We start from the raw sequence: 56531 nt of genomic DNA, 5'->3' as shown, positions 1-56531 counted from the left end.
GTCCGGCGTCGCGCAGTTCCTCGCGGGCGCCGTTCGGGCGTGGGCGGTCGCCGTAGAGGTCGGCGAAGGGCGTCGTGTGGCCCAGGACCCCGGCCGGGAGAAGGGAGTACAGCGGCTCGGCGGTCTCGGGGAGGAGGCCGCGCAGCAGCGCGTCGCGGTCGATCAGCTGGGCCAGGGCGCGGCGGACCGCGGGGTCGCCCGTCACGGGGTCGGCGGGGTCGGGCACCAGGTACTGCGCCTCCAGGCCGCTGCCGCTGACGGTGGTGAACCGGTCGCCGTCGCGCAGGTCCGCGAGGTCGCCGGCGGTGAGACCGCGGTAGGCGAGGTCGACGGTGCCGTCGGTGAGCGCGTCGCGCAGGCCGCGTTCGTCGCCGGGGTGGAAGCGGATGGTCATGCCGGAGTTCCGGATGTCGGCCGGTCCCTGGTAGCGGGAGTTGACGGCGAGGACGGCGGTGTCCCCGTCCAGGCCCTCCAGCGTGTAGACGCCGGAGCCGTCCGTGCTGTCGTCGGTGCGCAGGGAGTCGGCCGGGTAGGCGCGGTGGTCCACGATGGCGCCCGCCGGGGTGGCGATCTTCTGGGCGAACGTGGCGTCGGGGCGGCTGAGGTGGAAGGTGACGGTCCGGTCGTCGGGTGTGTCGATGCGGTCGATGGCGGAGAGCAGGGCGGCGGGGCCGTGCGGCGCGTCGATCCGCAGGGTCCGCTCGAACGAGTACTTGACGTCGTGGCTGGTCAGGCCGTCGCCGTCGGCGAACGTCAGGTCGCCGCGCAGGCGGCAGGTGAAGCGGCGGCTGACGCGGTCGGTGAAGCCGCACTCGTCGGCGGCCTCGGGCTGCGGCGCGGTGCCGCCCGGCGGCAGGCTGAGCAGGGACTGGAAGACGTTGCCGGTGATGAGCCAGGACCCCGGGTCGTAAGCGCCGGCCGGGTCGAGCGTGCGCACCGTGTCCGTCGTGCCCATGACGACGGGCTCGCCCTCGCCGTCCGTGCCGCCGCCCCACCAGCAGCCGGTGAGGAGGAGGGCGGCGGCGAGGGCGGCGGCCGGGAGGGCCGTGCGCGGGCGGTGGGACGTCACGTTGCGTGACCCTAGTGGATCGGCGGAGGCGCGGCGGCACCGGGGAGCGTCACGGGACGGCCGGGGCGCCCGCCGTGCCGGTGGCGCCGCGCGGCACGGGCGCGGCGGCGACCGTGCGCAGCAGCGCCATGTCGATCTCCGCAAGCGAGCCGACGACGGTCCGGCCGGGCGCGGGCCCGATGGGGGCCACGGACGGCACGGCGATCACGCGGCAGCCGGCGGCCTCCGCCGAGGCGACGCCGGTGGGGGTGTCCTCCACGGCGACGCAGCGGGCCGGGTCGGCGCCGAGCCGCGCTGCGGCGGCGAGGTACGGGTCGGGGTGCGGCTTGGTGCGCTCCAGCTCGTCGCCCGCGACGGTGGCGGCGAAGTGGTGGGCGCCGAGGGAGCGGAGCATCCGGTCGATGACGGTGCGGTGGGACGCCGAGACGAGGGCGGCGGGGACGCTCCGCGCGGCCAGTCCGGTGAGCAGGTCGCGGGCGCCCGGCATGAGCGGCACGCCGCGTTCGAGGCGGCGGAGGAAGGCCGCGTTCAGCAGGTCGCGTACCGCGTCGAGGGTGATGTCGGCGCCGGTCACCTCGATGAGGTAGCCGGCGCTGCGGGTCATGGGGCCGCCCACGACGATGTCGCGGTGCTCCTCACCGAGCACGTGTCCGAGGGCGCCGAAGACCTCCACCTCGGCGTCCCACCAGAACCCCTCGGTGTCGACCAGCGTGCCGTCCATGTCGAGCAGGACGGCCTGGGGGCCGGCTCCGTGCGGAGTCCTGGTGTCGAGGGCGGGAAAGGAACTCGTCATCCGCGCGCACCTCCATAAGGGGCCAGAAGGCCGGTCGTCCCCGCGGGGACGACCGGCCTGTACCGGATCGATCAGTCTACGTCGCCGCTGGTCGTGGCGTCCTGCCCTGTGTCACCCGTATGGAGCTGCGACACCCGGACGGAGCAGCGCCAGGTCAGCGCGCGTTGAAGTAACTGGCTTCGGGGTGGTGGAGGACGATGGCGTCGGTGGACTGCTCGGGGTGGAGCTGGAACTCCTCGGAGAGGGTGACGCCGATGCGTTCGGGTTCCAGCAGTTCGGCGATCTTGGCGCGGTCTTCGAGGTCGGGGCAGGCGGGGTAGCCGAGGGAGTAGCGGCAGCCTTGGTATTCGGTGCGGAACATGCCGGCGAGTTGTGCGGGGTCGTGGTCGGCGATGCCCAGTTCGGTGCGGACGCGGGCGTGCCAGTACTCGGCGAGGGCTTCGGCGAGCTGGACGGACAGGCCGTGGAGTTCGAGGTAGTCGCGGTAGGCGTCGGCGGCGAACAGTTCGGCGGTCGCGCCGCTGACGCGGGGGCCGATGGTGACGGTCTGGAGCGCGACGATGTCCATCTGCCCGCTCTCGGCCGGGCGGAAGAAGTCCGCCAGGCACAGGCGGCGGCCGCGGCGCTGGCGGGGGAACGTGAAGCGGGTGCGTTCCTTGCCGTCCTCGTCGAGGATGACCAGGTCGTTGCCCTCCGCCTGGCAGGGGAAGTAGCCGTAGACGACGGCGGCTTCCAGCAGGTTACCGGTGTGGAGGCGGTCGAGGAGGGCCCGCAGCCGGGGGCGGCCCTCGCTCTCGACCAGGTCCTCGTAGCCGGGCCCCTCACCGGCGCGGGAGGCCTTGAGGCCCCACTGCCCCTTGAAGAGCGCGTCCTCGTCCAGCCACCCGGCGTACTCCTTCAGCGGGATGCCTTTGATGACGCGGGTGCCCAGGAACGGGGCCACCGGGACGGGCACGTCGGTCGCCACATCCGAACGCGCGGGCACCGCCGTCTCGTCGGGTTCGGGGAGGGTGGCGGTCCTGCGGGCGACGCGGCGCTGCTTCAACTCGGGCAGACCGGCGCCGGGGATACCGCGCTTGACCGCGACCAGGGCGTCCATCAGGCGCAGGCCCTCGAACGCGTCGCGGGCGTAGCGGACCTCGCCCTCGTAGATGTCGTGGAGGTCCTGTTCGACGTAGGCGCGGGTGAGGGCGGCGCCGCCGAGGATGACCGGGTAGTCGGTGGCCATGCCGCGGCGGTTGAGCTCCTCCAGGTTCTCCTTCATGATCACGGTGGACTTCACCAGGAGCCCGGACATGCCGATGACGTCGGCGCGGTGCTCGGCGGCGGCGTCCAGGATCGCGGAGACGGGCTGCTTGATACCGAGGTTGACGACGGTGTAGCCGTTGTTGGTGAGGATGATGTCCACGAGGTTCTTGCCGATGTCGTGGACGTCGCCGCGCACGGTGGCCAGGACGATGGTGCCCTTGCCCGCGTCGTCGGTCTTGTCCATGTGCGGTTCGAGGTGGGCGACGGCCGTCTTCATCACCTCGGCGGACTGGAGAACGAACGGCAGCTGCATCCGGCCCGAGCCGAAGAGTTCACCGACGACCTTCATCCCCGCCAGCAGCGTCTCATTCACGATCTGAAGCGCCGGGCGCTGCGCGAGGGCCGCGTCGAGGTCGGCCTCCAGGCCGTTGCGTTCACCCTCGACGATGCGCCGCTGAAGCCGCTCCTCCAGAGGAAGAGCGGCGAGTTCCTCGGCCTTGCCCGCCTTCAGCGACGCGGCGGTCGCGCCCTCGAACAGCTCCAGGAAACGCTGGAGCGGGTCGTATCCCTCACGGCGGCGGTCATGGACGAGGTCGAGAGCGACCTCCACCTGCTCCGGCTCGATCCGCGCGATCGGCAGGATCTTCGCCGCGTGCACGATCGCCGAATCCAGACCCGCCTTCACACACTCGTCCAGGAACACCGAGTTGAGAACGAGACGGGCGGCCGGGTTGAGGCCGAAAGAGATGTTGGACAGGCCCAGCGTCGTCTGCACATCCGGGTGGCGGCGCTTCAGCTCACGGATCGCCTCGATGGTCGCGACCCCGTCCTTACGGGACTCCTCCTGACCCGTGCAGATCGTGAAAGTCAGACAGTCGATGAGGATGTCGCTCTCCGCGATGCCCCAGTTCCCGGTGAGGTCGGCGATCAGCCGCTCGGCGATGGCGACCTTGTGTTCGGCGGTGCGCGCCTGCCCCTGCTCGTCAATAGTGAGGGCCATCAGGGCGGCACCATGCTCTTTGGCGAGCGCGGTGACCTTCGCGAAACGCGAGCCGGGCCCGTCACCGTCCTCGTAGTTCACCGAGTTGATGACAGCCCGGCCACCCAGCTTCTCCAGACCCGCCCGGAGGACGGCGGGCTCGGTCGAGTCGAGCACGATGGGGAGGGTGGAGGAGGTGGCGAGGCGCCCGGCCAGTTCGCGCATGTCGGCGACGCCGTCGCGGCCGACGTAGTCCACGCACAGGTCGAGCAGGTGCGCGCCCTCGCGGATCTGGTCGCGGGCCATCTCGACGCAGTCGTCCCAGCGGCCGTCCAGCATGGCCTCGCGGAACTTCTTGGAGCCGTTGGCGTTGGTGCGCTCGCCGATGGCCAGGTAGGAGGTGTCCTGGCGGAAGGGGACAGACTGGTAGAGGGAGGAAGCACCCGGCTCGGGCCTGGGGTCGCGCGGGGTGGGGGTCAGGTCGCGTACGCGTTCGACGACCTGGCGCAGGTGCTCAGGCGTGGTGCCGCAGCAGCCGCCGACGAGGGACAGACCGTACTCGCCGACGAACGTCTCGTGCGCGTCGGCGAGTTCCGCCGGGGTGAGCGGGTAGTGCGCGCCGTCCTTGCCGAGGATGGGCAGGCCCGCGTTCGGCATGCAGGACAGCGGGAGTCCGGCGTGGCGGGCGAGGTGGCGCAGGTGCTCCCGCATCTCGGCGGGGCCGGTGGCACAGTTGAGGCCGATCATGTCGATGCCCAGGGGCGCCAGCGCGGTCAGCGCGGCACCGATCTCAGAGCCCAGAAGCATCGTTCCCGTCGTCTCGACAGTCACGTGCACGATCACCGGCAGATCGACGCCCGTGGCATTCAGAGCCCGCCGGGCGCCGAGGACAGCGGCCTTCGTCTGGAGGAGGTCCTGGCTGGTCTCGATCAACAGGGCGTCCGCGCCGCCGGTGACGAGCCCTTCGGAGTTGCGCTGGTAGGCGTCGCGCAGCTCGGTGTAGCCGACGTGACCAAGGGTGGGGAGCTTGGTGCCGGGGCCGATGGAGCCGAGGACCCAGCGCAGGCGGCCATCCGCCGCGGCAAGGGCGTCGGCGGCATCGCGCGCGATCCGCGCACCCGCCTCCGACAACTCGGCGATGCGATCAGCGATGTCGTACTCACCCAGAGCCGAAAGGTTGGCCCCGAAGGTATTCGTCTCCACACAGTCCACACCGGCGGCGAAATAGGCATCGTGGACCGAGCGCACGATGTCGGGGCGCGTGACGTTCAGGACCTCGTTGCAGCCTTCGAGCTGCTGGAAGTCGTCGAGGGAGGGGTCCTGCGCCTGGAGCATGGTGCCCATGCCGCCGTCGGCGACGACGACGCGTGAGGCGAACGCCTCACGCAGCGCTGCGGCCCGCTGGGCCTGGGGGACGACGGACGGGCTGGACGAGGCCATGGGGAAGCTCCCGGGAGTGCGACGGCTGTCGGCTATGCGCGGCGATGCACGGCGCGCACGGGGTCAGCCTAACCGCATGGGCGAGCGGGGTGGGAGTGGCGTCGCAGCGGCGGGGCAGGCGGGAGGGCGCCCGTAGACTCGTGCCCGGCCTCCCGGGTATCGACATACCCCACTGATGTTCGACAATGCCGAATGACAGGCTGAGGCAGACGAGGTGATCGCACGGCAAGGAGAGGCGGCCTCCATGGCGCGGACCATTCAGTCGCTCGAACGCGCGGCGGCGGTGCTGCGCCTGCTGGCGGGCGGGGAGCGCGGCCTCGGCCTCTCCGACATCGCCGCGTCGGTCGGGCTCGCCAAGGGCACCACGCACGGTCTGCTGCGGACGCTCCAGCAGGAGGGGTTCGTGGAGCAGGACCCCTCGTCGGGGAAGTACCGGCTGGGCGCGGAGCTGCTGCGTCTCGGCAGCGGCTACCTGGACGCGCACGACCTGCGGGCGCGGGCCCTGGCGTGGACCGACGATCTGGCGCGGTCGAGCGGCGAGAGCGCGTACCTGGGGGTGGCGCACCGGCACGGGGTGCTGATCGTCCACCACGTCCTGCGCCCGGACGACAGGCGTCAGGCACAGGAGGTGGGGACGATGCAGCCGCTGCACAGCACGGCGCTCGGGAAGGTGCTCGCCGCCTACGACCCGGCGGCGTACGACGCGGCCGTGGGGGCGGGTCTCGCGGCCGTCACCGGGCGGACCGTGACCGGCGCCGAGGCGTTCCGCCGGGGTCTGGAAGAGGTGCGCTCACGCGGATGGGCGAGCGAAGTCGGGGAAACCTGGGATGGCGTGGCCTCGATCGCCGCGCCGGTCCTCGACAGGCGCGGGGCACCCGTCGGAGCCGTGGGAATCACCGGCGCGGTGGAGCGTGTGCTGTCCGGTGGGGAGCCGCGGCCGGGACTGGTGGCGGCGGTCCGGGACTGCGCGCGCGCCGTGTCGCGGGATCTCGGCTCCGGCCGTTTTTAGGACAATAGGTATATCAGTCGAATATCTGCCGCGATCCCCTTGACGGCAGGTGTTCCGGAGAGAACACTCCCGTTCACTGGTCGGCATTGCCGAACACTGGACGGACAACGCCCGGGAGACCCCTGGGCGGAGGACAAAGGAGTCGCGGATGTCCAGCCTCCACATCTTCTTCGGTGAGGTCCTCGGGACCGCCGTACTGATCGTGCTAGGCACCGGCGTCGTCGCCGGTGTGATCCTGACCAAGTCAAAATCGTTCGACGCCGGATGGGTGGCCATCTCCTTCGGCTGGGGCATCGGCGTGCTCTCCGGTGTCTACGTCTCCACCCAGCTCTCCGGCGCGCACCTGAACCCGGCCGTCACCCTCGGCATCGCCATCGACAGCGGCGAGTGGAACGACGTGCCCACCTACATCGCGGGCCAGCTCGTGGGCGCGATCATCGGCGCCGTGCTGATGTGGCTCGCCTACTACGGCCACTTCCAGGAGCAACTGCGCACCCTCAACGCCGAGAGCGGCTCCCGCACACCGGGCCCCCGCGCGTTCGAGGAGGAGGACGCGGAGGTCGAGGAGCGCGAACCCGCCACGAGAGGCGAGCCGGGCCCGGTCCTCGGCATCTTCGCCACCGCCCCGGAGATCCGGAACACGGTGCAGAACCTCACCACCGAGATCGTCGCCACCGCCGTGCTGGTCCTGCTGGTACTCGGCATCGGGCTCAACGACGGGCTGACCCTCTCCGGCACCGGCGGCCTGATGGTCGCCCTGGTCGTCGTCGGCATCGGCCTGTCCCTCGGCGGCCCGACCGGGTACGCGATCAACCCGGCGCGTGACCTCGGGCCCCGCATCGTGCACGCGCTGCTGCCGCTGCCCAACAAGGGCGGCTCCGACTGGAGCTACGCCTGGATCCCGATCGTCGGCCCGCTGGCCGGCGCCGCGATCGCCGCGGGCATCCACACCGCGCTGTTCTGAGGGCCACCGCGCGCCGCAGCCACTCCCCCACCGACCACAGGAGCCGCCTCATGTCGGACACATCGACCACCGGCCAGCGCGAGTACATCGCGGCCATCGACCAGGGCACGACGTCAAGCCGCTGCATCGTCTTCGACCACGGCGGGAACATCGTGGCCATCGAGCAGAAGGAGCACGAGCAGTTCCTGCCCAAGCCAGGCTGGGTCGAGCACGACGCCGCCGAGATCTGGACCAACGTGCAGGAGGTGCTCGCCGGAGCGCTCACCAAGGCGAAGATCTCCAAGGAGAACGTCAAGGCGATCGGCATCACCAACCAGCGCGAGACCACCATGCTGTGGGACAAGGCGACCGGTGAGCCCGTGCACCACGCGATCGTCTGGCAGGACACCCGCACCGACGCGCTCTGCAAGGAGCTGGGCCGCAACGTCGGCCAGGACCGCTTCCGCCGCCAGACCGGCCTGCCGCTGGCGTCGTACTTCGCCGGGCCCAAGATCCGCTGGCTGCTGGACAACGTCGAGGGCCTCCAGGAGCGCGCCGAACGCGGCGAGCTGCTGTTCGGCACCATGGACTCCTGGGTGATCTGGAACCTCACGGGCGGCCCCGACGGCGGCGTGCACGTCACGGACGTCACCAACGCGTCCCGCACCCTGCTGATGGACCTGCGGACGCTCCAGTGGGACGAGAAGATCTGCAACTCCATCGGCGTCCCGATGTCCCTGCTGCCCGAGATCCGCTCCTCGTCCGAGGTGTACGGGACGGCCAAGGGCGGCGTCCTGGACGGCGTGCCGGTCGCCTCGGCGCTCGGCGACCAGCAGGCCGCGCTGTTCGGCCAGACCTGCTTCTCGGTCGGCGAGGGCAAGTCGACCTACGGCACCGGAACGTTCCTGCTGATGAACACCGGCACCGACATCATCAACTCGTACGCCGGCCTGGTGACGACCGTCGGCTACCGCATCGGCGACCAGCCGGCCGTCTTCGCGCTGGAGGGCTCGATCGCCGTCACCGGCTCACTCGTCCAGTGGATGCGCGACCAGCTCGGCCTGATCAGCAGCGCGCCGGAGATCGAGGAGCTGGCGCGCTCGGTCGACGACAACGGCGGCGCGTACGTCGTGCCCGCGTTCTCCGGCCTGTTCGCGCCGTACTGGCAGTCCGACGCCCGGGGCGTGATCGCGGGCCTCACCCGGTACGTGACGAAGGCCCACATCGCGCGCGCCGTGCTGGAGGCGACGGCCTGGCAGACCCGCGAGATCGTGGACGCGATGCGCAAGGACTCGGGCACCGAGCTGACCACCCTCAAGGTGGACGGCGGCATGACGGCGAACAACCTGCTCATGCAGAACATCTCCGACTTCCTCGACGTCCCCGTGGTCCGCCCCGTGGTGGCGGAGACGACCTGCCTGGGCGCCGCGTACGCCGCCGGGCTCGCCGTCGGCTTCTGGGAGAACATCGAGGACCTGCGGGACAACTGGAGCCAGGACGCCGAGTGGACCCCGCAGATGGACGCCGGGGAGCGCGACAAGCAGTACAAGTACTGGCTCAAGGCCGTGCAGCGCACCATGGGCTGGCTGGAAGGAGAGAGCTGATCGTATGAACAACCCGCACCCGACCGCAGAGTCGGCCACCGCCACCCTGACCGCCCCGGGCCCGTCCGACACGGCCGCCCGCGACCGGGCCGAACGCCGGGCCCACACCCGTGACCGCCTCTCCTCGACGACCTGGGACCTGCTCGTCGTGGGGGGCGGCATCCTCGGCACCTCGGTGGCCTGGCACGCCGCGCAGTCGGGTCTGCGGGTGGCGATGGTGGACGCCGGCGACTTCGCCGGCGCCACCTCGTCCGCCTCCTCCAAGCTCGTCCACGGCGGCCTGCGCTACCTCCAGACCGGCGCGGTCCGGCTGGTCGCCGAGAACCACCACGAGCGGCGCATCCTCTCCCGCGACGTCGCCCCCCACCTCGTCAACCCCCTCACCTTCCACCTCCCCGTCTACAAGGGCGGCCCGCACGGCGCGGCCAAGCTCGGCGCGGGCGTCTTCGCCTACTCCGCGCTGTCCGCGTTCGGCGACGGCGTCGGCCGGGTCATCTCCCCCGCCGCCGCGGCGGCCGCCAACCCGGCGCTGCGCACCGAGGGCCTGAAGGCCGTCGCCGTCTACGGCGACCACCAGATGAACGACTCCCGCGTCGCCGTCATGACCGTGCGGGCCGCGGTCGGGGCGGGCGCCGAAGTCCTCAACCACGCGCAGGTCACCGGGCTGCGCTTCACCCGGGGCCGCGTCACGGGCGCCGAGCTGCGCGACGGGCTCGACGGCGCCGAGTTCGGCGTCGACGCGCGCCTCGTCCTCAACGCGACCGGCCCCTGGGTGGACCACCTGCGCGGCATGGAGGACCCGGACGCCGCGCCGAGCATCCGGCTGTCGAAGGGCGCGCACCTGGTGCTGCGCCGCACCGTCCCCTGGCGCGCCGCGCTGGCGACGCCCGTGGACAAGTACCGCGTCACGTTCGCCCTGCCCTGGGAGGACCAGCTGCTGCTGGGCACGACCGACGAGCAGTACGAGGGCGACCCGGGCGAAGTGGCGCCCACCGAGGCCGACATCGCGCAGATCCTCGACGAGGCGGCGCTGTCGGTACGGTCCGAGCACCTGGACTGTTCCCTCATCACCTACGCGTACGCCGGGCTGCGCGTGCTGCCCGGCGGTCCCGGCGGCGTCGAGTCGGCGCGGCGCGAGACCGTGGTCACCGAGGGACGCGGCGGCATGCTGTCCGTCGCGGGCGGCAAGTGGACGACGTACCGGCACATCGGCAGGACCGTGCTGGAGAAGCTGGCCACCCTGCCGGGCAGCCCGGTCGCCGAGGACATGGCGCCCGTCTCCGGCCTGGTGCGCCACGCCCCGCTGCCGGGTGTCGCCAACCCGGACGCCGTCGCGCACCGGCTGCTGGCCGACCCGCCGCCGTCCGGCATCGACGAGCACACGGCGCGCCACCTGGCCACGCACTACGGGTCGCTGGCGTTCGATGTCGTGCAGCTCGTCCGCGAGGACCCGGTGCTCGGCGCGCGCGTGCACCCGGACGGGCCCGACATCTGGGCGCAGGTCGTCTACGCGCGTGACCGCGAGTGGGCGGACACGGTGGACGACGTGCTGCGCCGCCGCCTGACGCTGGTGGTGCGCGGTCTGGACACGGAGGAGGTGCGGGCGCGCGTCGCCGGGGTGCTGGGCGGCTGAGCGGCGGCGGGCCGACGGCGTTCCCCCGCGCGTTCCCCCTGGGCCTGTCCGGCGGATCCTGGCGCGGGCTCGCGGCTCCCCCGGCCTGGCGGCTGGGGGAGCCTCCGGATGCGGTGCATCGCGAGGCGCCGGATCGCAGCTCGTACCCGGCAGTGTCCGCGCGATGCGGCAGGGCAGCGGGGTTCTCCCAGGCCCCGGAGGCCAGGGAGGTGCCCCCATGCCCGCGTCGTGAGACAGGCAGGGTCCGCCGGACAGGCCCAGGCCCCGCCGGGGCCCAGGCGTACGAGGACTGCGGGCTGGGAACGGTCACGCCGTAGGCTGGGGCCGCACGAAGACATCGTCAGCCGGGGTGGGGCGCCCGTTCCGCACCGGCCGGGAGGAGGCGCTGGGTGATCGAGCTCGAAGGGGTTCCCGAGCTGGTTGACCCGGTCATGGTGGCCGCGTTCGAAGGATGGAACGACGCGGGTGACGCCGCGTCGGCCGCGGTCGCGCACCTGGAGCGCGAGTGGAAGGGCGAGGTGTTCGCGGCGCTGGACGCCGAGGACTACTACGACTTCCAGGTCAACCGGCCGCACATCTGGCTGGACGCCGGAGTCCGCCGCATCACCTGGCCGACGACCCGCCTGTCCGTGGTGCGGATCGGGTCGGAGAACGGGCCGGTCAAGCGCCGCGACCTGGTGCTGGTACGCGGCATCGAGCCGAGCATGCGGTGGCGCTCGTTCTGCAACGAGATCCTCGGTTTCGCGCACGAGCTCGGCGTCGAGATGGTCGTCGTCCTCGGCGCGCTGCTGGGCGACACCCCGCACACGCGTCCGGTTCCGGTGACGAGCGTGACGTCCGACGAGGACCTGGCGCGCACCCTCGACCTGGAGGAGTCGCGGTACGAGGGCCCGACCGGCATCGTCGGCATCCTCCAGGAGGCGTGCACCCACGCCGGGGTCCCGGCCGTCACGCTGTGGGCCGCCGTGCCGCACTACGTCGCCCAGCCGCCGAACCCCAAGGCCTCCCTCGCCCTGCTGCACGCGCTGGAGGACCTTCTCGGGCTCGGCATGCCCCTGGGCGACCTGCCCGAGGACGCCCGCGCCTGGCAGATCGGCGTGGACCAGCTGGCCGCCGAGGACAGCGAGGTCGCCGAGTACGTGAAATCGCTGGAGGAGGCGCGGGACACGGCGGAGCTGCCGGAGGCGAGCGGCGAGGCGATCGCCAAGGAGTTCGAACGCTACCTGCGCCGCCGCGACGGGCAGCCGCCCGGCGGCGAGTCCGGCACATACCTGCGGGACCCGGGCAGCCGGGGCGGCAGGCGCGGCAGGCGCCCCGCCGAGGGCGGCGGCGAGCCGGAGCGGCAGGAGCCGGGCGAACCGGAGGAGTGAGAGACACGCGGCGGAGGGCCGGACCCCGAGCACCCGGGCGGGTGCCGGCCCTCCGCCGTGCGGGGTGCGCCGGTGTCAGACCGCGACGCCCAGCAGCGCGTCCACCGCCCGGCTCACGACACCGGGGGCGCCGGTGTCCGTGCCGCCGTCCGCCTCCTGCGCCGCCGCCCAGCGGTCGACGGCGGCCAGCGCCGCCGGGGCATCCAGGTCGTCGGCGAGCGCGGCCCGCACCTCCGCCACCAGCCCGTCGGCCGGGGGGCCGTCGGGCCGCGAGACGGCCGCGCGCCAGCGGGCGAGGCGGCGCACGGCGCTCTCCAGCACCTCGTCGGTCCACTCCCAGTCGGAGCGGTAGTGGTGCGCGAGCAGCGCCAGCCGGATGGCGGCCGGGTCCACGCCCGCCGCGCGGAGCTTCGAGACGAGGACGAGGTTGCCCTTCGACTTGGACATCTTCTCGCCCTCGTACGCCACCATCCCGGCGTGCACGTAGCTCGCCGCGAACGGCTGCTCACCGGTGAGGACCTGCGCGTGGGAGGCGCCCATCTCGTGGTGCGGGAAGACCAGGTCGGAGCCGCCGCCCTGGACGTCGAAGCCCATGCCGAGGTGGTCGAGCGCGATGGAGACGCACTCGATGTGCCAGCCGGGGCGCCCGGGGCCGAGGCTCGCACCGTCCCAGGAGGGCTCGCCGGGGCGTGCCGCGCGCCACAGCAGCGGGTCGAGCGCGTTCTTCTTGCCCGGCCGGTCGGGGTCGCCGCCGCGCTCGGCCGACAGGGCGCGCATCACGGAGGCGTCGTAGTGGGAGACGCCGCCGAAGTCCCGGTCGGCGTCCACGGAGAAGTACGTGTCGCCCTCGACGTCGTACGCCGCGCCGAGTGCGCGCAGCCGCTCGATGACGGGCACGATGCGCGGTATGGACTCGACGGCGCCCACGTACGCCTCGGGGGGCAGGTTGCGCAGGGCGGTCATGTCCTCGCGGAAGAGCGCCGTCTCGCGCTCCGCGAGCGCCGTCCAGTCCTCGCCGGTGGCGGCGGCGCGCTCCAGCAGCGGGTCGTCGATGTCGGTGACGTTCTGGACGTACCTGACCTGGCGTTTCGTGTCCAGCCACAGCCGCTGGACGAGGTCGAACGCGGTGTAGGTGGCCGCGTGTCCCATGTGCGTGGCGTCGTACGGGGTGATGCCGCAGACGTAGATACGGGCGACCGGGCCGGGCGTCAGGGTCACCCGGCCGCCGGTCGCGGTGTCGTGGATCGACAGTTCAGGGCTCTGACCGGGCAGAACGGGGACTGTGGAGGGAGGCCAGGCATGCATGCGCCCGAGCCTAACCGGCGAGGCGGGCACCGCACGACACGGCGTGCCCGCCGGGCCGGGGGCGCGGGTCAGACCAGGGGCCAGGGGATGGCGGGCCACTCGCCGCTCGGCAGGGGGTGGCGGCCGTCCCGCACGAGGGCGGCGGTCCTGGCGCGGAGGGCGGCGATCTCGTCGCCGGTGAGCAGTTCGCGCAGGCGCGCGGTGAGGGGGGCGTCTTCGGCGAGGGCGGCGGCGAGGCCGCGCAGGGCGGCCAGGACGGCGTCGGGCAGCGGTTCGCCGGCCCAGCCCCACAGGAGGGTGCGGAGCTTGTTGTCGGTGTGGAAGGTGACGCCGTGGTCGATGCCGTGCAGCGCGCCGCCGGCGGTGGGGAGGAGGTGGCCGCCCTTGCGGTCGCCGTTGTTGATGACGGCGTCGAGGGCGGCGACGCGGCGGAGGCGTTCGTCGTCGAGGTGGACGAGCAGGGCGGTGCCGTCGGGGCCGTCGTCGTCCAGCTGGACGAGACCGACCGCCCTCCAGCCGGGCGGCGGCTCCTCGGTGTCCACGAGGGCGAGCAGGTCGCCCGGCCCGGGGACGTCCTCCGGCTCCCCGGCGTCCTCGGCGTCCGGCAGCGGGCCGATCCAGCGCTGGCACATCCCGACGCCGAACGGCCCGTCGCGCAGCACGGTGGTGGGCACGATGTCCCAGCCGAGCGCGCGGCAGACCTCGTACGCGGCGACCTCGCGCTGCGCCAGGTTCCCGTCCGGGAAGTCCCACAGGGGCCGCTCGCCCCGCACCGGTTTGTAGACGCACGGCACGAGGTGCCCGTCCAGCTCGGCGACGGCGTAGAGCACCGCGTTGGAGGCGTCGGTGATGCGCCCGCGCACGGTCAGCCCGCCCCGGGCCAGCGTGGCGTGCGTGTCCGCGCCGGTCACGCCCGGCTGCGGCGGTATCCGTTCTGGCGCGGACATACGTGTCCCTCCGGGTCGAGCGGCAGGCTGCACAGGGGGCACGGCGGGCGGCCCGCGTTGACGACCTCAAGGGCCCGTTTGGCGAACGCGCGGGCCATGGTGCCGCTGAGGCGCACCCGCAGCATCGGCGGGCCGTTCTCGTCGTCGCGCAGCAGCCGCTCCTCGGCCTCGGCGAACTCCTCCTCGGTCTCCACCTCCAGCTCGACGAGGGCCTGCGCCTCCACGATCATCCGCTCGTTGTCGCTGTCCCAGGCGAGGGCCATCGTGCCGACGCGGAACTCCTCCTCGACCGGGGTCTCCAGGGGGCCCGTGTCGGCGAGTTCGGAGGGGGCGACGGCGGGGACGGTGGTGTTGCCGCCGGATCTGCGGACGACCTCGTCCAGCAGTTCGTCGATGCGCTCGGCGAGCGCCTCCACCTGCGCCTTCTCCAGGGCGACGCTGGTGGTGCGGCCCGCCGCCGTGGCCTGCAGGAAGAAGGTACGGCGGCCAGGCAGCCCGACCGTCCCGGCGACAAAGCGGTCGGGCGGGTCGTAGAGGAACACCTGACGGGACACGCACTGCTCCTGGTGTCGGTTGCGTGGGGACAAGGGAACCCTACTGCGCTTCGCGATCACCGTGGTCAGGCGCCACCGCCCACCGGGGTCTCGGTGGCCTCGGCGGTGTCGCGTTCCGCCGCTTCCGTCCGGGGGACGAACTCGGCGAGGTCGCCCGTATCGCCGAAACGCAGGAGCAGCGGCGGGATTCCATACCGGATCGCGGTGACGGACGCCGGGTGCGGGGCCAGCCGCTGGAAGAGGTCGAGGTGGAGTCCGAGCGCGTCGGCGGTGATCGCCTTGATGTTGTCGCCGTGGGTGCACATCAGCCAGACCGCGTCGGGGCCGTGCTCCGCCGCGACGCGGGCGTCCCAGTCGCGGGCGGCGTCGGCGACCCGCGCCTGCATGGCGCGCATCGACTCGCCGCCGGGGAACGTGACGGCGGACGGCTGGACGCGGACGGTGGCCATCAGCGGCTCGTCGGCGAGATCCCGGAGCGCGCGGTTGGTCCACTCCCCGTAGTCGCACTCGGTGACCCGCTCCTCCACGTGGACGGGCAGGCCGGGGCGTTCCGCCAGGAGCGGCGCCAAAGTCTCGGCGCAGCGCTGGAGGGGGCTGTGGACGGCGGCGGCCAGGGGGATGCCGGACAGGCGCGCGGGCAGCGCGGCGGCCTGGGAGGTCCCGTACTCGTCGAGGCTGACGCCGGGCGCGCGGCCGGCGAGCAGGCCGGAGGAGTTGGCGGTGGTCCGGCCGTGGCGCAGGAGCAGCAGAGTGGGCATGGCGTCAGCCTAGGCCGCCGCGGCGGCGGGGGGTCAGGCGAGCCCCGCGCGTTCCAGTGCCTCGACGCCCGCGCGCAGCCCGGCGAGGCGTTCGTCGAGCGTGAGGCCGGCGGGGGCGAGGGAGAGGGTGGTGACGCCCGCGTCGGCGTAGGCGCGCATGCGGTCGGCGATGCGCTCGACGGGGCCGATGAGGGTGGTCGCGTCGATCAGGCTGCGGGGTACGGCCGCGGCGGCGCCGTCGCGGTCGCCGGCCAGGTAGCGGTCCTGGATCTCGGCGGCCTCGCGCTCGTAGCCCATGCGGCGGGCGAGGCGGTTGTAGAAGTTCTGCTCGCGGCTGCCCATGCCGCCGACATACAGGGCTGTGTAGGGGCGGAAGTGGTCGGCGAGGGTGTCGAGGTCGTCGCCGACGGCGAGGGGCACGGTCGGGACGACGTCGAAGCCGTCGAGCGTGCCGCCCACCGCCGCGCGGCCCTCCCTGAGGTGACGGAGCGTCGTCTCCTCGGCGTGCTCGGGGGCGAAGAAGATGAGGAGGGCGCCGTCGGCGATCTCGCCGGTCTGGGCGAGGTTCTTCGGGCCGATGGCGGCGATGTACACCGGGATGCGGGGGCGGACGGGGTGGACGGTCAGCTTGATGGGCTTGCCGGGGCCGTCCGGGAGGGGCAGCGTCCAGTGGTCGCCCCGGTGGGTCAGCCGTTCGCGGGACAGGGCGGTGCGGACGATGTCCACGTACTCGCGGGTGCGGGCGAGCGGGCGGTCGAACCGTACGCCGTACCAGCCCTCGGACACCTGCGGGCCCGAGACGCCGAGGCCGAGGCGGAAGCGGCCGCCGGAGAGGGCGTCGAGGGTCGCGGCGGTCATGGCCGTCATGGCGGGGGCGCGGGCGGGGATCTGGAGGATTCCGGCGCCGACGTCGATGCGGCGGGTCTGCGCGGCGACCCAGGCGAGGACGGTCGGGGCGTCCGAGCCGTACGCCTCGGCGGCCCAGCAGACCGCGTAGCCGAGCCTGTCCGCCTCGCGGGCGACCTCCAGGTTGTCCGCGTCGAGGCCCGCGCCCCAGTAGCCGAGATTCACACCGAGCCGCATGTCCGCTCCTCCTGCCGCCGCTTACCGACGGGTAACCCGCCGCTCCCGGCGACTGTAACGCCTGGCCGCAAGTACGCTCAACGCCCATGGAACTCAGGCACCTGGGCCGCACCGGCCTGCGCGTCTCCCGGCTCGGCCTCGGCACGCTCACCTGGGGCAGGGATGTCGGGGAGCAGGACGCGGCGGAGCTGCTGAAGGCGTTCTGGGAGGCGGGCGGCACACTGGTGGACACCGCCGACGTGTACGGCGACGGGGGCGCGGAGGTGCTGCTGGGGCGGCTCGTCGGCTCGCTGGTGCCGCGCCGGGACGTGGTGCTCGCGACGAAGGCGGGCAGCGTGCCGGACCCGTACCGCAGGGTGGACGGCTCGCGCGGCCATCTGCTGGCGGCGCTGGACGCGTCGCTGGAACGGCTGGGCACGGACCACGTGGACCTGTGGCAGGTGCACGCCTTCGATCCGGCGACGCCGCTGGAGGAGACGCTGCATGCCGTGGACATCGCGGTGAGCAGCGGCAGGGCCCGTTACGCGGGGGTCGCCGACTTCAGCGGCTGGCAGCTCGCGAAAGCGGCGGCGTGGCAGCTGGCGGGGCAGGGCGCGAGGACCCGTCTCGCGAGCACGCAGATGGAGTACTCGCTGGTGCAGCGGGGCGTGGAGCGCGAGGTGCTGCCCGGCGCGCTCGACCTCGGCGTGGGGCTGCTGCCGTCGTCGCCGCTGGGCCGTGGCGTGCTGACGGGCAAGTACCGGAACGGGGCGCGCCCGGCGGGTTCGCGGGGCGCGTCGGAGCGGCTGGCCGGGTTCGTCGCGCCGTACCTGGACGACGCGGCGGCCAGGATCGTGGACGCGGTGACGATAGCGGCGGACGGGCTCGCGGTGACGCCCGCCCAGGTGGCGCTCGTGTGGGTGCGGGACCGGCCGGGGGTGGCGGCTCCGCTGCTCGGGGCGCGGACGGCACGGCAGCTCGACGAGGCGTTGTCAGTGGAGGACCTTACGCTTCCCGAGGAGATCAGCCGGGCCCTGGACGACGTCTCGGCCCCGGTGCACCACTATCCCGACCACGACTGGAGCACGCTGTGACCGCGGACAACGCATCGCCACCGCCTCCGGAGGACGCCGCGGCCAGACTGCGGGCCGCGGTGAAGGCCGTGGAGAGCGGCGAGCGGCCCGCCTCGTCGTTCTTCGCCGAACCGGCGCGCCCGGCGCGGCCCGCCACGCCCGTTCCGCCGGGGCCCCGCGCGCGCCCGGCGCGTACGGCGGCGCCCGTGCCCGTGCCGGAAGGGCTGCCCGCGCTGCTCGCGGCGGGGGGCGCGCCCGAGGCGCTGGCGGGCGCGGTGGCCACGGCGCTCGGCGAGGGCGCGGAGCGGGAGCTGCGGGACGATCCGTGGCGCCTGCTGGCCGTGCCCGGCGTGCGGCCCGAGGCGGCGGACGGCTTCGCGCGGGCGACGCTCGGCGCGGAGGCGGGTCCTGGCGACGAGCGGCGGACGCGGGCGCTGGCGGTGTGGCTGCTGGAGCGCGCCGCCCTCGCCGGGCACACCGCCGTGGCGGTTGACGACATCGCGAAGGGGCTCGCCGGGCAGGCGGTGCCGGAACCGGACGAGGCGGTGCGTGACGCGGTGGAGTCCGGCGCCGTCCTCGTCTTCAGGGACGCGGTGGAGGCCCCTGCGGGCGGCGGCCGGGCGGCGGGGGACGACGAGGAGGCCGCGCCCGTGCGGCTGTTGCTCGGCCTCGACCGGTACGCGCTGGCGGAGGAGAGCCTCGCGGACGGCCTGTCGCGGCTGCGCGGCACGTTCGAGCCGGTCACGGACGAGGCGGCGGCGGCCTGGGAGGCGGCGGCGGGCCGCGCGCCCTCGCCGTCGGCCGCGGCGCTGCTGCGCGCGGCGGCCGGGCACGCCGTGGTCGTCCACACCGGCGGCGCGGCGGCGCGTGCGGAACCGGCCACGCTGCTGGCGGCGGCGCGGTCGCTGGGCCTGCGTGCCTGCGCCGCGGCCCACAGCCGGGACGGGCGGCGCGCCCTCGCCGCGCTGCTGCCGGACGACGAGGCGGACGCCGCCGTGACCGTGGCCGGTCTGCTGGCGGGCGAGGAGGGGCCTGGGCGCGACGCCGAGGGCATGCTGCCGCTCGACCTGCTGGCCGTCCTGGACGCCGGACAGTTGCCGGCCGAGGCGGCGGCCTCGCTGGTGGAGGCGCTGCCCGACGGCGCGCGGCTCGTCCTCAGCGGCGATCCCGCGCTGCTGGGCGCGGCCGGTCCCGGGCAGGTCCTCGCGGACGTGCTGGGCGCGGACTTCGGCCCGCACGTCGCGTCGCGGACGCCGGACGAGGGGCCGGTCGGCGAGCTGGTGTCCGGCGTGGGCGTGGGAGAGCTGCTCCAGCCGGAGGCGCCGGGGCGCGAGGTCGTCATCGTGCCGGTGCGCGACCCGGGCGAGGCCGTGCACCGCGCGGTCCAGCTCGTCGCCGACTCGATCCCCCGCGCGTTCGGGCGGTCGGGGGCGGAGGTCCAGGTCGTCACGCCGGGGCACGCGGGCCCGGTGGGCACCCGGGCGCTCAACACGGCGCTGAAGGAACGGCTCAACCCCGGCCCTGGCAGGTTCGGCGGCTTCGACCCGGGCGACCGCGTGGCCCACTCCCCCGCGCCCGGCCGCGTCCGGCCCGCGACGGTCACCGGCGCGGACGCGCAGGGGCTGTGGCTGGAGGACGCGGACGGCAGGTTCGTGGTGCCGGTGGACGAGGTCGGCGAGACGGTCAGGCACGGCTGGGCGCTCACCGCGCACCAGGCGGCGGGCAGCAGGTGGCCGGCGGCCGTCGTGGTGCTGCCGGGGGACGCGGACGGGATCATGGACCGCTCGTGGGTGTACACCGCGTTCAGCCGCGCCGCGCAGCACCTCTCGGTCGTACAGGGCAGCGGTCCCGGACTGGCGGCGGCCGTCGCGGGGCCGCCCGCGCCCCCCAGGGAGACGCGGCTGCGGACGCTGCTGCGCGAGCAGCTCGCCGCCTCGGCCCCCGCCGCCACCTGACGCGGAGGGCCGCCGGTCAGCGGCCGGGTCACGTACGGATACGGCTACGGGCGGGGCCGCGGCGCGGTGGCTCGGAGCGGTGCCGCGGCGTACCGCGTGGCTCGACCGCGAGGACCGCGCCCGCGTGGTGGCGGATCGCGGGCTCCCCGGCTCCACCGCGGGCGAGCACCGCCCGTCCTCCGCCGTGCGCCCCGCAGGGGTACGCGGTCAGTCCTCGGATTCCAGGTCGTCGTCCTCCTCGAACGCCTCGCTGATGTCGAAGCGGCAGACGACCCGTTCCGGGTCCACGGAGTCGAACGGCGCGGACAGCCACTCCCCCGGCTCGGCCGGCTCGTCGCCGACCGTCACCCAGAGCGTCGCGTCGCCCTCCTCCAGGCCGAACTCCTTGTGACGGCCGGCGATCTCGTCCGGGTCGAACTCGCCGAACAGCACGCCGAGCGCCGTCTGCACGCTCCGGCCGCCCGGCTCGTCGGCGTCCGGGCCGCCCGCGAGGGCGCTGTCCGGGTCGAGTTCGGCGATCCGCTGCGCCTGGGCGAGCAGCCGCCTCGGCTCCACCAGGGTGTAGTCCCGGCGGATGAAGACGCTCAGGGCCTCCGGCTCGTCGGGCCCGTCGTACGCGGCGCCGCCGTCCGTCTCCGGGACCTCGAAGGGGGTGACCTCGTCATAGACGTCGTACAGCAGCTCGTCGTACGCCTCGCCCGCGGCGGCCATCTCGTTGAACGCGGCGAACACGGCGGCGTCGGCCGCCTCCGTGTCCGTGTCGGGTCCGGCGGCCCGGCGTTCGACGGCGGCGAGGTGCCGGTCGATCGCCTCTTTGAGCGCGTCGGCGGCGGCACGGACTTCGGCAGCGGTCGGCTGCACAGCATCAGACATGGTGCAGACGGTATCGGCATCCAGGGCGTGCGCGCACAATGGTTGCGATGCCGGAATACGAGTTTCGCGATGTGTACGTCCCGCGGGGTGTCTCCCGTGCCGCCGCCACGCGCCTGCTGACCGACCACGCCGAATACGGTCACTGGGAGCTGGCCCGACTCCGCCTGTACCCCGACGGCAGCCGCCGCGTGCGGCTGCGCCGCAGGATCATCCGTCAGTTGCGCCCCACATGGTGACGAGTGGGCCCCATGACGGACGGGGCCCACTCGTATATACGCGCTGACCGGCCGGTGGACGGCGGTCACCGTGCGTGTGCGCCAGGAGGCGTCGGCACGGTGGCGCCGTCATCGTGGCACGGTCGCCGGCCGGTGACCGGCGCGCGGCTGCCGGTGCGTGGGGTTACCGGTTCAGCCGCGGTGCGCCGCGCGGGAGCGGCGGTAGAGCAGCGTGCCGCCGAGCAGCAGGCCCGCGCCCATCGACAGGGCCGCGCCCATCGGGACGTCGCTGCCGGTCTCCGCCAGCTCGCCGCCGGCGGGCTCGGCACCGGCCTGCGGGCCGGTGGTGTCGGGGGTGGTGCCGCCCGGAGTCTCCGGGGTCTCGCTGCCGGGCTCCTCGGGGGTGCCGGGCTCGCCGGGCTCACCCGGTTCGCCGGGCTCTCCCGGCTCGTTCGGCTCCTCCGGCTCGCCGGGCTCGTTCGGCTCCTCGGGCTCCCCCGGTTCGCCGGGCTCTTCCGGCTCCCCCGGGCGCTCGATGTCGGCGTCGTTGGCGCAGCCGTTGCCGAAGGCGCCGTTGCCGATGCCGATGACCGAGACGCTGTTGCCGCAGGCGTTGACCGGTACGTCGACCGGGACCTGGACATCGTTGCCGGACGCGACGCCGGGCGAGCCGACGGCCGCGCCGCTCGCCTGCGAGCCGCCGTCACCGCCGCCGGGACCCTCGTCGCCGCCGTTGTTCACGCAGTTGTTGCCGAACGCGGGGTTGAGGATGCCGACGACGTTCACGGTGTTGCCGCAGATGTTCACCGGCACGTCGACCGGGACCTGGACGTTGTTGCCCGACGCGACGCCGGGCGACCCGGCCGCGAGACCGGCGGCATCGGAGTCCGCGAAGGCGGCTCCGCCCGAGAGCGCGAAGACGCCGCCGAAGGCGGCGGCGGAGAGCAGGCCCTTCTTCGTGACCTGACGCATGGTGGTGTTCCCCTGCCTTGATCTTCATGGGTCGCGGGGTGGGGGGCTGAGGGCTCCCGCGCCCGAGGTCAAGCCTGGCGGCCCCGGAACGCACGGTGCGCGCTCCGAGGCCGCCGGCTCTACGCCCTCATGGGATGGGGCGCGGCAGTCAGCCGTTGACGCAGGTGTTGCCGAAGGCGGGGTTCAGGAGACCGATCACGGAAATGGTGTTGCCACACACGTTGACCGGCACGTGGACGGGAACCTGGACAACGTTGCCCGACAGGACACCGGGCGACCCGACGGCGGCACCGGCCGCCTCGGAGTCGGCGGTGGCGAGCCCCGCGCCCGCGAGCATCAGACCGCTGGCAGCTGCCGCGACGGCGACGACCTTCTTGATCATTATTCCTCCTTGTGACAATGCGGCCCCAGCCGGGGACTGCACTCGTCGTAACGAGGGGGCGTGATCGGGGGCACGAGGCGCGGGGCTCTTTCACCCAGCTGGGTGGATCGGGAACAGGGGTGCGATTTTCTTAAGAGATTTTCTTCTGAGAAACCGTCACATCGTTCGGTGCCGGCCTGGACCGGCTCGGCACCGGGTCAGCACTGCTCGATGAAACGGTCCAGCACACGGGCGCCGAACTTCAGCCCGTCAACGGGCACCCGTTCGTCCACCCCGTGGAACATCCCCGCGAAATCCAGCTCGGGCGGCAGCTGGAGCGGCGCGAAGCCGAAGTTCCTGATGCCGAGCCGGGAGAAGGACTTCGCGTCGGTGCCACCCGACAGCATGTAAGGGACGGCGCGCGCGATCGGGTCCTCGGCGCGCAGCGACGACTGCATCGCGGCGACCAGCGCGCCGTCGAACTCCGTCTCCACCGCCCGGTCGTAGTGCACGCGCTCCCGCTTGACGCGCGGCCCGAGGACACGGTCGAGGTCCGCCTCGAACTCCTCCTCGAAACCGGGCAGGAAGCGGCCGTCCACATGCGCCGTGGCCTGGCCCGGGATGACGTTCACCTTGTATCCGGCGCCGAGCTGCGTGGGGGCGGCCGTGTTGCTCAGAGTGGCCCCGATCAGCTTGGCGATGCCGCCGAGCTTGGCGAGGGTCTCGTCCATGTCCTCGGGGTCCAGCTCGGTGCCGAGCGCGTCGGACAGCTCGTCGAGGAAGGAGCGGACGGTCTTGGTGACGCGGACCGGGAAGCGGTGCCGGCCGAGGCGGGCGACCGCTTCGCACAGCTCCGTGATCGCGTTGTCCTTGTTGGTCATCGAGCCGTGCCCGGCTGTGCCGTCCACGGTGAGGCGCATCCAGTTGATGCCCTTCTCCGCCGTCTCGACGAGGTAGAGGCGCAGCTTCTCGTTCACGGTGAAGGAGAAGCCGCCGACCTCGCTGATCGCCTCGCTGACGCCCTCGAAGAGGCCGGGGTGGTTGTCCACGAGGTACCGGGCGCCGTGCACGCCGCCCGCCTCCTCGTCGGCGAGGAAGGCGACCACGATGTCGCGCGGCGGCCTGCGCCCGCTGCGCAGCCGGTCGCGGATGACGGCGAGCGTCATCGCGTCCATGTCCTTCATGTCCACGGCGCCGCGGCCCCAGACGCAGCCGTCGGCGATCTCGCCGGAGAAGGGGTCGTACGTCCAGTCCGCCGCGTTGGCGGGGACGACGTCGGTGTGGCCGTGGATGAGCAGGGCGGGCCGCGACGGGTCGGCGCCCTCGATCCGGGCGACGGTCGAGGCGCGGCCCGGGTGGGACTCGAAGATCTGCGGTTCGAGGCCGACCTCGGCGAGCTGTTCGGCGACGAACTCGGCGGCGGCGCGTTCGCCGGGGCCCGAGTGGTCGCCGTAGTTGCTGGTGTCGATGCGGATCAGGTCACGGCACAGGTCGACGGCCTCCTGCTCGCCGCGCGCGCTGATCCGGGAATCCTCCGGTGGGGTCGGGTCTGTCTGGCTCACGCTGCCTCCTGCTGCGATGGTTCAGCCCCATCCTAGGAGCGCTCGAACTGTGGACCGGATGAGTCATCGGCGGACAAAAGCCACAGCGCAGTGGGGCCCTGATGACGCCGGCGCAGCTCGCGCAGCGCGGCGCTTCCGGCCGCCCCGGACGCGGAACGGCCCCGCGCGGCGGCTCTCCGAGGAGGGGAACGCGCGGTGGGGATGAACGCGGTGCCGACCGAGCCGGCGGACCGGCGCGGCATGCGGCCGTGGATCGAACACACCCGCCGTTCGTGCCACGCGCGGGAGCGTGGCTGAGGCGCTGGGGCGGCCGTTCCCTGCCCGGCCGGTGGGGACGGGGGCAGGCGCCGTTGCAGCCCCGGGGTCCGTCGCGTCGCGGTTTCCACCGAAGCCGGGCACGAAGGCGAAGCAGAGGAACGGCGCCCCGTTGCGCACGCTGCCCGCCCACATGACGCCGACGCCCTTGCGTCCCTCCCGGGGGATCGCGGTACCGGAGCGCGCACCCGCCGGGCTGCCTGCGCTGTCGTACCGCGGGCGTGCGGTCCCCGGCCGCCGGGCACGGGCGTGAAAGGCACCGCCGGATCTTGGTAGGGTGTGTGTCACCCGCCGGGAAACCCGGCAGGCGCACACTCGTCCGGGTGGCGGAATGGCAGACGCGCTAGCTTGAGGTGCTAGTGCCCGTTTAAGGGCGTGGGGGTTCAAGTCCCCCCTCGGACACCACCAGAGACCCCAGGTGACCTGGGGTTTTTCTGTTGTCGGGGGCCGTCGTGACCAGCGGCGTGACCAGCCCGAAAACGATCTTGCTCGTCAGGCGACCGCGGCGAGCTTGATCCGGCTGGAGCTGGCGGCGGCCGGCTTCCGAGCCCCCTCCTCGCGGCGCTTGCCGTACCGGCTCTTGGTGTAGCCGGGTGAGTGGTGTCGGACCTTCGCTGATACTTCGACGGGATTCGCCCCGCAGTCCAAGTCGTTGGACCCGGAAGCCATCGGGGAGCCCTAGCCGCTTGCGCAAGGTGCGCCAGCGGCCGGAGACCTTCTCCGGGTCCTGCGGACCGCCCCGAGCGAATAGCCGCACTCGGTAGAGTCTTCGGCCTAGGCCAAGCAGAAACAGACGCGCTGTTCATCGCAGTAGGTTTTCGCTCAGGGATCTGCGGGTGCTCGTCGGCCGCATCCCCGACCCCGCGATGGTCACTGACGCGTTTCGGAACATTTATGCCAGCAACCTGCGGTTCGACGCATGGCTGCCCATTGCGGGGAAGCGGAAGTACGGGGGCAACCTGTTGAAGTGGTTGGTCCACGCCCCCGAGGCAAAGTCGGTGTTCCGGGGCGAATGGGTGGGACGCGTCAGAGCCATGGTCGAGTCGATGCGGATCACGCGCCTGATCGTGGCCGACCCTCGCCCGGCAGAGGCGTTGGTCGCCGACCTGCGCGAGCAGCCCGACTTGCGCCAGCGCTGGGACTCCTACCCCGCATCCGAGCTGGCGCCCGACCGCACGCAGATGCACCTCGCTATCACCGGCCGCCAAGGCACGCCCGGCCTGATCCATGTCCTGCGTCCCGTCACGGCGGCCGGCCTCCGGCTGGTGGTGATCACGCCGCCCCCCGACCTGCCCCTGCGCACCCCCGCGGCCCAGGCCGGGTCACCTCGCCAGAGCGTTCCCTCCCAGCGCCGAGTCGTACGATCCGCTCAACAGGTGCGCAGGTGAGTCGTTACTGAGGATGAACTCGTGGAGTCGTAGGGGCTGACGGTTGGTGCCGGGGTGGGGTATCACGGGAAGATGCGGTATCCACAGGGTGGCGGGTTGACCGCCGAACGGCAGTACAGGCGCGAGGAGTTACGGCTCCAGGCGGGAGATCGGTTCGCCCGGGGCGAGGGCAGTACGTCGATCGCAAGGGACCTGCGGGTCAGCGTCCGCTCGGTGCAGCGATGGCGCCATGCGTGGGCCGAGGGCGGTCCGCAGTCTTTGCGGTCCCAGGGTCCGGCGTCGCTGCCGAGGCTGAGCGAGAAGCAGTTCGCGCAGTTGGAGGCGGAGCTGGCGAAAGGGCCTGCTGCACATGGCTGGGAGGACCAGCGCTGGACGCTGTCCCGGGTCAAGACCGTGATCGGTCGGCGTTTCCACCTGACCTACACCATCCAGGGAGTGCGGAAGCTACTGGTCCGTAACGGGTGGTCCTGCCAGGTCCCGGCCCGGCGCGCGATGGAACGCGACGACGATGCGGTGGCCGGGTGGGTCAAGGAGGTCTGGCCCAGCGCGGAAGGCTAGCGGCGGCCCGTGGAGCCTGGCTGGTCTTCGAGGACGAAGCCGGCTTCTCCATGACGCCGCCGCAGGCGAAGACGTGGTCACGGCGTGGCCGGACCCCGGTGGTGCGCGTTCGCGGCCGGTCCCGCCGTCGGATATCCATCGTAGCGTTAACCTGCTACAGACCTGGCCACCGATCGAGGCTGATCTACCGGCCCCGCCGGGACGACGGCCGACGCGACGGACGCAAGAGCTTCTCCTGGCAGGACTACCGAGACCTGCTCACCGCTGCCCACCAGCAGCTCGGCGGCCCGATCGTGCTCGTCTGGGACAATCTCAATGTCCACAAAGCCGCTGGTCTGCGGGAGTTCGCCGAAGTGCGGGACTGGCTGACCATTTACTATCTGCCGCCCTACGCGCCCGATCTCAACCCCGTGGAAGGGATCTGGTCCCTCCTGCGGCGCGGCTGGCTCTCCAACGTCGCCTTCAGCACTCCCGAACACCTCGTGCAGACCGTCCGGCGCGGCCTACGGCACATCCAGTACCGCAACCACCTCATCGACGGCTGCCTCGCCGAGACCGGCCTGACCATCAAACCAACCTGAGCAACGACACGACATCACGAGTTCATCCTCAGTAGTCCGCAGTAGCGGAACGCCCAGTTGCCCACACGCGTCACCTGCGCCACCGCATCCGGGAGCGATTCGCGCCTCTCGCCAGTGGATACGATTGATACGTGGATGAATACGCACCGCTGGAAGGGCTGAGAAAGCTAGGACCGTGGGAAGTCATGTCCATTCCAGATGCCCAGAGACAGTTGATGCCTCTGGCGCGCCGGATCGCGGAATCACGTGACGACATCGCGCTTGTGGACACCGAGGACAGGATCATCGCACTGGTGATCAACCCCTCGGTGCTTGAAGACCTCGAAGACGAGCTGGCCGCCACGCGCGCTGAGCTACGCAAGCTGCGAGGTGAACGAGGGATTCCTCACGAAGAAGTCCTCAAGGAAATGCGACGCGACTGATGAGCACCATCGAGTGGGACCCTAAGGCCAAGAAGAGCCTCGCACGCTTAGCCAAGCAGGACCCGGGGGGCACGGATCAAGTATTGGACAGCATCAACCTTCTGGCCCGGAATCCCCGGCCGGCCGGGGCACAACCGTACGGTGCGAGCCTTCTGCGTATGCGTGTTGGCTTCTATCGGGTGGTCTACGAGATCGTCCGCGAGAAGCCTTTGATCATCTCCATCGAGCACGTCGGCAGGAGCCGCACGCCCTGACGTTCCTCAGCCCGATGGAAGAAGCCGCCCCACCTTGCGCTCTGCGGGGTGGGGCTGCGTCTCCGACCGTTCAGGAAGCTAGCTTCGTGAGGATGTCAGCGTTGGCCGCGGTGTCGTGGCCGAGGGTGACGGTGTGGTGGGGAAGGTGGGCGAGCAGCTCCGTGGCGGCTTCACGGCTGTTCGCGTGGCCGCCGCCGTCCACGCCTCCGGCCAGACCGAAGACATCCGGGTAGCGGTCTTCGGTCGCGCCGGTCATGAAGTCCTGCTCTTCCAGGGCGCGGCAGTTCTCTCCAAGCGTCGGTGCGGCGCCGGGGGCGACCCGGGGGAACAGCAGGTGGGCGGCGCGGCCCGTGGTGGCCAGTTCGACGCCGAGCCAGGTCGGGAACTGATCGGGGAAGACCTGGGCCTTCAGCTCCCGCCTGCCCTGCCACAGCGGTTCGCGGCGTCCGGCCAGCAGGGCGTCCGTCACCCGCTGGTCCTGCGTGGGGTGAAGCGCTTCTCCGGCTTCGAGATGGCGCCGCACCACGTCGGACCAGCCGAAGGCGTCGAGCAGGCCGAGGCCGAGCGCGGCAGCCGAAGGCCAGGGCAGCACCCGCACGCCGCCCGTGCCGTCCGGGCGGACGAAGACACGGTCGTTGGCTAGCAGCTTCCAGCCGTGCGTGGCGAGGGTGAGGGCGGTGGTGGTCTTGCCCGCCCCCTTTCCACCGAAGGACAGCACCACCCGGCCGTCACGTTCGACAGCCGAGGCGTGGAGTACGGTCCAGCCGTCGCGGAGCAGAACACCACGTACGGCTTCGCGGACGAGGCGGGCGGCAGCGGTAGCGACCTCCCTGGGATCGGTACCGTAGATGCTCAGTCGTCCGGCGTGGGTCTCGGAGCGGTAGGCCAACGAGGTGCTGGGGGTGACGGCGGTGATGACGCCCTCGGCCTGGTCCCGGGCGACGAGCATGGGCGTGCGGGCGTACTCGACCGTCGTGTGGTCGGCGTCCGATACCTCGGTGGCGAGGTCCACGTACCGTTCGGAATCGACCTCGGCCGCCAAGAGGGGTGCGGTCATCGGGCCTTTGATGGGGACGGTCTCGGCGGCCCACCACGGCTGGACGTACCGGGCGCACCAGTCGGTGACTGACTCAGTGTGCGATACGACGGTCGCCGCAGCGTCGGCGGTGCTCAGTCGGACAGCGTGCATCAGGGAGTTGCCCTCTCGGTTGTAGTGCGGAGGCTGTTGTCGGGGGCCGTCGTGACCAGCGGCGTGACCAGCCCGAAAACGATCTTGCTCGTCAGGCGACCGCGGCGAGCTTGATCCGGCTGGAGCTGGCGGCGGCCAGCTTCCGAGCCCCCTCCTCGCGGCGCTTGCCGTACCGGCTCTCGGTGTAGCCGGGTGAGTGGTGTCGGACCTTCGCTGACACTTCGACGGGATTCGCCCCGCAGTCCAAGTCGTTGGACCCGGAAGCCATCGGGGAGCCCCAGCCGCTTGCGCAAGGTGCGCCAGCGGCCGGAGACCTTCTCCGGGTCCTGCGGACCGCCCCGAGCGAATAGCCGCACTCGGTAGAGTCCTCGGCCTAGGCCAAGCAGAAACAGACGCGCTGTTCATCGCAGTAGGTCTTCGCTCAGGGATCTGCGGGTGCTCGTCGGCCGCATCCCCGACCCCACGATGGTCACTGACGCGTTTCGGAACATTTATGCCAGCAACCCGCGGTTCGACGCATGGCTGCCCATTGCGGGGAAGCGGAAGTACGGGGGCAACCTGTTGAAGTGGTTGGTCCACGCCCCCGAGGCAAAGTCGGTGTTCCGGGGCGAATGGGTGGGACGCGTCAGAGCCATGGTCGAGTCGATGCGGATCACGCGCCTGATCGTGGCCGACCCTCGCCCGGCAGAGGCGTTGGTCGCCGACCTGCGCGAGCAGCCCGACTTGCGCCAGCGCTGGGACTCCTACCCCGCATCCGAGCTGGCGCCCGACCGCACGCAGATGCACCTCGCTATCACCGGCCGCCAAGGCACGCCCGGCCTGATCCACGTCCTGCGTCCCGTCACGGCGGCCAGCCTCCGGCTGGTGGTGATCACGCCGCCCCCGACCTGCCCCTGCGCACCCCCGCGGCCCAGGCCGGGTCACCTCGCCAGGGCGCCGATGGCAGAGGTACCTCGCAACGTCGCATCGCACGATCTGCCCAGCAGCTTCCGCGGGTGAATTGCTGACACACGCCAGGATGGTGTCGCCAGTTGTTCCTGGGGCCTGCCCATTCTCGCTACCACAGCGTGGGAGGGGCCCCCGGCTCCGGGATGCCGGGCGGGCTCGCGGCTTCGATGAGCTTCTCCCAAGAGGGATATCGCTCCGCCAGGCGAAGCAGGAGTTGAGCGGCGGCGTAGGCGTCGAACATTGCGCGGTGTCGCTGTCCGGAGGCCTGTGAGAGGTCGAGGCCGAGGTGCTCGATCAGGGCGTCGAGGTTGTGCCCAGGAGCGTCGGGAAGTGTCGTTCGGCTGAGCCGGAGGGTGTCAAGGACGCCGTCCGGTTTCCAGTCGGGGAGGTGGCGGCGCAGGACCTTGTACTCGACGCTCGCGTTGTGCGCGCAGATCCACGCCTCGCCGAGCTGCGCGCCCACCTCGCCGGACACCGCGTTCCACGGCGGGCAGTCGGCGAGGCGGGCGTTGTCGAGCCTGTGGACCCGTGCCGCGAACGAGGTTACCGGCACGGGCGGGCGGATGAGCCAGGCCCCGGCCGAAGCCAGGTCGGGAACACCTCCGGTCAGGGGCAGCAGAGCGACCTCCACCAGATCGGGCGGAGTGGCGCCGTTGCCCTCGACGTCAACGACGATCAGCCGGGGCCAGGACTCGTAGTTCACGGTGCGGGTGTCTCCTCGTCCGGCCAGCCGATGTCGGCACGGCCATGTCGGCGGTAGAGGTGGGGTTTGCTCACGTCATGAACCTGATAGCCGAAGCCGTGCTGGAGGTAGTAGCGCGGCGGTTCGTCCAGGCCCTCGACCATGATGGCCCGATCGGTGAGCTGGATGCCGCCGGTGGCCCCCAGTCGGCGGGCCTGTTCGGCGACGTCGCCCATGTCCGGCGCCTTCCACGCGGAGGCGCACAGGTTGAGTTGGTTGACGGGGCAGATGGAGCAGAGTTCGCGGATGCCGTAGTGGCCGTTGTAGTCCGGCTCGCCGTGAGCGTAGGCGACCGCGCAGGACGTCTTGCGGAACAGCGCGCCCCAGGGTGCTGTGTGATCGCCGGGCTGACGGAAGTGTTCGAGGATGCGGTGTTCGGCCTGTTCGGGCATGATCTTGCGCCGGGCTGTGCCGTCGTAAGGCACGGGCAAGTCGTGGGCCGCGTAGTATGCGGCGATCTCTTTGCGGAAGAACAGGCCGGTGAAGACCGTGGCGTGTGCGTGCTCGGACAGTTCCCTGGCTCGTTCGAGGTGGGCGTCGGAGTCGTTGAGGTTGGGGACGATGGGGCGCCAGTAGAGGACAGTCCGGTAGTTCCGGGCGTGGGCGTGGAGCGTGCGCAGGCTCTCGGCGGCGATCGTGGAGTCCACGGGTTCAATACGGTCGTCGTCGATCCCGGAGTGGGTGACGAGGACGGTCAGCTTGACGTTGCGGAGGTTGTTGAACTCCGCGCAGTCCTCGGGACTCACGCGCCAGCGGGTGATGACAAGGACGTGGTTGGTGAGGCCCTGGCGGTCGAGGTGAGCCAGGACGTTGAAAGTGTGCGGCTTGACGTTCGCCAGCATCGGATCGGTGGCGCGGTTGAAGATCTGGATCGGGGTGACGTGCGGCCGGAAGAAAGGGTGGCAGACGAGCTGTTCCACGGCTTCCCGGTCCGGCATCAAGGCCCGGGGGGTCTTCATCTCGAAGTTGTCGAAGAGGTGCCGGACGCAGTAGCCGCAGTCGAGCGGGCAGCCGATGATGTGGTTGAGGGAGAGCCCGGATTTCCGGTACTCGATCACCTCGGTCAGAGCGGGCTTGAGGGCGGCGGCCTGTTCCGGCGTCAGTAAGGGCAGTGAGCAGCGGGAACGCCCGGAGGCAGTCATGCCGGTGTCCTTCCGTGATCGAGGGGCGCGGGAAGGTGAGGAGTGCCGAGCAACTGGTGGCTGTTCGCGCCGTACCAAGTGCCGAAATCCCGGCGGGCGGCGTCGGCGTCGTCGCTGGTGTGGACAAGGTTTTCCACCAGACGTTCGGCGGCGCGGGCGGCGGCGAGGCTGTCTGTGCCGAGGTCCCCGCGGATGGTTCCGGGAGCGGCCTCGGAGGGGTCGAAATGGCCGAGGAGCTGTCGGAGGCGCCCGGCTATACCGGAGGGGCCGTGCGCGAGAGCGACTGTGACTCGGCGGTCCACGTACATCGAACGGAGGCAGGCGGGGACATCGAGCCCGATGAACCAGTCCGCATCGACCAGCAGGTCCCAGTAGTGGATGAAGACCTGCCAGTCAGCCACCGTGACATTCTTCCGGCCCCGGATGTCGGCCTCGGCGGCGAGCCGGTCGAGCACGGCATCCGCCAAGCCGCGGCGTACGCAGTCGGGCTTGAGCAGGACGACGCTCCACCGGCTCCAGTCGATTCCCCCGAGGACTCCACCACGCACTTCCGGCGGCTGTTTCACTGGGTGCTCCTCGCGCTGGACGGTACGTGCTTCGGCCACTTGTTCGCGACCAACCAGCGAAGGCCAGGGTGGAGAGCCTCAAGGGCGGCCTCGCTGACGGTGCGGTCGCGGTTGTACGCAATCTGGCGGTGGATCTCGAAGACGAGAACGATCTGCCGCCAGTACGACGGCAGTTCCATCGCGGCGATGTCGTCGGGCCGGTAGCCGATCTCGTTGTGGCGCAGTGCCTCTTCGTGCGCGAGCACGGTGGCGATCGTGGCAGCGGAGGTCCCGGCCGGCATGGCGGGGAACGCGAACTCGCTGCGACGCGTACGGGGAGATGCGTCGGTCGCGGCGAGGATGCGGGCCACCCGGTCCATGTCGCGGTCACCGATGTGCATCGATCCCACGTGATGGGTGTAGGTGCCGAGCTTGAGACCCAGCAGGACGGCGGCGTACTCCTGGATGAAGGTGAAGGAGAACGCGTCGGCGACGAGTCCGCGGTTGGCGTCGTTGGCGCGCATGTAGCAGACCATGTGCAGCCGCTCGTCGCGGACGAGAAGATGAAGCGCGATGACGCAGGAGACGTCCGGGTTGTCCTGACGGACCAGCTCCTCCGGCCGGAACACCTGGAGGACAGCACGCTTGCTGTCCTCCTCCGTGCGCAGGAGCCGAAGAACCGTCTCGAACTGCGACGAATTCGCCCCGGCGGCGTTGAAGATGCGGGAACCGTACGCCGAGGGAATAGTCTTTCCGTCCCGGGAGAATTCCCGCATCCGCGGCGAGTAGTGCGCCATCATCGCAAGGTCGTCCCGGCCGCCCAGGTACCAAAGTGCCTCGGCGAAATGGAAGGCGGGGTTCACCTTACGTGCGGGGAGGTAGAGCGAGCGCTCCCGCGGGTTGGAGAGCTGGAAGGAAAGGCCGATACACTCGTGACTCGCGTTACCTCGTGGGGAGTTTCTGTACTCGTAGTGGTGCGAGACGTACTCCAGGACTCCGATATACGCGTCCTGGAAGGTCTTGAACCGTGCAGGTGCGAGCATGCAGTCCCTTCCGGTCAGCAGTGAAATCGAGCGTACCCGGGGCCGGATTTGAACCGGCATGCAGTGCTTTTCAAGAGCGCCCGCTCTTCCATTGGCGTACCCAGGCTGGTGATTCCCACCCTGTGGCGGGTGGGAATGCCGTGGCTGGTTCGCCGCCTCTTCCGAGCGGATCAGCTCACAGCCAGCGAGGTATTCGAGCGGCCGGACGATCGAGTCGGGGTGGTCGGTGCTTGCGCGGTCCCCGGTGTCCGCACTGGGCAACCGCCTCGGCCATGACCAATGCGTGACCAGTAGCACTCGGGAACAGGCGAGAACATGCAGGTAGCGGCCGGTAGGAGCTGGGTGTCCCACCGACCGCTTTCCTCATTGAAACCCCAGGTCAGCGGCCTGATGCCGCCCTTGATGAGGGAAGAGTTCAAGTCCCCCCTCGGACACTCATGGAGACCCCGGCGCAGCTGGGGTCTTTCTGCCCCCGGGGGTTCTGCTGTGACCGGTCCGTGGACGGTCTTGTCCGTGGGGCCTTCGTGGGCGCCCCGGGTCGGCCGCGGGATGTCCACGGCCTACGCGGCCGTCGTCGAAACGGCACCGGCAACCGCGGCGAGCCCGAAGCCCGTGCAGCGGCCCGGACCGCCGCCGCTGCTGCACGACCCGGCGTGACGCCGCACGCGGACCCGGAGCGTCCCGATGCCCACCGGCCAGGCCGCCGATCACCCGCTCCGTCCAGTCCGGCGACGCCCATGCCGTCCGAACACCGCCCGCAGGTGGTGACTTCACCCGTGATTCAGCCGGGGTTGCGGACCGACGCCGCCGGCGTCCGTGCCGGTCCCGGCGGGGGAGGCCGCGCGGAGCGGTGCCGTGGCGAACGCGCGCATCCCGGGGGCGAACGCGACGCGCGGCGTCCAGTCCAGCTCGGCGAGGGCGCGCGCCGGGGACGCCGTGATGTGGCGCACGTCGCCCAGCCGGTACTCGCCCGTGACGAGCGGGGCCGGGCCGCCATGGGCGTCGGCCAGCGCGCGGGCCATCTCGCCGACGGTGCGCTGCTCGCCGCTGCCCACGTTGTAGGCGCGCAGCGTGCCGGGCGGCCGTTCCGCGAGTACGGCGAGGGCGGCGGCGTTGGCCGCGGCGACGTCGGCGACGTGCACGAAGTCCCTGCGCTGCCCGCCGTCCTCGAAGACGCGCGGCGCGCGCCCGGCCTCCAGCGCGGAGCGGAAGAACGAGGCGACGCCGGCGTAGGGCGTGTCCCTGGGCATCCGGTCGCCGTACACGTTGTGGTAGCGGAGGCTGGTCGCCCGTCCGCCGGTGGCCCTGGCCCAGGAGGCGGCGAGGTGTTCCTGGGCGAGCTTGGTCGTGGCGTAGACGTTGCGCGGGTCGGCGGGGGCGTCCTCGGTGACCAGGCCGGGGACGAGCGGGGTGCCGCAGCTCGGGCAGGGGGGCTCGAACGACCCGGCGGCGAGCAGGCCGGGGTCGCGCGGCCCCGGGCGCACCGGCCCGTGCGCCGCGCACTCGTAGCGCCCCTCGCCGTAGACGACCATCGAGCCCGCCAGCACCAGGCGTTCGACTCCCGCGTCCGCCATGGCGGCGAGGAGGAGCGCGGTGCCGTGGTCGTTGACGCTCACGTAACCGGGCGCGTCGGCGAAGTCCTTGCCGAGGCCGACCCTGGCCGCCTGGTGGCAGACGGCGTCCGCGCCGCGCACCGCGCGGCGCAGCGCCCCCGGGTCGCGGATGTCGGCGCGGTGCCAGGGCACCCCGGCCGGGGTGGCGGGGTCGGGAGGGCGCACGTCGAGGACGGTCGGCTCGTGGCCGTGGTGCAGCAGTTCCGCGACGATGTGCGACCCGATGAAACCGGCGCCGCCGGTGACCAGTACACGCATGGCGGCACGCTATCCGCGCGACGTCGCGGACAGGTGCCCGCCGGGCGCGACGTCAGACTTCCGTAAGGACCGCCGCGCGGCGCGGCCGTCCGCACCCCCCGCGTCACGGCGCGGGCAGGACCACCTCGAAGCGGCAGCCGCCGTCGACATTGTCCACGCTCGTACGGCCGGCGTGCGCCTCCACGATGCCGCGCACGATCGCGAGGCCGAGACCGGCCCCCGCGGGAGGCGTCCTGGCGTCGGAGCCGCGCCAGCCGGTGTCGAAGACGCGGGGCAGGGCCTCGGGCGGGATGCCCCCGCAGCCGTCGGTCACGGACAGCACCACGGACTCCGCGCGGCGCGTGGCCGCGACGGCGACCGTGCCGTCCGGCGGGGTGTGGCGGATCGCGTTGACGAGGAGGTTGGCGAGGACGCGGTGCATCTCCTTGCCGTCGACCTCGACGGGCAGGGGCTCCACGCCGTGGTCGGCCAGCCGGACCCCGTGCTGCCGCGCGAGCGGGTCGGCCCCCGCGACGGCGTCGCTGACGAGGTCGTAGGCCGACAGCCGGGCCGGGCTCAGGGACAGCGCCCCCGCCTGGATTCTCGACAGCTCGAAGAGGTCGCCGACCAGGGAGCTGAGCCGTTCGACCTCGCTGAGGATGAGCCGGTGGTAGCGGTCGGGGTCCTCGGCGACGCCGTCCTCAAGCGCCTCGGCCATGGCCCGCAGCCCGGCCAGGGGTGAGCGCAGGTCGTGGGAGATCCAGGCGACCAGTTCCCGGCGTGACGACTCCAGCGCGCGTTCGCGTTCCCTCGCCGAGGCCAGCTTGTCCTGCGCGGAGGCCAGCTGGGCGGCGAGCGAGGTGAGTTCGGCGGGCATGGGGCCGGGTGGCGGGATGAACGAGCCGCCCTCGCCCGCTGCCTGTGCCGACCGTTCCAGGGCGCGGTGGGCGCCGGTCACCCAGCGGCCGAGGAGGACGGCGGTGGCGGTGGCCGCGAGGGCGCCGACGGCGTTCACGGTGGTCACCACGGCCAGGTCGTGGGGGGACAGGAACATCGCCCAGGCCACCGACAGGGTCCCCGCGAGGAGCGCGCTCACGGTGACCGCGATGAGCACGGCCAGGGACACGGCGACCGGGCGGCGCCTGACCGCGGCGAGAGCGCCCACACCGGCGGCACCGGCGACGGCCGCGCCCGCCGCGGCGTAGAGGGCTATGAGCGGCAGGTCGCGCAGGAGCTGCTGGAGTCCCATCGGTCCTCACCCCGCGTCGAAGCGGTAGCCGACGCCCCAGACCGTGGTGATCAGGCGGGGGCCCGCGGGGTCGGTCTCGATCTTGTGCCGCAGGCGTCTGATGTGCACGGTGACGGTGGACAGGTCGCCGTAGTCCCAGCCCCACACGGAGCTCATCAGCGCCTCCCTGCTGAACACGCGTCCCGGGAAGCGCAGGAAGTGGGCGAGCAGGTCGAACTCGCGCAGGGTCAGCCGCAGCTCGCCGCGGGCGTCGGACGCGGTGTGCGCTCCGGTGTCCAGCGTGATGCCGGCCGCCCGCAGCACGCCGCCGCCGTCCGGCGCCGCGTTCGCGGTGGGGCCCGAGCCCGCGCGGCGCAGCACCGAGGCCACGCGCAGCGCCAGCTCACGGGAGCTGAACGGCTTGGTCACATAGTCGTCCGCGCCCGTCTCAAGACCCAGCACGCGGTCTTCCTCGGCGCCGCGCGCGGTGAGCATCACGATGGGCACCGGGCCCCTCTCGCGGAGCGCGCGGCAGACCGTGAGGCCGTCGAGGCCGGGCAGCATCAGGTCGAGGACGACCAGGTCGGGAGGGCACGCGGCGGCTCTGGCCAGCGCCGTGTGCCCGTCCCCCGCACGGTCGACGGCGAATCCCGCCCGGCGCAGGTAGCCGGCCACCACTTCGGCGACGGTCGGGTCGTCCTCGACCACGAGAATCCGCGCGGGCGGGGTCGGGAGGTTCTGCGGGTGCATACCCCGAGTCTCACACCACGTCCCCCGGACGTCGGCCGCGAGCCGGCGGCGCCTGGCCGATGTCAGCGTTCCGTAAGACCTCACGCCCCGATTTGTCCGTTTCGGCTTCGTAGGGTGAGGTGGCGTGACCAACTTCCCCACGACGCAGGGCGATCTGGTGCTGCCCTGCCTCGACGAAGCAGAAGCGCTCCCCTGGGTGCTGTCCCGGATTCCGGACGGCTGGCGGGCCCTCGTGGTGGACAACGGCTCCACCGACGGCTCGGCGTCCCTCGCCGAGCGGCTGGGCGCCCGGGTGGTGCGCGAACCGCGGCGGGGGTTCGGCGCCGCGTGCCACGCCGGGCTGCTCGCGAGCACCGCCGAGCTGGTGGCGTTCTGCGACTGCGACGGTACTCTCGACCCCGCCGAGCTGCCGGGGGTCGCCGCCCCCGTCGCGCGGGGCGAGGCCGATCTGGTGCTGGCGCGGCGCAGGCCCACCGTACGCGGCGCCTGGCCGCCGCACGCACGGGCCGGCAACCGGGTGCTGGCCCGTATGGTGCGCCGCCGCACCGGGATCGAGCTGTCCGACCTCGGCCCGATGCGGGTGGCCCGCCGGGCGGCGCTGCTCGGCCTCGGCCTGACCGACCGGCGCAGCGGCTATCCGCTCCAGATGGTGGTCAGCGCCGCCGACGCGGGCTGGCGCATCCGGGAGACGGAGGTCGCCTACGGGCCGCGTACGGGGCGTTCCAAGGTGACGGGCACGTGGCTCGGCACGTGGCGGGCGGTCTCCGACATGCGGGCGGTGCTCAAGTGACGGACGGGGTCCCCGAGACGGACGAGATCCGCACGGCCGAGCGGCCAGGGACGGGCGGGCCACACGGGCCGCACGGGCCGGCGACGCTGCTCGTCATCGCGAAGGAGCCGGTGCCCGGCCGGGTCAAGACGCGGCTCACCCCGCCGTTCACGCCCCGGCAGGCCGCCGCGCTGGCCGAGGCGGCGCTCGCCGACACGTTGCACGCCCTCCTGCGCACCCCGGCCCGGCGCCGCGTCCTGGTCCTCGACGGACGGCCGGGGCTCTGGCTGCCGCCGGGGTTCACCGTGGTGCCGCAGGCGGGCGGCGGGCTCGACCGGAGGATCGCCGCCGCCTTCGCGGCCTGCACGGGCCCGGCCCTGCTGGTGGGCATGGACACCCCCCAGCTGACCCCCGCGCTGCTCGCCCCGGCCACCGCCCCGGACTCCTGGCCACCCGGCCGGGCCTGGCTCGGCCCGGCCTCCGACGGCGGTTTCTGGGCGCTCGGGATGGCCGAGCCACGCCCCGACGCGGTCGTCGGCGTCCCCATGTCGCGGGCGGACACCGGCACGGCGCAGCGCGAGCGGCTGCGCCGGCTCGGCCTCACCGTCGAGGAGCTGCCGACACTGCGCGACGTGGACACGGCGGCCGATGCCGCGTGTGTCGCCGCCGAGGCGCCGCCCGGACGGTTCACCGCCCTGCACGCCACGCTGCGGCGGGCCGCCGGGTGCGGGGAGGCCGCCGGGTGACCGCCGTCGCCGCGTCGCACGCGCATCCCTGGACCGCCGATCCGTACGCCGCCGCCCTGCGCGCCGGGCGGGGCCCGCTGTATCTGCTGCGCGGGGACGGGCGGCGGCTGCCGCTGGACGTCGCGCGCTGGTGCGGCGAGCCGGACGCGGCGGACGTGTCGGTCCTCGACCGCTGCCGGGGCAGCGTGCTGGACATCGGTTGCGGCCCCGGGCGCATGGTCGCCGCGCTGGCCCGTGCGGCGCGCCCGGCCCTCGGCATCGACACGGCCCCGGCCGCCGTGGCCCGTACCCGCGCGTCGGGGGGAACGGCGCTGGTGCGCTCGGTGTTCGAGCCGCTGCCCGCCGAGGGCCGCTGGGGCAGTGCGCTGCTGATGGACGGCAACGTCGGTATCGGCGGTGACCCTGCCGCGCTGCTGCGGCGGATCGCCGCCCTGCTGGAACCGGGCGGTCTGCTGCTCGTCGAGACCGCGCCGGACGAGATGGACGAGCGTTTCGAGGCCCGGCTGTCCACCCCGTGGGGCGTCACCGCGACGGCGTTCCCCTGGGCGCGTCTCGGGCCGCGCGCGCTGAACGGCCTGGCGTGCCGGGGCGGCTGGCTCCCGGCGGGCCGGTGGAACGTCTCCGGCCGGGCGTTCAGCGTCCTGCGCCGGGGCGTGAGCTGATCCCGCGCCCCGCCGCCGGACGTGCCGTGCGGCGCGTCCGGCGGCGGCCGGACAGTGCCACGGCGGCCGTCGCCAGCGCCACGGCCGCCCACAGCGCCGCCAGGTTCGCCGGGTAGTCGAGCGGCAGCACGGTCGGGTTCCGCGGCGCGCCGGGCCGCAGCAGGATCGGCAGCACCACCAGGGTCGCGCACCCGCCCGCGAGCAGCCCGCCGCGGACCGCCCCGTGCCAGGCCAGACGGCGGATGGGCACGCCCGCGAGCATCACGCACGACGCGAGCACCACGTCGTGCGCCACCACCGCGCCGCCGAGCCACATCGCCACCTCCGCGGGCGTCCCGGCGGGGGTGGCCACCAGCACCAGCCGTACTCCCGCCAGCAGCAGAGCGGTTCCGGCCACGGCCAGCACCCCGCGCACGACCCTCATGACAGCACCTCGATCCGGCCGACCCACTTGGTCTGGAGCACCCCGGGCCGGTTGGGCGCGATGATCCGGGCGGGGAACCCGTGGTCGGGCGACAGCTCCCGCCCGTTGATCCGCAGCGCGAGCAGCGTCAGGGGGTCCCAGGCGTACGGCGGCGGCAGTTCGGAGACGCGGTAGCCGCCCTGCTGCTGGAGCGAGACGACGCGCGCCCCCGCGCCGGCCGGGGCGCCGGCGCGTTCCAGCAGGTCGCGCACCCGCACGCCGGTCCAGTCGGCGGCGGCGCTCCAGCCCTCGACGCACGCGATCGGCAGCCGCGCGGTGTGCTGCGGCAGCGCGTTCAACGCGGCGAGTGTCAGGTCGAACGGGCGCGGGCCCGCCACGGTCAGCCGCCACCGCTCCGCCGCCAGACCGGCGACACCCGCTTCGGCCGCCGTCCGGTTGACCGGGACTCCCTGGGCCGACGCGTCGGGGGCGCGCGGCGCCAGCACCGCCAGGCGGCGCAGCGGCGTGACGGACTGCCCGACCGTCGTCAGCGTCACGACGCCGACCGCGGCGCCCGTGCCGAGCAGCAGGGACCTGCGGTCGGGGCCCTGGGGATCGGCCGGCGAGCGCCGCCAGTGCGCGGCTGCCTGCGGCGCCTTGACGGCGACGTGCAGCATCGTGGCACCCACCAGCACCCAGGCCAGCGCCCAGTGCACCGGCTTGAACGGGAACGGCCAGGGGTACCACTGCGCGGTGTTGACCAGCCCGAGGAACACTTCGAGCAGCGCGGCGGACACCAGCACCCCCACCGAGGCGCGCTCGGCCGCGTGCAGTACCGAGCGGACGGGCGGCCGGACGAACAGACGCGGACGCACGGCCCACAGCTTCACCAGCAGCAGCGGCACCAGCGCGATGCCGGTGGCCACGTGCAGCCCCTGCGTGACGCGGTAGCCCCACACGGGACGGGTCGGCAGACGTGGCGCCAGCCAGTCCGGGGGCGTCTGGAGACCGTGACTGATCAGACCGGTCACGAAGCACACCACCACCCCCGCGCCCAGCCAGCGCCCGACGGCGGTGGCCGTGCGCGCGTCGTGCAGCCGGGCGCGGTCCCGCACCGGCGCTTCCCCGGAAACGGCGGACTTCCTTCCCCCGGGGCTCACCATCGCGTGAGCCACAGGTGGTTGACGATCAGGGCGGTCGCCGCCTGGGCTGCCAGCCACGGGCGGGCCAGGGCCGCCGGGAGCAGCGCCGTGGCGGGGAGCAGCCAGACGGCGAACGGCAGCCAGATGCGTTCGGTCTCCGCCTTGCTCATCCCGGACACGTCGGCCGCGAGCATGGCCGCCGCCCCCGCCGCGACCAGGGCGACGAGCGCGGCACGTTCGGCGTCGACCGGCCGACGGGCCGTCAACTCCCGTGCGCTCGCCATTCCTTCCACGGCCGCCCGACGCAGCCCGGCGACGGCCGCCAGGCCGACCGAGGCGACCTGGACGGCGGGGTTGGCCCAGATGAAGTAGGCGTAGGGCCGGTAGCCGCCGGCTCCCGCGTGGTAGCGGTCGATGAGGACGGTGTAGCCGTCGAACCACCAGAAACCGGACGCCGTGAACGCCGCCACCCAGGGCGCGATGCCGAGCACCACCCAGGGCAGGGGGCGCCCGTCCCGCGCCGACAGCAGTACCACCGCTGCGAGTGCGGCCATGAGCGCCAGGCCGTAGGACAGGTAGAGCAGCAGCCCGAACAGCAGCCCCGAGCCGAGGGCCGCCAGCCGTCGTGCCCACCGCCCCCGGAATCCGCGCACGGACAGCGCGAGCAGCGCCACCGCCCAGGCGCCCACGCCGGCGAAGTACCCGTCAGCCGAGACGCCCATCCACACCGCCGCGGGGGCCAGCACGAGGAACGGAGCCGCGAGCCTGGCCCGTCCCTCCCCGGCCAGCGCGCGGACGGTCAGCAGGACGGCGGGCACGGCGGAGGCCGAGGTCAGCACGCAGAACGCCGCGGCCCAGCCGCCGCCGGAGAGTCCCAGCCGGTCGATCAGGACGAACGTCAGCGTGGCGCCCGGCGGATGGCCGGCGACGTGGGCGGGCCAGTTGTCGGGGGAGTCGAGCGGGATGTGGTCGGTGAACGTCCTCAGGAACGGGCCCACGGGACCGATGTCGTCGAGCGCCGTCAGGTACTCCTCGCCGTGCGCGAGCCGTTCGGTCACGCCCCGCCGCCAGCCGTCGATCAGGGCGAGCGACATGATCCACGCCGCCGAGGCGCATCCCGACGCCCGGACCAGCGCGCGCCAGGTCAGCCGGTCGGCCAGCGCGGGCCCGTGGATCACCACCAGCGCGGCCAGCAGGAGGGCGGCCGGTGTACCCGGCCCGAGATGCGGCTCCCACCGCGCGAACAGCGGGGGCCAGTCCAGCAGCAGCACGTCCTCGTCGTTCACGGCCGCGCCGACGACGGCGGCGGCGGCGAAGAGCGACAGGGCCGACGCGGCGGCCACCAGATCGGGGGATGGTCTCCGGACGGTCACGCGTTCACGCTAGGCGCGGTCACGGGCCTGTGGGCGGCCGGGCGGCCGGATGTCACGGCTTCGTCAGAACTCGCGGCGGTCCGCCCCGCGCGTGTCCCGTGTCCGGCGGGGGTGCCCCCGGTTCACAAGCGCTTGCTGCGGTGTGCGACGGGGCACAGGAAGTCTTTTGCCGACCCATTGACACGCCAAGTTATCGATCACTAGGGTACCGGCCAGTCCTGGTGATCGATAACTTAACCAGAAAGTAACGGTAGTTCCTTGTACCGGTGACCGCGCCGTTCCACCACTCCCCCGTGGTCGATCTCCCCTGACACAGCACCCCGGTGTCAGCCCCAGGGCTCCCCTTCCGGTGCGCACGCACCGCCATGCGTCGTGCAGTCCCCCGTACCCGTTCCGGAGAACCGCCGTTCCCCGGGTCCGGCGGCCGCAGCGCTCAGATCAGAGAGGAATGCCCCGTGGAACGACTCACGGCACGTAGGGAGGGAGGCGGATGAGCGCTCTCGGCGAACTGCGGTCGATGAGCCGCGCCCACGGCGCCGCCTCCGGCGCGGACAGGCGGCGGGGCGGGGCGGGGATCGGCGCGGGCTCCGACCGGAAACGCGACGGCAGGGCGGCGCTGTTCTTCCTGGCGCCCTGGGTGGTCGGGCTGGTGGGCATCACCATCGGCCCGATGATCGCCTCGCTGTACCTGGCCTTCACCGACTACAACCTGCTACAGGACCCCCACTTCACGGGGCTGGACAACATCCGCCGGATGTTCGAGGACGACCGGCTCGCGCACTCGCTCCAGGTCACCTTCGTCTACGTGATCGTGTCGGTCCCGCTCCAACTGGCCGTGGCCCTGGGCCTCGCGGTGCTGCTCGACCGGGGGCTCCGCGGCCTGTCGCTGTACCGCTCGGTGCTCTACCTGCCGTCCCTGCTCGGCGCCAGCGTCGCCATCGCCGTGCTGTGGCGGCTGGTGTTCGGCACCGAGGGGCTGTTCAACGCGTTCCTGTCGCTCTTCGGTGTGGAGGGGACCGGCTGGGTCTCCGACCCGGACACGGCGCTCGGCACGCTGATCATCCTGCACGTGTGGACCTTCGGCGCGCCCATGGTGATCTTCCTCGCGGGACTGCGCCAGATACCCCGTGAGCTCTACGAGGCGGCGTCCACGGACGGTGCGACGAAAAGGCGCCAGTTCTTCTCCCTCACGCTGCCTCTGCTCAGCCCGATCATCTTCTTCAACCTGGTGCTGGGGATCATCGGGAGTTTTCAGTCCTTCACCCAGAGTTTCATCGTCTCGAACGGGACCGGCGGGCCGAGCGATTCCACGCTCTTCTTCTCGCTCTACCTCTACCAGGAAGGCTTCACCAGTTTCCGCATGGGTTACGCCTCGGCCCTGGCCTGGCTGCTGCTGATCGTGATCGGCGCCTTCACCGCGCTCAACTTCTGGGCCTCCAAGTACTGGGTTTTCTACGATGACTGAGACAGCCGTCCCCGCCCCCGCCCCGGTTCTCGCGCGCTCCGCCCGCGCCCGCCGCCGGCGTGTGACCAGCGTGATCAAGCACGTGTTCCTGGTCGTCATCTGCCTGTTGATGCTGTATCCGCTGCTGTGGATGGTCGTGAGTTCCCTCCGGCCGAACAGCGACATCTTCACCAGTCCTGGTCTCCTGGTCGACACCTTCGACTTCGACCACTATCCGACGGGCTGGGACGCGCTCAGCTATCCGTTCAGTACCTATCTGCTGAATTCGGCGCTGGTGGTCCTCGGTTCCGTCATCGGGAATCTGGTCTCCTGCTCGATGGCCGCCTACGCGTTCGCGCGGCTGGACTTCCGGTTCAAGAGGCTGGCGTTCATCGCCATGCTCGTCACGATCATGCTGCCGATCCACGTGCTGATCATCCCGCAGTACGTGTTCTTCGCGCAGCTGGGCTGGATCAACACCTATCTGCCGCTGATCGTCCCGAAGTTCCTCGCCACCGACGCGTTCTTCATCTTCCTGATGGTGCAGTTCATCCGGGGAATACCGCGGGAACTCGACGAGGCCGCCCGGATCGACGGCGCCGGGCACGTCAGGATATTCGGCCGGATCATGCTGCCGCTGATGGTGCCCGCGCTGGCGACCACCGCGATCTTCACGTTCATCTGGACGTGGAACGACTTCTTCACGCAGCTGATCTTCGTCACCAAGCCGGACCTCTACACCGTGCCGGTGGCGCTGCGTTCCTTCGTGGACGCGCAGTCCTCCTCGGACTACGGGGCGCTGTTCGCGATGAGCGTCGTCTCGTTGGTCCCGGTGTTCCTGGTGTTCCTCTTCGGCCAGCGGTTCCTGCTGCGCGGCATCGCCACGACCGGCGGAAAGTGACAGGAGGGCGGCATGAGAGACGAGTCATCCGAAGAGAACGGGAGGAGCGCCATGCGACGCACCACCACGGGGCGGCGGGGCGCGCGGCGGCTGGTCCGGGGCGCGCTCACCGCCGGGACCGCCGCCGTCCTGGCCACCGCCCTGGCGGCGTGCGGCATCGGCGAGGGCTTCGAGGGCGAGCCCGAGCTGTCCGACGGGAAGGTCACCATCAGCGTCAACTGGTGGGGCGCCGACGCCAGGACGCAGGCCACCGAGGCGGCCATCGAGCTGTTCGAGGACGAGTACCCGAACATCGACGTGGAGCCGCAGTTCGCCGACTGGAGCGGCTACTGGGACCGGCTGGCCACGACGACGGCCGCCGGGGAGATGCCGGACGTCTCGCAGTTCGACCAGCTCTACCTGTCCGCCTACGCCCAGCGCGGCGCGCTGCTCGATCTCGACCGCGTCTCCGAGTTCCTCGATCCCTCCGTGCTCGGCGACCAGTTGCTGGACAGCGGCCGAGTCCGCGGCAGCCTCTACGCGGTGCCGACCGGCGGCACGGCCAGCGCCATCATCATCAACACCACGCTCTTCGAGCAGTACGGCGTCCCCGTGCCGGACACCGGGCAGTGGACCTGGGAGGACTTCGAGCGGGCGGGCCGGGCCCTGACCGAGGCGTCGGACGGCGAGGTGCACGGCATCTCCCCGTGGGGCGGCGACGCGATCACCCTCACGGTCTGGGCGCGGCAGCACGGCGCGCAGGTCTTCGACGACGAGGGGAACGTGGCGCTGCCCGCCGATGTGCTGGCCGGCTACTGGCAGGAGGTCCGTGACCTCATCGACTCGGGTGCCGCGCCGGGCAGCACGCAACTGGCCGAGACCGGCGGCCTCCCGCTCGACCAGGGCGACCTGGTCACGGGCAGGACGGCGATGAAGTTCATCCCCGCGGGCATGTTCAACGCCTATCAGTCGGCAGCTCCTGACTACGCGTTCAGCATCGCCGACTGGCCGACCGATCCGGACACCCACGCGGGCTTCCAGTACCTCAAGCCGACCATGTACTGGGCCATCTCCTCCACCACGCAACATCCGGCGGAAGCGGCCCTGCTGGTGGACTTCTTCACCAACGACCCGCGCGTGGGGGAGCTGTTCGGGGTGGACCGGGGCGAGCCGGGCAATCCGCGCTTCCGGGAACTGATCGAACCCGATCTTGATCCCGGCACCCGGGAGGCGATGGCGTTCAGCAGCCGGGTCACGGCGGACATCCGTGACACGCCGCCGATCACCCCGCCGGGCGCCAGTGACCTGGAGACGGTGCTCGGCCGGTACAACCAGCAGGTCATCTTCGGTGACGCGACCCCGGAGGAGGCGGCGGAGGACTTCCTCGACGAGCTGAACGACTCGGTGCGTGCCGCGAGCTGACACCTCCCCGTCCGCCGGGCGCGTCACCGGTTCCCCCGTCCCCGGCATGCCCGGGGGCGGGGGAACGTCACGTGGAGGGGATGTCACGGAGCGTTGTCAGTGGCGCGTGCGACGATCCACGCATGATGTACCGAAGCAGGACATGGCGAGAGAAGGAACGGTGCTCCGGCGGCGGGGCGGTCACCGGGCGGTGGGTTTCCCGGCGCGGGGTGGCGGGCCTCCGGGTGCGCGTTCGGCTCGGGTGGTTCCGGCTGTGGCACGGACCGGTGCCGCGACCGCCGACCCGGCTCGCGGGCGGCGTGCTCGCCTTCGGGCGCCGGCTGGTGGGCACCGGCCGTCGCGGCGTGACGCGCGGCCTTGCGGGGCGGTGGCGGTGGCCGCCGGAGTACGGCGAGGCCGGTCCCGGCATGTGCCGGGACCGGCCTGGGAGGAGACGGGGCGGGGGTGACGCCGTGTCAGTCGTCCAGCCGGTGGAGGGTGGTGCCGGGCAGTTCGTACTCGTCGCGGCGGCCGCACATGCCGTAGCCGCCGAGCCGCGAGGGCTCCGCGCCGTACGCGGTGGCCTCGGCGAGGTACGCCGGTTCACCGGCTTCGAGCGCCGCCAGGTGCGCGCCGGTGCGCTCGGCGGCCGCCAGCGCGCCCGCCCGCCACAGCTCGCGCCACGCGGGGACCCGGTCGCGGACCAGCCGGGCCGCCGCACGCTGGAACGCGAGGAACGGCTCAGGGTCGCCCGCCGCCAGCGCGTCCCGCAGCGGCAGATAGCCCTCCACCGCGAGGTCGCGGCGGCGGTGGGCTGCGGCCTCCGCCGCCGGCCCCGACTTCGCCGGGAGCGCCGCCTCCCTGGCGTAGCGCTCCGGGTCGGCCAGCACGTCGGGCGGGAAGGTGAACACCGCGTCACCGGCTTCCGGCAGCCCGCTGTTCTGCATCAGCACGGTGATGCGCAGGTCACCGCCCTGCACCATGCGGTGCACCGTGCCGGGCGTGAACCAGGCCACGGCGCCCTCTTCGAGCGGCGTGTCGCGGTACCCGTCAGGGCTGAGCGTCTGCACCGCCCCCCGCCCGCCGGTGACCACATACGCCTCGGTGCAGGCCAGGTGCAGGTGCGGGCTCCCCCCGCACACCCCGTCGGCCGCCGCCCAGTCGTAGGCCCGCAGGTGGGAGAGTCCCACCGCGCCCGGCAGGGGCCGGGGCAGGCTCACCACGACAGCTCCGCCAGCGCGGACGCCACCCGTTCCCGGTCCCAGGCGCCGTCGGCGACGAGGACCCGGTAGCGGAAGGCGAACGCGTCGCCAGGCGGCAGCGCGAACTCCTCGAAGAACGCCCAGGAGAACGCCACGGTGGGGATGGGCGTGGACCGCACGAACCAGTGCGACCCGTGCACCGCCCGCTCCGGGTCGAGGTTCTCCGGCGCGTGCGCGAAGACGAGCGTCGACGCCGCGTCCACGTCGTCGTGCGTGCCGGAGAAGGCGAGCCAGGGTCCCTGGGTACCCATCAGCGCCTCCTGCCCCTCGGCGCCGTCGGGGCCATCGGGGCCATCGGGGCCGAACACCGTGCCGCCGGTGAGGTCCCGGGGCCCGCGCCACTGGAGGCCGGTGTACCCGGCCATCTCCCGCCCGGCGGTGGTCGGCGACCCGAAGCGCAGCGGCTCGTCGCGGAGGTTGGTCAGCCGGATCGACCAGTCGAGCGCCCAGGACCCGGCGGCCTCGTCCACCGCGTGGACGGTGAGGCCGCGCCGCTCCCCGGCCCACTCGGCGCCGTCGTTGGCCACCCAGGTCAGGTCCTCGGCCAGCGTGAGCCGCTCGTCTGTGGCGGTGAGGCCGGCGAAGCCGTCGTGGCGCATCGAGCCGACGCGCTCCGGGACGCGCCGGTAGCCCTGGTCGGGCCCGAGGTAGGAGTGGCCGCCCCAGAAGTTCTGGCCGGACAGGTGGCTGGCGGTCATCTGGAGGCCCTTGTGCCAGCGGTGGTCGTTGGGCCGGTAGCCGCTGACGAGGCGGCCGGACAGCGTGCGCAGCGGGTGCACGTACGGCTTGCGCGACTCGTACGGCTCCGGGTCCGGGCGGTACACGTAGGAGAGCAGGTCCACGCCGCCCGCCGAGACGGTGATCCGCTCACCGTGGATGTGGTCGACCTTGATCGTCATCGCTGGGGCCTCCAGTCCGGGTGGTCGCCGTGCATGGCGGTGTAGTAGGGGTCGCCCTCGCCGATCTCCCCGGCGAGCACCGGCCGTCCGGTGAACGCGGACTTGTACAGCGCCGCCGCGAACTCGACGGTGCGGCGGGCGTCCTGGCCGCTGCCCGGGGGGCGCTCGCCCCGTTCCAGGGCGTCGAGGAGCGCGCCGAGCTGGGCCGCGTGCGAGCTGGGCAGGTCGTCGGCCGGGGTGCGCCAGCGGGCCACCCGCGCGTCGTCGCCGAGGCCGGGTCGCGGGGTGTAGACCCAGTCTTCGTTGGTGTGGCCGTAGAGGTGGGTCAGCTCGACGGTCGCCTCGGCGCAGTCCACGCGGATGCGGCTGACCTCGTCGGGCGACAGGACGCTGTTGACAACGGTGGCCAGCGCGCCGTTCTCGAAGCGCACGAGCGCGGTGGACACGTCCTCGCTCTCCACGTCGTGCACCAGCCGCGCCGCCATGGCACGCACCTCGGTCCACTCGCCCAGCAGGTGGAGCAGCAGGTCGAACTGGTGGATGCCGTGCCCCATGGTCGGCCCGCCGCCCTCGGTCGCCCACCGGCCGCGCCACGGGACGGTGTAGTACGCCCGGTCCCGGTACCAGGTGGTCTGGCAGTGAGCGACGAGCGGGGCGCCGAGTTCGCCGCCGGAGATGAGCCGCCGCGCGTGCCGCGCCCCGGAGCCGTAGCGGTGCTGGAAGACGACGGAGGCGTGGTTGCCGGTGGCGCGCTCCGCCGCGGCGACGGCGTCGTACTCGGCGAGGGAGAGGGTCAGCGGCTTCTCGCAGAGCACCGAGGCGCCGGCTTCGAGCGCCGCGACCGTCTGCTCCCCGTGGAGCGAGGGAGGCGTGCCGATGAGGACAAGGTCGGGGGACGCCTCGCGCAGCATGGCGCCGAGGTCGGTGAACCCCTCGGCCGCCAGGCCGGCTTCGCCGGCCTGGCGCCGGAAGGCGGCCAGCCGCTCGGGGGCGACGTCCACGGCGGCGACGAGTTCGACGCGGTCGGCATGGGCCCTGAGGGCGGGGAGATGGCTGCCGGTGACGATGCCACCGGTGCCGACGACCGCCGCGCGCAGTCGGGACGGAGGTGAGGGCATGGGAGACGGCTCCTCGATTCAGAAAGCGCTTGCAGCACCCCACCCTACGATTTAAGTTATCGATCACACAAGACCCCGCGGAGGGTGGCCCACCGGCTGCCGGGAGCACATTCCCGCAGGTCAGCCGGGCTTTCCGGCGCCCTGGGGGTGGTGTGTCCTGGCGGTCAGGAGGTCAGGAGACGGAGGTGGGCGCCGGGCCGACGGACCCGCGCGGTACCAGGCGGTTGATCCCGCCGCTGGTCAGTGGCGGGGCCGCCGGCGCTTCTCCCCTGAGCAGCGCCAGCAGCCGGCCGAAGGCGACCCAGCCCTGCCGTTCCCGGTCCACGCTGACCGTGGACAGGGGCGGGTCGAAGTACCGCCCCAGTTCGTCGTCGTCCCAGCCGAACACGCTCACCCGCCCCGGCACGTCCACCCCGACGCTCTGCAAACCCCGGATCACCCCGAACGCCATCTGGTCGTTGGCGGCGAACACGGCCGTCACCGGCGAGCCCGCGACGACGTCCCTGGCCGCGTCCCAGCCGGCCCGCACGCTCCAGTCGGCCTCGACGACGGCGTGCGAGACCAGCCCGAGACCGGCCACCGCCGACTCGTAGACGGCCCTGCGGTTGCGCGCCGACGGCCAGCTGGACGGCCCGGCGACATGGAGGAACGTGCGGTGCCCGAGCCCGGCCAGGTGCGCGACGATCTCGGCGGCCGGGGTGGCGTCGGCGAGGACGCCGCGCGAGCGCATGTTGTCGTCGTACTCCCCCTCGACGACCAGCGGGACGCGCAGCGCGGCGGGCGCGAGCGCGGCGATGTTGTCCGGCAGCGCGGCGAACGACAGCAGGCCATCCACGTTCTCCGGCTGGAGGAGCGTGCCGATGCGGGCGGCGCGGGCGGTCGCGTCGCCTTCGAGGCCGACCACGTCCAGCAGGTACCCCGCCTCGTGCGCGGCCGCCGCGGCGCCCCGCAGCAGGCGGTTGGGGACGAAGCTCGTGGAGTCGGGCAGGATCACGGCGACCCGGTTGGTGCGCCGGGTGCGCATCGACCTGGCGGCGAGGTTGGGCCGGTAGTCGAGCGCGCGGACCGCCTCGGACACCCTGCGCACGGTGTCGGGCCGCATCGTCGGGTCCTTGCGCAGGAACCGCGAGACCGTCTGGTGCGACACCCCGGCGAGCCTGGCGACCTCGTAGATCGTCGCCGCCTTGCGGGCGGGCCCGGCCGTCGCTCCGGTCCCCGTCCGCGCGGCGGTCGTCTCCGCGTCCCCCGGCGGTGTCGCGGGCTGCTCCGGCATCTGGTCGTCCCCTCCGGTCGGGTGTGGCGGCGGGCGGCGCCGGGGCACCGCCCGTGTGAACGTTCACCCAAGTCTGCCCTGCCCCCGCCCCGGCCCGGCAGGGCGGCCCCGTGCGTCACGCCGGGAGGCGTTCGGGGGCGGGGTGTGGGTGTGCTCCTCCGCCAGCAGGTGTGCGAGTGCGGTCAGTTGGGGGCCGGTGCGGTCGGTGCACCAGATGAGGGCGAGCTGCGACGCGCCGAGCCCGTCCACGCGGACGTAACGTACGTCGCCCCGGGTCAAGCGTTCGGCCAGCGGGCGGCAGACCAGCAGGGTGTGCTCGCCTGTCGCGACGAGCGCCGGCCCCTCCTGGACGGAGCTGATCCCGGTGGTGGAGCGGATGGGCGCTCCGCCGGGGTGGCGCGCGGCAGGCGGGCGGCGCGCCAGTGGTCGGGGGCGTCGCCGACGGGGTGGAGGACGTCCGGGCCGGCCAGTTCCTCGGCGTGCACGCGCGCGGCGGCGGCCGGCTCTTCGTCACCGCGCACTTCGCCGCGTACACGTACGTGCGGCCGCTGTTGGAGGAGCGAACCGGGCTCGGGCAGGGGACGCTCGCCCTGGTGCTGCTGCACGGATGCCCCCGTGGGGAGGAGGCGGGAGCGCCGTGGGGTGCGCCGCCGGCCGGGGAGGGGACGGTGGCGGGCCGGGGCTGACTGTGTGGTGAGAAGTCAAAGTCCGTCGCGCGTCACGCAGAGCGCGCCGTTTTCCGTTCGAAGAAGTCCTTACTTTGTCCCTTGACGAGCGGAACTTCTGCTCCGACAGTGCAGACGATGAACCGTACAGGTACATGACAGCGCATGATCCGTCAGGTCCGCACGGCTTCCCTCATCATCCGGCCGCCGCCCGGCGGCTCCCTCCGAGGCACGGCGCGTCCCGATCCGTTCCGTCCGAACACGACCATCGGAGAGGAACCCATGAGAAGACCCCCGGGCCACCGTCGCCTGACGGCGGTCACCGCCCTGCTCGCCGCTCCCCTGCTCGCCCTCGGCGCGCTGCCCGCCGCGTCCGCGTCAGCGCACGAGAACGCCGCCGCCGACTTCCACGCCCTGCTGTTCACCAGGGCGGCCGGCTACGTCCACGGTTCCATCCCCGCGGGCATCGAGATGTTCGAGGAGGAGGCGGCCGAGAACAACTTTGAGATCCACCAGACCGCCGACCCCGCGATCTTCAACGACGCGGACCTCGCGGCGTTCGACGTCGTCATCATGCTCCAGAACTCCGGCATGGTCTGGGACACCGCCGCCCAGCGCACGGCCATGCAGAACTACGTGAACGGCGGCGGCGGGGTGGTCGCCGTCCACAACACGCTGGACATGGGCATCGAGCAGCAGTTCCCCTGGTGGGACGATCTGATCAACGGCGGCGCCCACATGCCGGCCCACTCCCCCGGCACCCTCCAGGGCACGGCCCACGTCGCCGACCGCGCGCACCCCTCCACCCGTGCCCTGCCCGAACGGTGGGAGCGGGCCGAGGAGTGGTACAACTTCTCGCCCAACCCGCGCGGCGACGTGCACGTCCTCGTCACCGCCGACGAGACCACCTACGACCCGGGCGGCTCGGCCATGGGCGCCGACCACCCGATCTCCTGGTGCCGCGAGGCCGAGGGCGGCCTCGTGTGGGCCACCGCGATGGGCCACGAGGCGGCCGCCTACGACGAGGCGGCGTTCCGCGACCACCTCGTCGGCGGCGTCAAGTGGGCGGCCGGCGTGGAGCCGGGCGACTGCGGCGGCACGGTGTGGAGCAGCTACGAGAAGGTCACGCTCGACGACAACACCGCCGACCCCATGGAACTGGACGTCGCGCCGGACGGCCGCGTCTTCTACGCCCAGCGCGGCGGCCAGTTGCGCGTCTTCGACCCCGACAGCCACTCCACGGTCACGGCCGGGACGCTGAACGTCTACACGGGCGGCGAGGACGGACTCGTGGGCCTCGCCCTCGATCCGGACTTCGCGACGAACAACTGGATCTACCTGTACCACTCACCGGCGGCCAGTACGCAGGACGTCAACCGGCTGTCCAGATTCACCATGCAGGGCAACACCCTGAACCTGTCGAGCGAGGAAGTCCTGCTGGAGGTCCCCGCCTACCGCGACCGCTCGTACCCCGAGCCGGGCCACACGGGCGGCAGCCTCGACTTCGGCCCCGACGGGACGCTCTACCTGAGCACCGGCGACGACGTGGCGCCCAACCTGTCGTCGCACTGGCAGGGTTACGCCCCGCTCGACTGGCGCGCCGGGCAGGAGCGCCTCGACGCCGCCCGTACGGCGGGCAACACGAACGACCTGCGCGGCAAGATCCTGCGCATCAGGCCGACCGGCGACGGCGGTTACACCATCCCCGGCGGCAACCTCTTCGCGCAGGGCACGGCCGGCACCCGCCCGGAGATCTACGCGATGGGCTTCCGCAACCCGTTCCGCTTCACCGTGGACCAGGAGACGGGCCACGTCCACGTGAGCGACTACGGTCCCGACCGCGGCGGCCCCACCACCGACCGGGGTCCCGAGGGCCTGGTGGAGTACAACATCATCAAGCAGCCGGGCAACTTCGGCTGGCCCTTCTGCCACGGCGACAACCAGCCGTACGCGCCCTACAACCCGGACACCGGCGTGGTCGGCGCGAAGTTCAACTGCTCCGGCCCCGTCAACGCCTCGCCCAACAACACCGGCCTGCGGAACCTGCCGCCCGTGCAACTGCCCGACGTCTGGTACGGCTACGGCGCGTCCGCCGACTTCCCCGAGGTCGGCGAGGGCGGCTCCGCGCCCATGAGCGGCCCGGTCTACCGCTACGACCCGGACAACCCGTCCCCCACCAAGTTCCCCGAGTACTTCGACGGCACCAGCTTCTTCTACGAGTGGGCGCGCAACTGGGTGAAGGAGATCCAGCTCGACGAGGACGGCGAGGTCCTCAAGATCAACGACTTCCTGCCGGACGTCGACTTCGTCAAGCCGATGGACATGACGTTCGGCCCCGACGGCTCGCTGTACGTCCTCGAATGGGGCAGCGCCTTCGGCGGCGGCAACAACGACTCGGGCCTGTACCGCATCGACTACGTCCAGGGCGGCCGCGCCCCCGTGGTCGAGGCGAGCGCGTCGGTCACCAACGGGCCGGCGCCGCTGACCGTGCAGTTCTCCAGCCAGGGCACCCGCGACCCGGACGGCGGGGCGCTCACGTACGCGTGGGACTTCGACGGCGACGGCACGTTCGACTCCTCGGCGCAGAACCCGTCGCACGTCTACCGGACGGTCGGCGAGTACACGGCCCAGCTGCGGGTCACCGACTCCGACGGCAACGCCGGGTACGGCAACATCCCGGTCAACGTGGGGAACACGGCGCCGACCGTGCGGATCGACTTCCCGGTCAACGGCAGACTCATCGAGTTCGGCGACCAGATCCCGTACCGGGTGACGGTCACCGACCCCGAGGACGGCACGATCGACTGCAACAACGTGATCGTCAACCCGGCGCTCGGCCATGACGACCACGAGCATCCCACCACCGACCTCCGGGGCTGCCAGGGGACCCTGGACACCTCCCACCTCGGCGGGCACCCCGAGGGCGCCGACCTCTGGTACGTCCTCAACGCCCGCTACACCGACCGCGGCGCCACCGGCACCGGCGCGCTGACCGGCTACGGCCGCGCCGTCCTCCAGCCCCGCCACAAGCAGGCCGAGTACTACCAGGCCCAGTCGGGGACGCGGATCGTCTCCCAGGCGGGCGCGGAGAACGGGCAGCGGATCGGCGACATCAGCGACGGCGACTGGATCGCGTTCGAGCCGATGAGCGTCGAGGGCGTCAACTCGGTGTCGTACCGCTTCTCCTCACCGTCCGGCGGCGGTTCCATCCAGCTGCGCGCCGACTCCCCGACCGGCACGCTGCTGGCGACCACGCCGGTCACCGGCACGGGCGGCTGGGACACGTACCGGTCCACGCCGTCCGTACCGGTCGCGGCGCTCGGCGGCACGCACCGGCTGTACCTGGTGTTCACCACCACGTCGGACAACTCCTTCGACGTGGACGCCATCCAGTTCGGCGCGCCGAGCGGGTACCAGACGCTCAGCGCGCGCCACTCCAGCAAGTGCGTGGACATCCCGGGGTTCTCCACGGCCCCGGGGACGGGCGCGATCCAGTACGCGTGCAACGGCGGGACCAACCAGCAGTTCACGGCACGTGACGCGGGCGGCGGGCGGGTCCAGCTGGTGAACCGCAACAGTTCGCTGTGCCTCGCCGTGGCGGACGGGTCGAGCGCGGACGGCGCCGCCGTCGTGCAGACCGCGTGCGGCAGCGCGACGAGCCAGCGGTGGCAGTTCACGGACGCCGGTTCGGGCTTCGTCCGGATCGCCGCCCAGCACAGCGGCAAGTGCCTGGACGTGGAGGCCGCCTCCACGGCCGACGAGGCGCGGCTGATCCAGTGGACCTGCGGGACGGGTACGAACCAGCAGTTCCGCCGCACACCGGTGTGATGCGCACCGGCTGAACGGCACCACCGCAGGTGAACGGTACGGCCCGCCGAGGGCTGCCCGGACGGTGCGCGCTGCGCCGCCGGACCGGTTTTTCCCGGCGTGGAGAAGGCATGGACGGCTCCACCGCGAGTCCCTACCGTGTGCGCCACGGGCACTTTACGCGTACATGACATACACATGCGCGGGCCCGCCCGTCGCGCACCACCCCCGTTCCACCCCTCGCTCCGCCTCGGCATGTCAGGAGGACATGTGAGAACACGGAAGCACCGGCGCACGCGCGCACGTGCGCTGGGTGTGCTCCTCAGCGGGCTGTTCTTCGCGAACCTCGCCTCACCCGGCACCGCCACCGCCGCCGACGTCCCGCCCCAGGAACCGGGCGTGACCCTGCGCACCTTCGACGTCGGCGTCCCGCTCAACGAGATCTGCCCCCTCAAACCGGGCCAGACCCCGAACGTCGACAAGCTGATGCCGACGGTCGACTGGACGACGACGAGCCAGTTCGGCGGCACCGACAACTTCGTCTCCCAGGTCATCGGCAACGTCAGCATCTCCCAGGCCGGCACGTACACGTTCCGGCTGATCAGCGACGACGGCTCCCGGCTGCTCATCGACGGCCAGGAGGTCATCGACCACGACGGGCTGCACTCCGCGACGCCGAAGGACGGCTCGGTCGCCCTCACCTCCGGCTACCACGCCCTGCACATCGACTACTTCGAGCGCGGCGCCGACCAGCAGCTGACCCTCCAGTGGCGGCCGCCGGGCGCCACCGCGTTCACCCTCGTCCCCCACTCCGTGCTCAGCACGGACGCGGGCGTCGTGCGCGTGACGGCGCCGGGCCGCAAGGAGTGCGAGAGCGGCTTCGACGCGCCGGGCGACGGCCTGCCGCTGACCGGCGTGCACCCCAACTACACACTGACGAACCTGCGTCCGGCCGGTTTCGAGCCGCAGGTCAGCGCGATGGACTGGCTGCCCGACGGCCGCCTCGCGATCACCACCTGGGGCGGCACCGACAACGTCACGGGCGAGGTCTACCTGCTCAGCGGCGTCACCGGCGCGACGAGCCCGAGCCAGGTCACGTACCGGCGCATCGCCCAGGGGCTCAGGGAGCCGATGGGCATCAAGTACGTGGACGGCAAGCTGTACGTCTCGGAGAAGCACCAGCTGACCGAGCTGAACGACACCGACGGCGACGGGGTCACCGACCAGTACCGGCGGGTCGCGCAGTGGCCGTACGGCGGGAACTTCCACGAGTTCGCCTTCGGCCTGCTCTACCAGGCGCCCAACTTCTACCTGAACCTCTCCGTCTCCATCAACTACGGCGGCGCGACGACCGATCCGCAGCCCGTGCCCAACCGCGGCACCACCATCAGCGTCAACAAGGACACCGGCCAGGTCTCGTACGTCGCCGGCGGCCTGCGGACGCCGCACGGCATCGGCTGGGGCCCGGAGAACGAGATCTTCGTCACCGACAACCAGGGCGGCTGGCTGCCCTCTTCCAAGCTGCTGCACGTCAAGCAGGACCGGTTCTTCAACCACTACATGAACCCGGCCGGGCCGTTCGACAACCGCGCCGTCAGCAAGCCCGTGCTGTGGCTGCCGCAGAACGAGATCGGCAACTCGCCCAGCACGCCCGTCACGCTCACCCAGGGCCCGTTCGCCGGACAGCTGCTGATCGGCGACGTGACGTACGGCGGCCTCCAGCGCGCCTTCCTGGAGAAGGTGGACGGCGAGTACCAGGGCGCCGTCTTCCGCCACACGCAGGGGCTCGAAGCGGGTGTGACGCGGGTCAGCATCGGCCCGGACGGCTCCCTCTACACCGGCGGCCTCGGCGCGGGCGGCAACTGGGGCCAGGAGGGCAAGCTCAGCTACGGCCTCCAGAAGCTCACGCCGAACGGCACCAACGCGTTCGACATCAGATCGATGAGCCTGACGGACAACGGCTTCGTCCTCACCTACACGCAGCCGCTCTCGCAGGCCACGGCGGAC

General features: G+C 72.4%; 52 protein-coding genes and 2 tRNA genes (2 of these 54 only partly in view). 24 read left to right on the top strand and 30 right to left on the bottom strand.

The annotated features are described in order from the left end of the window. The 3 genes from ACL02R_RS06330 to metH all read right to left on the bottom strand — a co-directional run. Positions 1 to 1069 carry the 5' portion of an ABC transporter substrate-binding protein gene (locus ACL02R_RS06330; protein WP_412795860.1) on the bottom strand. Its footprint begins 512 nt before the window's first position, so 1069 of the gene's 1581 nt are visible here — the first part of the coding sequence; its start codon is at positions 1067 to 1069; its stop codon lies off the left edge, out of view. Positions 1070 to 1118: 49 nt separating this feature from the next. After that, a complete protein-coding gene (locus ACL02R_RS06325) occupies positions 1119 to 1862 on the bottom strand; it encodes an HAD family hydrolase (protein ID WP_412795859.1) in 744 nt (247 codons plus the stop codon). A 154-nt stretch (positions 1863 to 2016) separates the two neighbouring features. Beyond that, positions 2017 to 5529, bottom strand: coding sequence for a methionine synthase (gene metH, locus ACL02R_RS06320; RefSeq protein ID WP_412795858.1), 3513 nt, complete (start codon positions 5527 to 5529; stop codon positions 2017 to 2019). A gap of 244 nt (positions 5530 to 5773) precedes the next feature. On the opposite strand from metH, the gene ACL02R_RS06315 reads away from it, so the two are divergent. The 5 genes from ACL02R_RS06315 to ACL02R_RS06295 all read left to right on the top strand — a co-directional run bounded on the left by ACL02R_RS06315 (position 5774) and on the right by ACL02R_RS06295 (position 12088). Then, positions 5774 to 6538 (top strand): IclR family transcriptional regulator, encoded by a 765-nt coding sequence (locus ACL02R_RS06315; RefSeq protein ID WP_412795857.1) that lies wholly within the window; start codon positions 5774 to 5776, stop codon positions 6536 to 6538. A 148-nt stretch (positions 6539 to 6686) separates the two neighbouring features. Further along, positions 6687 to 7502: an MIP/aquaporin family protein gene (locus ACL02R_RS06310; RefSeq protein WP_412795856.1), complete on the top strand. Its 816-nt coding sequence runs from the start codon at positions 6687 to 6689 to the stop codon at positions 7500 to 7502. A 50-nt stretch (positions 7503 to 7552) separates the two neighbouring features. Next, positions 7553 to 9085, top strand: coding sequence for a glycerol kinase GlpK (gene glpK / locus ACL02R_RS06305; protein ID WP_412795855.1), 1533 nt, complete (start codon positions 7553 to 7555; stop codon positions 9083 to 9085). Between the two features lie 4 nt (positions 9086 to 9089). After that, positions 9090 to 10718, top strand: a complete 1629-nt coding sequence (locus tag ACL02R_RS06300; protein WP_412795854.1) for an FAD-dependent oxidoreductase — start codon at positions 9090 to 9092, stop codon at positions 10716 to 10718. Positions 10719 to 11107: 389 nt separating this feature from the next. Next, complete coding sequence (locus ACL02R_RS06295) at positions 11108 to 12088, top strand: PAC2 family protein (protein WP_362968002.1); 981 nt, start codon at positions 11108 to 11110, stop codon at positions 12086 to 12088. Positions 12089 to 12163: 75 nt separating this feature from the next. Here ACL02R_RS06295 and mshC read toward each other — a convergent pair whose 3' ends face one another. The 5 genes from mshC to ACL02R_RS06270 form a co-directional block, all read right to left on the bottom strand. Continuing rightward, entirely contained in the window at positions 12164 to 13393 is a 1230-nt protein-coding gene (mshC, locus tag ACL02R_RS06290; RefSeq protein WP_412795853.1) for a cysteine--1-D-myo-inosityl 2-amino-2-deoxy-alpha-D-glucopyranoside ligase, read from the bottom strand. Positions 13394 to 13461: 68 nt separating this feature from the next. Then, positions 13462 to 14340 (bottom strand): SCO1664 family protein, encoded by an 879-nt coding sequence (locus ACL02R_RS06285; protein ID WP_412795852.1) that lies wholly within the window; start codon positions 14338 to 14340, stop codon positions 13462 to 13464. Then, on the bottom strand, positions 14301 to 14894 hold the full coding sequence (locus tag ACL02R_RS06280) for a DUF3090 domain-containing protein (RefSeq protein ID WP_362967998.1): 594 nt from the start codon (positions 14892 to 14894) through the stop codon (positions 14301 to 14303). The genes ACL02R_RS06285 and ACL02R_RS06280 overlap by 40 nt, the downstream gene beginning before the upstream one ends. A gap of 65 nt (positions 14895 to 14959) precedes the next feature. After that, positions 14960 to 15652: an MSMEG_4193 family putative phosphomutase gene (locus tag ACL02R_RS06275; RefSeq protein WP_412795851.1), complete on the bottom strand. Its 693-nt coding sequence runs from the start codon at positions 15650 to 15652 to the stop codon at positions 14960 to 14962. Between the two features lie 33 nt (positions 15653 to 15685). Beyond that, positions 15686 to 16735, bottom strand: coding sequence for an LLM class F420-dependent oxidoreductase (locus ACL02R_RS06270; protein WP_412795850.1), 1050 nt, complete (start codon positions 16733 to 16735; stop codon positions 15686 to 15688). Positions 16736 to 16821: 86 nt separating this feature from the next. Between ACL02R_RS06270 and ACL02R_RS06265 the strand changes: the two genes are divergently transcribed. Both ACL02R_RS06265 and ACL02R_RS06260 read left to right on the top strand, forming a co-directional pair. Further along, positions 16822 to 17808 (top strand): aldo/keto reductase, encoded by a 987-nt coding sequence (locus ACL02R_RS06265; protein WP_412795849.1) that lies wholly within the window; start codon positions 16822 to 16824, stop codon positions 17806 to 17808. Beyond that, entirely contained in the window at positions 17793 to 19742 is a 1950-nt protein-coding gene (locus ACL02R_RS06260; protein WP_412795955.1) for an ATP-binding domain-containing protein, read from the top strand. Before ACL02R_RS06265 ends, ACL02R_RS06260 begins: the two co-directional genes overlap by 16 nt. Before the next feature lie 207 nt (positions 19743 to 19949). On the opposite strand, the gene ACL02R_RS06255 is transcribed toward ACL02R_RS06260, so the two are convergent. After that, positions 19950 to 20615, bottom strand: coding sequence for a hypothetical protein (locus ACL02R_RS06255; RefSeq protein ID WP_412795848.1), 666 nt, complete (start codon positions 20613 to 20615; stop codon positions 19950 to 19952). A 47-nt stretch (positions 20616 to 20662) separates the two neighbouring features. Here ACL02R_RS06255 and ACL02R_RS06250 point away from each other — a divergent pair, with 47 nt between their 5' ends. Beyond that, the gene (locus ACL02R_RS06250) at positions 20663 to 20851 is read left to right on the top strand and encodes a DUF5703 family protein (RefSeq protein WP_110945908.1); all 189 of its coding nucleotides are present in this window, start codon (positions 20663 to 20665) and stop codon (positions 20849 to 20851) included. A gap of 171 nt (positions 20852 to 21022) precedes the next feature. Here ACL02R_RS06250 and ACL02R_RS06245 read toward each other — a convergent pair whose 3' ends face one another. From ACL02R_RS06245 to ACL02R_RS06235, 3 genes are all read right to left on the bottom strand, one after another. Next, positions 21023 to 21802 (bottom strand): chaplin, encoded by a 780-nt coding sequence (locus ACL02R_RS06245; RefSeq protein WP_412795847.1) that lies wholly within the window; start codon positions 21800 to 21802, stop codon positions 21023 to 21025. A gap of 148 nt (positions 21803 to 21950) precedes the next feature. Beyond that, positions 21951 to 22184, bottom strand: a complete 234-nt coding sequence (locus tag ACL02R_RS06240; RefSeq protein ID WP_412795846.1) for a chaplin — start codon at positions 22182 to 22184, stop codon at positions 21951 to 21953. A gap of 197 nt (positions 22185 to 22381) precedes the next feature. Further along, positions 22382 to 23725, bottom strand: a complete 1344-nt coding sequence (locus ACL02R_RS06235) for a M20/M25/M40 family metallo-hydrolase (protein WP_412795845.1) — start codon at positions 23723 to 23725, stop codon at positions 22382 to 22384. Positions 23726 to 24357: 632 nt separating this feature from the next. Here ACL02R_RS06235 and ACL02R_RS06230 point away from each other — a divergent pair. From ACL02R_RS06230 to ACL02R_RS06205, 6 genes are all read left to right on the top strand, one after another. Next, positions 24358 to 24445 (top strand) — tRNA-Leu (locus tag ACL02R_RS06230). A 431-nt stretch (positions 24446 to 24876) separates the two neighbouring features. Next, positions 24877 to 25428 (top strand): hypothetical protein, encoded by a 552-nt coding sequence (locus tag ACL02R_RS06225; protein WP_412795844.1) that lies wholly within the window; start codon positions 24877 to 24879, stop codon positions 25426 to 25428. A 72-nt stretch (positions 25429 to 25500) separates the two neighbouring features. Next, positions 25501 to 25986 carry a winged helix-turn-helix domain-containing protein gene (locus tag ACL02R_RS06220; RefSeq protein ID WP_412795843.1) on the top strand — a complete coding sequence of 162 codons (486 nt, stop codon included), beginning with the start codon at positions 25501 to 25503 and terminating at the stop codon, positions 25984 to 25986. A gap of 50 nt (positions 25987 to 26036) precedes the next feature. Further along, entirely contained in the window at positions 26037 to 26567 is a 531-nt protein-coding gene (locus ACL02R_RS06215; protein ID WP_412795842.1) for a transposase, read from the top strand. A gap of 131 nt (positions 26568 to 26698) precedes the next feature. Further along, on the top strand, positions 26699 to 26989 hold the full coding sequence (locus ACL02R_RS06210) for a hypothetical protein (protein ID WP_412795841.1): 291 nt from the start codon (positions 26699 to 26701) through the stop codon (positions 26987 to 26989). Then, entirely contained in the window at positions 26989 to 27243 is a 255-nt protein-coding gene (locus ACL02R_RS06205) for a type II toxin-antitoxin system RelE family toxin (protein ID WP_412795840.1), read from the top strand. Before ACL02R_RS06210 ends, ACL02R_RS06205 begins: the two co-directional genes overlap by 1 nt. Before the next feature lie 70 nt (positions 27244 to 27313). Here the strand turns inward: ACL02R_RS06205 and ACL02R_RS06200 are convergent, their stop codons facing one another. Together ACL02R_RS06200 and ACL02R_RS06195 are read right to left on the bottom strand one after the other, a co-directional pair. Next, entirely contained in the window at positions 27314 to 28300 is a 987-nt protein-coding gene (locus ACL02R_RS06200; protein WP_412795839.1) for a hypothetical protein, read from the bottom strand. Positions 28301 to 28523: 223 nt separating this feature from the next. After that, complete coding sequence (locus ACL02R_RS06195; RefSeq protein WP_412795838.1) at positions 28524 to 28652, bottom strand: hypothetical protein; 129 nt, start codon at positions 28650 to 28652, stop codon at positions 28524 to 28526. Between the two features lie 215 nt (positions 28653 to 28867). Between ACL02R_RS06195 and ACL02R_RS06190 the strand changes: the two genes are divergently transcribed. After that, positions 28868 to 29431 carry a hypothetical protein gene (locus ACL02R_RS06190; RefSeq protein ID WP_412795837.1) on the top strand — a complete coding sequence of 188 codons (564 nt, stop codon included), beginning with the start codon at positions 28868 to 28870 and terminating at the stop codon, positions 29429 to 29431. A gap of 58 nt (positions 29432 to 29489) precedes the next feature. Here the strand turns inward: ACL02R_RS06190 and ACL02R_RS06185 are convergent, their stop codons facing one another. The 8 genes from ACL02R_RS06185 to ACL02R_RS06150 form a co-directional block, all read right to left on the bottom strand. Beyond that, complete coding sequence (locus ACL02R_RS06185) at positions 29490 to 30083, bottom strand: exonuclease domain-containing protein (RefSeq protein ID WP_412795836.1); 594 nt, start codon at positions 30081 to 30083, stop codon at positions 29490 to 29492. Continuing rightward, entirely contained in the window at positions 30080 to 31264 is a 1185-nt protein-coding gene (locus tag ACL02R_RS06180; protein WP_412795835.1) for a radical SAM protein, read from the bottom strand. The genes ACL02R_RS06185 and ACL02R_RS06180 overlap by 4 nt, the downstream gene beginning before the upstream one ends. Beyond that, positions 31261 to 31830, bottom strand: coding sequence for a nucleoside-diphosphate kinase (locus ACL02R_RS06175; RefSeq protein WP_412795834.1), 570 nt, complete (start codon positions 31828 to 31830; stop codon positions 31261 to 31263). Before ACL02R_RS06175 ends, ACL02R_RS06180 begins: the two co-directional genes overlap by 4 nt. Continuing rightward, positions 31827 to 32852, bottom strand: a complete 1026-nt coding sequence (locus ACL02R_RS06170; protein ID WP_412795833.1) for a thymidylate synthase — start codon at positions 32850 to 32852, stop codon at positions 31827 to 31829. The genes ACL02R_RS06175 and ACL02R_RS06170 overlap by 4 nt, the downstream gene beginning before the upstream one ends. Positions 32853 to 32885: 33 nt before the next feature. Next, a tRNA-Ser gene (locus ACL02R_RS06165) sits at positions 32886 to 32958 on the bottom strand. Between the two features lie 664 nt (positions 32959 to 33622). Further along, positions 33623 to 34723: an NAD-dependent epimerase/dehydratase family protein gene (locus ACL02R_RS06160; RefSeq protein WP_412795832.1), complete on the bottom strand. Its 1101-nt coding sequence runs from the start codon at positions 34721 to 34723 to the stop codon at positions 33623 to 33625. Positions 34724 to 34826: 103 nt separating this feature from the next. Continuing rightward, the gene (locus ACL02R_RS06155) at positions 34827 to 35933 is read right to left on the bottom strand and encodes a sensor histidine kinase (protein ID WP_412795954.1); all 1107 of its coding nucleotides are present in this window, start codon (positions 35931 to 35933) and stop codon (positions 34827 to 34829) included. 24 nt (positions 35934 to 35957) lie between these two features. After that, entirely contained in the window at positions 35958 to 36680 is a 723-nt protein-coding gene (locus ACL02R_RS06150) for a response regulator transcription factor (RefSeq protein WP_412795831.1), read from the bottom strand. A gap of 124 nt (positions 36681 to 36804) precedes the next feature. On the opposite strand from ACL02R_RS06150, the gene ACL02R_RS06145 reads away from it, so the two are divergent. From ACL02R_RS06145 to ACL02R_RS06135, 3 genes are read left to right on the top strand one after another with little or no spacing between them, the layout of a single operon-like run. Continuing rightward, positions 36805 to 37470: a glycosyltransferase family 2 protein gene (locus tag ACL02R_RS06145; RefSeq protein WP_412795830.1), complete on the top strand. Its 666-nt coding sequence runs from the start codon at positions 36805 to 36807 to the stop codon at positions 37468 to 37470. 26 nt (positions 37471 to 37496) lie between these two features. Continuing rightward, on the top strand, positions 37497 to 38195 hold the full coding sequence (locus ACL02R_RS06140) for a TIGR04282 family arsenosugar biosynthesis glycosyltransferase (RefSeq protein ID WP_412795953.1): 699 nt from the start codon (positions 37497 to 37499) through the stop codon (positions 38193 to 38195). Further along, positions 38192 to 38857 (top strand): methyltransferase domain-containing protein, encoded by a 666-nt coding sequence (locus ACL02R_RS06135; protein ID WP_412795829.1) that lies wholly within the window; start codon positions 38192 to 38194, stop codon positions 38855 to 38857. The genes ACL02R_RS06140 and ACL02R_RS06135 overlap by 4 nt, the downstream gene beginning before the upstream one ends. On the opposite strand, the gene ACL02R_RS06130 is transcribed toward ACL02R_RS06135, so the two are convergent. The 3 genes from ACL02R_RS06130 to ACL02R_RS06120 are packed head-to-tail and all read right to left on the bottom strand — an operon-like array spanning position 38829 to position 41775. Then, positions 38829 to 39281: a hypothetical protein gene (locus ACL02R_RS06130; RefSeq protein ID WP_412795828.1), complete on the bottom strand. Its 453-nt coding sequence runs from the start codon at positions 39279 to 39281 to the stop codon at positions 38829 to 38831. The two genes, ACL02R_RS06135 and ACL02R_RS06130, sit on opposite strands and share 29 nt — an antisense overlap. Further along, entirely contained in the window at positions 39278 to 40423 is a 1146-nt protein-coding gene (locus ACL02R_RS06125; RefSeq protein ID WP_412795827.1) for a molybdopterin-dependent oxidoreductase, read from the bottom strand. Before ACL02R_RS06125 ends, ACL02R_RS06130 begins: the two co-directional genes overlap by 4 nt. Further along, positions 40417 to 41775 (bottom strand): hypothetical protein, encoded by a 1359-nt coding sequence (locus tag ACL02R_RS06120; RefSeq protein ID WP_412795826.1) that lies wholly within the window; start codon positions 41773 to 41775, stop codon positions 40417 to 40419. The genes ACL02R_RS06125 and ACL02R_RS06120 overlap by 7 nt, the downstream gene beginning before the upstream one ends. A gap of 490 nt (positions 41776 to 42265) precedes the next feature. Between ACL02R_RS06120 and ACL02R_RS06115 the strand changes: the two genes are divergently transcribed. From ACL02R_RS06115 to ACL02R_RS06105, 3 genes are read left to right on the top strand one after another with little or no spacing between them, the layout of a single operon-like run. Continuing rightward, positions 42266 to 43240, top strand: coding sequence for a carbohydrate ABC transporter permease (locus ACL02R_RS06115; RefSeq protein ID WP_412795825.1), 975 nt, complete (start codon positions 42266 to 42268; stop codon positions 43238 to 43240). Further along, positions 43233 to 44120, top strand: a complete 888-nt coding sequence (locus ACL02R_RS06110) for a carbohydrate ABC transporter permease (RefSeq protein ID WP_412795824.1) — start codon at positions 43233 to 43235, stop codon at positions 44118 to 44120. The genes ACL02R_RS06115 and ACL02R_RS06110 overlap by 8 nt, the downstream gene beginning before the upstream one ends. 51 nt (positions 44121 to 44171) lie before the next feature. Continuing rightward, positions 44172 to 45521, top strand: a complete 1350-nt coding sequence (locus ACL02R_RS06105; protein WP_412795823.1) for an ABC transporter substrate-binding protein — start codon at positions 44172 to 44174, stop codon at positions 45519 to 45521. A 455-nt stretch (positions 45522 to 45976) separates the two neighbouring features. Here ACL02R_RS06105 and ACL02R_RS06100 read toward each other — a convergent pair whose 3' ends face one another. The 5 genes from ACL02R_RS06100 to ACL02R_RS06080 all read right to left on the bottom strand — a co-directional run bounded on the left by ACL02R_RS06100 (position 45977) and on the right by ACL02R_RS06080 (position 50301). After that, positions 45977 to 46723: a cupin gene (locus ACL02R_RS06100; protein WP_412795822.1), complete on the bottom strand. Its 747-nt coding sequence runs from the start codon at positions 46721 to 46723 to the stop codon at positions 45977 to 45979. Then, positions 46717 to 47661 carry a PmoA family protein gene (locus ACL02R_RS06095; protein WP_412795821.1) on the bottom strand — a complete coding sequence of 315 codons (945 nt, stop codon included), beginning with the start codon at positions 47659 to 47661 and terminating at the stop codon, positions 46717 to 46719. The genes ACL02R_RS06100 and ACL02R_RS06095 overlap by 7 nt, the downstream gene beginning before the upstream one ends. After that, positions 47658 to 48779, bottom strand: a complete 1122-nt coding sequence (locus ACL02R_RS06090; RefSeq protein WP_412795820.1) for a Gfo/Idh/MocA family protein — start codon at positions 48777 to 48779, stop codon at positions 47658 to 47660. The genes ACL02R_RS06095 and ACL02R_RS06090 overlap by 4 nt, the downstream gene beginning before the upstream one ends. A gap of 172 nt (positions 48780 to 48951) precedes the next feature. Beyond that, positions 48952 to 50052 carry a LacI family DNA-binding transcriptional regulator gene (locus ACL02R_RS06085; protein ID WP_412795819.1) on the bottom strand — a complete coding sequence of 367 codons (1101 nt, stop codon included), beginning with the start codon at positions 50050 to 50052 and terminating at the stop codon, positions 48952 to 48954. 63 nt (positions 50053 to 50115) lie between these two features. Continuing rightward, positions 50116 to 50301 (bottom strand): hypothetical protein, encoded by a 186-nt coding sequence (locus tag ACL02R_RS06080; RefSeq protein WP_412795818.1) that lies wholly within the window; start codon positions 50299 to 50301, stop codon positions 50116 to 50118. A gap of 197 nt (positions 50302 to 50498) precedes the next feature. Between ACL02R_RS06080 and ACL02R_RS06075 the strand changes: the two genes are divergently transcribed. The 3 genes from ACL02R_RS06075 to ACL02R_RS06065 form a co-directional block, all read left to right on the top strand. Further along, entirely contained in the window at positions 50499 to 50738 is a 240-nt protein-coding gene (locus ACL02R_RS06075; RefSeq protein ID WP_412795817.1) for a hypothetical protein, read from the top strand. 261 nt (positions 50739 to 50999) lie between these two features. After that, positions 51000 to 54545 carry a ThuA domain-containing protein gene (locus ACL02R_RS06070; RefSeq protein WP_412795816.1) on the top strand — a complete coding sequence of 1182 codons (3546 nt, stop codon included), beginning with the start codon at positions 51000 to 51002 and terminating at the stop codon, positions 54543 to 54545. 249 nt (positions 54546 to 54794) lie between these two features. Then, positions 54795 to 56531 carry the 5' portion of a ricin-type beta-trefoil lectin domain protein gene (locus tag ACL02R_RS06065; RefSeq protein WP_412795815.1) on the top strand. The gene runs 648 nt beyond the window's last position, so only the first 1737 of its 2385 coding nucleotides appear in the window; its start codon is at positions 54795 to 54797; the stop codon falls past the right edge of the window.

Source organism: Streptomyces sp. MS19, from assembly GCF_047200595.1.
Lineage (GTDB): Bacteria > Actinomycetota > Actinomycetes > Streptomycetales > Streptomycetaceae > Streptomyces.
Note: the sequence above shows the minus strand (reverse complement) of the source record. Positions and strands in the feature narration are given on the sequence as shown.

Coding starts and splice junctions, on each gene's coding strand:
- ACL02R_RS06070 (WP_412795816.1), top strand. CDS start 51,000: ATGAGAAGACCCCCGGGCCACCGTCGCCTGACGGCGGTCACCGCCCTG.
- ACL02R_RS06180 (WP_412795835.1), bottom strand. CDS start 31,264: ATGACTGCCTCCGGGCGTTCCCGCTGCTCACTGCCCTTACTGACGCCG.
- ACL02R_RS06265 (WP_412795849.1), top strand. CDS start 16,822: ATGGAACTCAGGCACCTGGGCCGCACCGGCCTGCGCGTCTCCCGGCTC.
- ACL02R_RS06105 (WP_412795823.1), top strand. CDS start 44,172: ATGCGACGCACCACCACGGGGCGGCGGGGCGCGCGGCGGCTGGTCCGG.
- ACL02R_RS06215 (WP_412795842.1), top strand. CDS start 26,037: ATGACGCCGCCGCAGGCGAAGACGTGGTCACGGCGTGGCCGGACCCCG.
- ACL02R_RS06220 (WP_412795843.1), top strand. CDS start 25,501: ATGCGGTATCCACAGGGTGGCGGGTTGACCGCCGAACGGCAGTACAGG.
- ACL02R_RS06250 (WP_110945908.1), top strand. CDS start 20,663: ATGCCGGAATACGAGTTTCGCGATGTGTACGTCCCGCGGGGTGTCTCC.
- ACL02R_RS06150 (WP_412795831.1), bottom strand. CDS start 36,680: ATGCACCCGCAGAACCTCCCGACCCCGCCCGCGCGGATTCTCGTGGTC.
- ACL02R_RS06255 (WP_412795848.1), bottom strand. CDS start 20,615: ATGTCTGATGCTGTGCAGCCGACCGCTGCCGAAGTCCGTGCCGCCGCC.
- ACL02R_RS06110 (WP_412795824.1), top strand. CDS start 43,233: ATGACTGAGACAGCCGTCCCCGCCCCCGCCCCGGTTCTCGCGCGCTCC.
- ACL02R_RS06130 (WP_412795828.1), bottom strand. CDS start 39,281: ATGAGGGTCGTGCGCGGGGTGCTGGCCGTGGCCGGAACCGCTCTGCTG.
- ACL02R_RS06310 (WP_412795856.1), top strand. CDS start 6,687: ATGTCCAGCCTCCACATCTTCTTCGGTGAGGTCCTCGGGACCGCCGTA.
- ACL02R_RS06285 (WP_412795852.1), bottom strand. CDS start 14,340: ATGTCCGCGCCAGAACGGATACCGCCGCAGCCGGGCGTGACCGGCGCG.
- ACL02R_RS06275 (WP_412795851.1), bottom strand. CDS start 15,652: ATGCCCACTCTGCTGCTCCTGCGCCACGGCCGGACCACCGCCAACTCC.
- metH (WP_412795858.1), bottom strand. CDS start 5,529: ATGGCCTCGTCCAGCCCGTCCGTCGTCCCCCAGGCCCAGCGGGCCGCA.
- ACL02R_RS06170 (WP_412795833.1), bottom strand. CDS start 32,852: ATGCTCGCACCTGCACGGTTCAAGACCTTCCAGGACGCGTATATCGGA.
- glpK (WP_412795855.1), top strand. CDS start 7,553: ATGTCGGACACATCGACCACCGGCCAGCGCGAGTACATCGCGGCCATC.
- ACL02R_RS06245 (WP_412795847.1), bottom strand. CDS start 21,802: ATGCGTCAGGTCACGAAGAAGGGCCTGCTCTCCGCCGCCGCCTTCGGC.
- ACL02R_RS06125 (WP_412795827.1), bottom strand. CDS start 40,423: ATGGTGAGCCCCGGGGGAAGGAAGTCCGCCGTTTCCGGGGAAGCGCCG.
- ACL02R_RS06095 (WP_412795821.1), bottom strand. CDS start 47,661: ATGACGATCAAGGTCGACCACATCCACGGTGAGCGGATCACCGTCTCG.
- ACL02R_RS06205 (WP_412795840.1), top strand. CDS start 26,989: ATGAGCACCATCGAGTGGGACCCTAAGGCCAAGAAGAGCCTCGCACGC.
- ACL02R_RS06240 (WP_412795846.1), bottom strand. CDS start 22,184: ATGATCAAGAAGGTCGTCGCCGTCGCGGCAGCTGCCAGCGGTCTGATG.
- ACL02R_RS06200 (WP_412795839.1), bottom strand. CDS start 28,300: ATGACCGCACCCCTCTTGGCGGCCGAGGTCGATTCCGAACGGTACGTG.
- ACL02R_RS06300 (WP_412795854.1), top strand. CDS start 9,090: ATGAACAACCCGCACCCGACCGCAGAGTCGGCCACCGCCACCCTGACC.
- ACL02R_RS06315 (WP_412795857.1), top strand. CDS start 5,774: ATGGCGCGGACCATTCAGTCGCTCGAACGCGCGGCGGCGGTGCTGCGC.
- ACL02R_RS06270 (WP_412795850.1), bottom strand. CDS start 16,735: ATGCGGCTCGGTGTGAATCTCGGCTACTGGGGCGCGGGCCTCGACGCG.
- ACL02R_RS06085 (WP_412795819.1), bottom strand. CDS start 50,052: ATGCCGGAGCAGCCCGCGACACCGCCGGGGGACGCGGAGACGACCGCC.
- ACL02R_RS06325 (WP_412795859.1), bottom strand. CDS start 1,862: ATGACGAGTTCCTTTCCCGCCCTCGACACCAGGACTCCGCACGGAGCC.
- mshC (WP_412795853.1), bottom strand. CDS start 13,393: ATGCATGCCTGGCCTCCCTCCACAGTCCCCGTTCTGCCCGGTCAGAGC.
- ACL02R_RS06160 (WP_412795832.1), bottom strand. CDS start 34,723: ATGCGTGTACTGGTCACCGGCGGCGCCGGTTTCATCGGGTCGCACATC.
- ACL02R_RS06090 (WP_412795820.1), bottom strand. CDS start 48,779: ATGCCCTCACCTCCGTCCCGACTGCGCGCGGCGGTCGTCGGCACCGGT.
- ACL02R_RS06115 (WP_412795825.1), top strand. CDS start 42,266: ATGAGCGCTCTCGGCGAACTGCGGTCGATGAGCCGCGCCCACGGCGCC.